The organism is Dyella flagellata (assembly GCF_030160275.1).
Taxonomy (GTDB): Bacteria; Pseudomonadota; Gammaproteobacteria; order Xanthomonadales; family Rhodanobacteraceae; genus Dyella_B; species Dyella_B flagellata.
In genome coordinates this window covers 251,768-307,975 of sequence record NZ_BSOA01000015.1, presented here as the reverse complement: position 1 = coordinate 307,975, position 56,208 = coordinate 251,768, and the positions used below count along the sequence as shown (strand labels likewise).

The window sequence follows — 56,208 nt, the reverse complement described above, 5'->3', positions numbered from 1 at the left end:
TCAACCTGCAGGAAATCACTCCGGATGCAGAGTGGCTGTGCGAGCCTTCCTTCTTCTCCTGGGACGAGGTGTCCACGGTGACGATGGAAGATGGCTATGCGCAATCGCTGCTTGCCGTGGCCGGGGCGCCACCGCCGCTTTTGCAGGGCGATTCCGGCGTGGGCCGGGCACATTGAACCTAAGCAGAGCCCGCCGACAAGGCGGGCTTGCTGTTTTACGGAGTCGCTAGATCCAAACATCATTTTGCGCGGTCCGCTCACCACCTTCTTCCCCGGTGTTGAGGACGCCGCGGGGTTCGATCAACAGCAGCTTCACTTCTCGTTCCGCGCAGGGCTTGTGCTCGACTCCCCTGGGAACGACGTACATTTCGCCCGCAGACACCTCTACCGATCCATCGCGAAACTCGATGCGCAGGGTGCCGTCCAGGACCAGAAAGGTTTCGTCGGTGGTTTCGTGATGGTGCCAGACAAACTCGCCCTGCAGCTTCACCAGCTTGAATTGATAGTCATTCATTTCCGCTACGACCCTCGGCTGCCAATGCTGGTCGATCAGCGCGAGTTTCTGGGCAAAATTGATCGAGCTATGGCTCATGCATTTCTCCCGTTGGCAATGCTTGGGTCTGCAACACGTTTTTGCTCGCGATCTTCGCCACGATGACGTACAGAACGCGGGGATATTCCAGGGCTTGCGCCGCGATTCACCGCCCGAACAAATGCCGCCGCGCTTCCTCATCCGTGCGCAAATCCGTCTTGCCTTCGATCGTATCGGCGATCGCATAGGCCCTGCGCGTGGCATCACGAGCATGGATATGCTCGAACCAACGCTGCAAGTTCGCAAAATCCTCCAGCCGCATGCCCTGGCTTTCATGCGGCACGATCCACGGATAGGCTGCCATGTCGGCAATGCTGTAATCGCTACCGGCGATGAAATCACGACCCTCCAGGCGCTTATCAAGCACACCGTACAGGCGATGGGTTTCGCGCACATAGCGATCGATGGCGTAGGGAATCTTGTCCGGCGCGTAGCGGTTGAAGTGGTGGTTCTGCCCCAGCATCGGCCCAAGGCCACCCACCTGCCAGAACAACCATTCCATCACCGTGGCACGGCCGCGTGGATCCTTCGGCAGAAAGCGCCCGGTTTTTTCGGCGAGGTATTGCAGGATCGCACCCGATTCGAACACGCTGATCGGCTCGCCGCCATCGGCCGGTGCGGTATCCACGATGGCCGGCATGCGGTTGTTGGGGGCGATCCTGAGAAACGCCGGTTCGAATTGCTCACCCTTGCCGATATTCACCGGCTTGATGGCGTAAGGTAGGCCGGTTTCTTCCAGCAGCAAGGTGATCTTGTGGCCGTTCGGAGTAGGCCAGTAGTGCAGCTCGATCATGCTTGGCTCCAAGGCTCAAAGCACTCAGCGTCGGGGCCGGGATAGCGGCTTTCAAGGGCTAACGACTCGTGCAGGCGCCTGGCCGGCACGTGATTGCGCAGACTATCGCAACCCTCTCTTCTACGTTTACGCTCGCCAAGCGCCCATCTTCTTGGAGAGCCAGCATGCCCCACATCGTCGTCGTCGGCAGCATCAATATGGACCTGGTCACCGTCGCGCCGCGTTTTCCCGCGCCGGGCGAAACGCTACTGGGCCATCGCTTTCTTTCGGCACACGGCGGCAAGGGAGGCAACCAGGCGGTGGCGGCGACTCGGCTCGGTGCCGAGGTACACATGGTCGGCGCGGTCGGCGACGATGCTTTCGCGCAACAGCTATGCGAGGGATTGCAGCAGGAAGGCGTCGACATTTCGCATGTCGTGCGCATCGATGACTGCAGCAGCGGCACCGCATCCATCACCGTCGCCGGCGGCGAGAACGAAATCGTCGTGGTTCCGGGCGCCAATGCCCAATTGCAGCCCTCGCACGTCGCCAAGGCACAGCATTTGATCGCCGGCGCCGATGCCGTGTTGGTGCAGATGGAAATTCCGCTCGAAACTGTAGAAGCAACGTTACGCATGGCGCATGCACAGCGCGTCCCAGTCATTCTCAATCCCGCGCCTGCGCAGCGCTTGCCGACAGAGTGGCTGCAACTCGCTCGCTACATCACGCCGAACCAGCATGAACTCGCCATTTTGCTCGGTGCGGATGCCGACGAGGATTTTCGCAGCCTGATGCGCCGCACACCATGCCCGGTGGTGCTCACACACGGCGCCGAAGGCGCCTGGTTCCGCGAACAAGGGGAGCCACAACATCAGGCAGGATTTGCGGTGGAAGCTGTAGACAGTACCGGCGCAGGCGACACCTTCAACGCTGCTTTTGCTGTATTCCTGCAGGAAGGTTTGCCGGCCGCGGTGCGCAAAGCCTGTGCCGCCGCGGCATTATCCGTCACCCATCTTGGCGCTCGTGGCGGCATGCCTCGCCCGATCGAATTGGACACCCTGCTTGCAAGACAACACGCGTAATTGTTTTTATTTTCCGATGCAAAACGAACTGAAGATCGCGCCCAGCAGATCGTCGCTGCTATAGGTACCGGTGATTTCCCCGAGCGCATGCTGCGCCTGACGCAGTTCTTCGGCGGCCAGTTCGCCGGCGTGGGCATCGGTCAGGACGCTGGCGGTGCGAGCCAGATGGTCGGAGACCAGCTCCAGCGCCAATATGTGACGGCGGCGTGCGCTGAACGCACCTTCGCCTCCACCAACGCCTGCCAGCTGCTTCAATTGATCGCGCAGCAGCTCCAAGCCTGCACCGGTTTTGACGGAAAGCCATAGCCATTTTTCGGCGTCACGCGTCTGCGCGCGAGGTGCCTGGCCATCGAGATCGACTTTGTTGACGACGATGATGCGTTCGATGCCTGTGGGAAGATCCTTCAGCCAGGTGAGGTCTTCGTCGGCATGTTGTAGGTCGGTAACCAACAGCACGGCATCGGCGCGTTCCCGCTCGCTGTGTGCACGACGTACGCCCTCACGCTCCACCGGATCATGCGTGTCGCGTAGACCGGCGGTATCGGCCAACTCCAGCACGATGCCGTCGAGCGAGATGTTCTCGCGCAAGACATCGCGCGTGGTGCCTGCGATATCGGTGACGATGGCGCGTTCGCTGCCGGCGAGCGCATTCAACAGGCTCGATTTGCCGGCGTTCGGCCTGCCGACGATGGCAACGCGCAAACCGTCGTTCAGGCGCACGCCGCGTTGGGCTTCGCGCAGCAACTCGGAAAGTTGCGCACGCAGGGCTTGCAGCTTCTGCGTGATCGCGGGATCGGCGAGAAAGTCGATTTCTTCCTCGGGGAAATCGATCGCCGCTTCGATGTGTACGCGCAAGCCGATCAGCGATTGCAGTAGTGCATCGACTTTGCGCGAGAACACGCCTTCCATCGACTGCAGCGCGGCACGTGCACCGGCTTGCGATCGCGCGGCGATCAGATCCGCGACGGCTTCCGCCTGGGCCAGGTCGAGTTTGCCGTTGAGAAAGGCGCGCTCGGTGAATTCGCCTGGGCGCGCCAAGCGTGCACCTAGTTCGCACATGCGGCGCAGCAGCGCATCGAGCAATACAGCGCTGCCATGCCCCTGCAGTTCAAGCACGTGTTCGCCGGTGTAGGAGCCGGGGGCAGGGAAGTACAGCAGCAGGCCGCGATCGATCAACGCATCCTCAGCGTCGCGGAACGCGGCGAAGTGCGCGTGACGTGGCGAAGGCGCACGACCCAGCAAATGTAGCGCGATGGCCGGCACATTCGGGCCGGAAACGCGCACTACACCGATGCCCGCTGCGCCAGGTGCGCTGGCGATGGCGGCGATCGTGTCATCGTGCGGGGCGTGTGCGGTCATCGCGTATCAGCATAACCGCAGCGGGCGGCCATGGGCCGCCCGCGCGATAGTGTTTTGCTCAGGCCGCGGCCTTGGCCGGGACGGCATCGGCACGGCGCATCATCCACCACTGCTGCAGCAAGCGGCAGATACCGTTGACCGCGTAGTAGAGCACCAGGCCTGACGGGAAGAACAGGAAGATCACCGCGAACATCAGCGGCATGAACTTCATCATCTTCTGCTGGGCGGGGTCCATGCCAGGTTGTACCGGCATCATCCACTGCTGGGCCAGCATCACGATGGTGTAGAGCACCGGCAGCACGAAGTACGGATCGGCGGCCGACAAGTCATGAATCCAGCCGAAGAACGGCGCCTGGCGCAGTTCCACGCTGTCACGCAGCACGTAATAGAGGCCGTAGAAGATCGGGATGGTGATCAGCATGGGGAAGCAACCCGCCGCGGGATTCACCTTCTCCTTCTTGTACAGCTCCATCATCGCCTGCTGCATCTTCTGGCGATCGTCGCCGTAGCGTTCCTTCAGTGCGTCGATGCGCGGCTTCAGCTTGCGCATCTTGTTCGCCGATTGGAACTGCGCGTTGGTGAGCTTGAAGGTGGCCAGGTTGATCAGCAGCACCAGCAGAATGATGGCCACGCCCCAGTTACCGGTGAGCTTCTCCAATTGCGCCAAAGTCCAGTGCAAGGGCTCGGCGAAGATCTTCAGCATGCCGTAGTCGACGGTGAGGTCCAGGCCGGGTGCGATAGCACCGAGCTGATCGGTCAGCTTGGGACCGATATACAGCTGCGCCGCGCTGCTGGCGTGCTGGCCGGGCGCCACGCTGATTTGCGGACCCACGCTACGGATCACGTAGTGCGACTTGCCGGTCTCCTCGTTGATGACGGTCGTGGAGAACGAATCGGCTTCCTTCGCATTCGGAATCCAGGCGCCGAGGAAATAGTTCTGCATCATCCCCACCCAGCCACCGGTGATTTGACTGGTCGGTGGCTGTTCCTTCGGCTTGGCGAAATCGCTGAAATCCAGCTTTTTGAACTTGTCTTCGGGGCTGTACCACACAGCGCCAAAGAAGCCGTAGCGAGACTGATCCGAAATGCGTTGCAGGAAATTGCTGTACACCGCCGCCGGCCGATCCGCGCGCTGCAGCTGGCGGTAGGCCTGGCCATCCCAGGTCTTGCCGCTGCCATTGTCGATCTGCTGGTCCAACTCGATCGCGTAGCTGCCGCGGTGCAGGGTGTAGCGCTTGGTCACCTTCATGCCGGAAGCGTCCGCCCAGCTGAGGTCGACGTTCAGGGCGTCCTGGCCAGCCGTCAGTTCATAACTGGTCTGCGCCGCTTGGAAGATCGCCCGGTGATCGGGCGCGGCGCCATCGGCGCTCACCAGCCCGCTTTGCGCAGTGAAGTAGTCGGTGCTGCCGTCGTCGAGCAGGCGGATCGGCGCCGGGTTGGGATCCTTCTTGGTCCGCGGGGTCACCGGGTACTGCAGCAGTTCGGAACGCACGATGCTGCCACCACGCGTGTCGATGGTCAGACGCAGGACATCCGTACTGACCGTGATCAGTTGCGCCGTTCCCGCGCTGGCATTGCCGTTGGCGATGACCGGCGCCGCGCCCGGTTCGCCGCTGCTGCTCTGAGTGGTTGCCGCTGCGCTAGCCGGCGGGTGCGGACCGTAATCCTGTTCCCACTGCTGAAACAACAGATAGGCCACGGCCAGCAAGGCGAAGAGTAGGAAGGTGCGCGTTTGGTTCATCGCGTAGCGATCCGGCAAGGGGCCCCGCCATGGCGGGCCAGGGGGACAGGAAGGAAGAAGATCAGCTAGCCATTGTGGAGCCGTCGCCTTCACGCTTCAACGGCGGCAATTTGCGCCACAGGGCATCGAGCTCGGCCAGCAGCGTCGAACCGGGCAAGCTGCAGGCCTGCTCGCGCGCCGTCACCATCAGATCCACCGGTGGCAGCCCGGGCAGGGCGCGGCGGAATGACTCACGCACCAACCTCTTGATGCGGTTGCGATCCACCGCGCGCTTGGAAACCCGCTTGGAGATAGCAAGGCCTAGTCGCGCGTGCCCCGCGCCGTTCTGACGATAGCGCACAGAAAAACAGCGGCCGCCGAGGCGGCCGCTGGCTTGACGCAAGGCTGCAAAGTCACCGGCTCGGCAAATCCGCGCCTCGCGCGGCAGGCCGGCGGTGCCCATCGGCGTGACCGCTTACGGGATCAGGCGCTTGCGGCCCTTGGCGCGGCGGGCATTGAGCACCTTGCGACCATCGGCCGTGGCCATGCGAGCACGAAAGCCGTGCGTGCGGGCGCGCTTGAGCTTGCTGGGCTGGAAGGTCCGCTTCATGGCTTCCTCCTAATCTGAATGGGTGAAAAAGATCGCGGATTATGCGGAATGAGAGCGTGCCGTGTCAAATGCAGCCACGACAGCAAGTTGTGGATATCCATGTGGATAGTTACTGGGTGGGTGCTGGTAGACTTCCCGGTCCACCCTGCGCGAAAGCGCCCCTGCTGTGGTTGAAAGTATCCATGAGTGATCTGTGGCGGCGCTGTCTGGAGCGTCTTGAAGGTGAGTTGAGCGCCGAGGACCTGCATACCTGGCTGATGCCACTGCAGGCACGCGACGATGCGGACGGTTTGCAGCTGTACGCGCCCAATCCCTATACGTTGGACGCCGTTCGCGATCGCTACCTGCCTCGTATCGAGGCGGTGCTGGCCTTGCTCAGCGGCCATAGCCTGCCGGTTCGGCTTGAAGTGGGTTCCAGCGCCGCAGTGGCTGTCGGCAGCCGGCCGGTACCCACGCCTACGGTGGCCAAACCAGCCGCCGCGGCCGAAGCCGCGCCTGTGAATTTCCATCACAACCTGGACCCCCACTACACCTTCGAGACCTTCGTGGAGGGCAAGTCCAACCAACTCGGCAAGGCCGCCGCGATGCAGGTGGCGCAGAATCCGGGCCGCGCCTACAACCCCTTGCTGCTGTATGGCGGCACCGGCCTGGGCAAGACCCATCTGATGCACGCCGCCGGCAACTTGATGCGCGAGCACAACCCGAATTTCAAGGTGCTGTACCTGCGCTCGGAGCAGTTCGTCGGCTCGATGATCGAAGCGCTGCGCACCAAGAGCATGGACGAATTCAAGCGGCGCTTCCGCTCGGTGGATGCGCTGCTGATCGACGACATCCAGTTTTTCGCGGGCAAGGACACCACCCAGGAGGAGTTCTTCCACACCTTCAACGCATTGTTCGAGTCCAAGCAGCAGATCATCCTGACCTGCGACCGTTATCCGAAAGAGGTGGACAAGCTCGAACCGCGCTTGAAGTCGCGTCTGGGCTGGGGCCTTTCGGTGGCGATCGAGCCGCCGGATTTCGAAACGCGCGCTGCGATTCTGCTGGCGAAGGCGCACGACAAGGGCGTCAAGGTGAGCGAGGACGTGGCGATGCTGCTGGCCAAGCGCATCCGCTCCAACGTACGCGACCTGGAAGGCGCGCTCAATACGCTTGCGGCTCGCGCCAATTTTTATGGCCGACCGATCACCACCGATTTCGCCGAAGAAACCCTGCGCGATCTGCTCGCCACACACGCCCAGGCGGTGACGGTGCCGAACATCCAGAAGATCGTCGCCGAATATTTCGGCGTGCGTTTGCAGGATCTGCTTTCCAAGCGGCGTGTGCGCTCCCTCGCGCGACCGCGCCAGATCGCGATGGCGCTGTCCAAGGAACTCACCGAGCACAGCCTGCCGGAAATCGGCGAGGCTTTCGGTGGCCGCGACCACACCACAGTGCTGCATGCCTGCCGCACCATCCGCAAGCTGTGCGAGACCGACACGCGCATGCGACAGGACTGGGAACAACTGATCCGCACGCTGACGGGCTGACGAGGTGAACAAGCGCTTGAAAACCAGGCGCATATCCTGTGGATAATAGGTAGACGTTTTGGCTCGCCAAAGTTATCCACCGAAGATGCACAAGTCGCGAAGCGCGCAAGACACAGGATGTTTACCAGCAAGTCTTTGTTCTGAAAGGATAAATTTGGGTTTTCAAGTTATCCACGGCCTCAACTGCAACCACCATCCTTCTTTTAAAAAACAGAACTGCAGATAGGGAAAGCACAAACATGCAATTCAGCATCCAACGAGAAGCGCTGCTTAAACCCTTGCAGCAGGTCGTCGGTGTCGTGGAACGCCGCCAGACCTTGCCAGTGCTGGCCAACCTCCTGGTGAAAGTCGCGAACGGCAAGCTGTCGTTTACCGGCACCGATCTGGAAGTGGAGATGGTGGCCGCGACCGACGCCGAGAAACTGGTGGATGGCGAAACCACGATTCCCGCGCGCAAGCTGTTCGATATCGTTCGAGCGCTGCCGGATGGCGCGAAGATCGAGCTGAAACAGAACGGTGATCGGATTGCGTTGAACGCGGGCCGCAGCCGGTTCACGTTGGCGACCTTGCCTGCCACCGAATTCCCGACCATTGATGAAATCGAATTGGTCGAGCGCGTGAGTCTTCCGGAAGAAGTCTTGCGCGACCTGATGGAACGAACAGCGTTCGCCATGGCGAACCAGGATGTTCGCTACTACCTCAACGGCATGTTGCTGGATCTGCAGGAACACGCTTTGCGGTGCGTCGCTACCGACGGGCATCGGCTGGCGCTGAAAGAGACGCGCCTGGAGAGCAAGGTTTCGGCCCGCCGGCAGATCATCATTCCGCGCAAGGGCGTGAACGAATTGGTCGGTTTGTTGGAATCCGGTGACGGGTCGGTGGAACTGGAGTTTGGCCGCAATCATTTGCGCGTGCGCCGTGGCGAAGTGGTGTTCACCTCCAAGCTGATCGACGGACGTTTCCCCGATTATGAGGCGGTGATACCTCTGGGTGCCGATAAGCGGGCTACGCTGGACCGGGAAATATTGCGCGGCGCCTTGCAGCGTGCGGCGATTCTTTCCAATGAAAAGTATCGGGGCGTAAAGCTGGAGTTCTCGCCGAGCAAGCTGCGCATTGTTGCGCACAACCCGGAGCAGGAAGAGGCGGTGGAAGAGGTCGAAGCCGATACCGGGGTTTCCGATCTCACGGTGGGTTTCAACGTTGGCTACTTGCTGGATGCTCTCGCTGCGCTGCGCGGTGAGAAAGCCCGCTTGAGTCTCCGTGATGCCCAGTCCAGCTGCCTGGTGCAGGAAGACGACAACGAGCAGTCGCGACACGTGATCATGCCGCTGCGGCTCTGACCCTCCACGGCATGTCTGGTTGCAGGCAATTGTTGCCCTTGCGACGCCGGAGCCCCAAGCTCCGGCGTCTTTGTTTGGAAACCTGGAAACGATGAGACTGGAGCGTCTGCATTTGCAGAGGTTGCGCTGTATCGGTGATGTCAGCCTGGAGTTCGCGCCAGGCTTCAACGTGCTGGTAGGCGCAAATGGGGCCGGCAAGACTTCGGTCCTGGAAGCGGCGTTTTTGCTTTCGCATGGACGCTCGTTTCGCAGCGGCGCACGGGAGGCCCTGGTCCAGCGCGGCGGGAATGGCTTGAATATTTTTTCAAGTGTGGCTCACGAAGGAGGGTCCGTGCGTCGGCTGGGCTTGGGCCGGCAGGGCTCGCGCTGGGAAGCGCGCCTGGACGGGCAGGACGTTGCGCTCGGTGAATTGATCCGCGAATGCGTCGTGGTTTGTTTTGAACCGGGATCGCACGCGCTGATCGCGGGCGCAGCGGACGAGCGGCGCAGTTTCCTGGATTGGGGTGTGTTCCACGTGGAACACGAGTTTCTGCTTACCTGGCGTCGCTATCAGCGGGCTCTCAAGCAACGCAATAGCCTGCTCCGGGCGGAGTCGTTGCCGGATGCGGCTTTGTTGGGGCCTTGGGAATTCGAGCTGGCACGAACCGGCACGCTGATCGACCAGTGGCGGCGGGCGTATCTCGATGCCCTGCTGCCATTCCTGAGGGAGCAAGCCGCCCTGTTGCTGCCGGAGCTGGGTGCTATCGAGCTACGTTACCGCCGGGGCTGGTCCGCGGATGAAAACCTCGCAGAAGTTCTGGCGGCACAGCGGTCCAGAGACCAGGGTAGGGGACACACGACATCCGGTGTCCACCGAGCTGACTGGTCCGTGGCCTTCGAGTATGCGCCACAGCGGGAGCATCTCTCGCGTGGTCAGGAAAAGCTCACTGCGCTGATCTGCGTGCTTGCCCAGGCCTGGCTGGATGCCGTGAGGCGGGGCGAATGGCCAATTGTTTGCCTTGATGACCTGGCCTCGGAACTGGATTTGGCTCACCAAGCCGCTGTGGTCGACAGTTTGAAGCAAACGGCGGCCCAGGTACTGGTGACAGGGACCGAGCTGCCCGCGGTCCTCGCCCACCAGTCCGCCAGGATGTTCCACGTGGAACAGGGCCAATTGACGCCCCTGTTATAATCGATCGATTGCATCCAGCCCGGCCCCTATTGGCGCCGCGCCGGGCGGACTATTTGGCGTCGGAACAGGTTATTGCATGAACGCATCCTACGATTCGAACAGCATCAAGGTACTCAAAGGCCTCGAAGCGGTGCGCAAGCGCCCCGGCATGTACATCGGCGATACCGATGACGGCACCGGCCTCCACCACATGGTGTTCGAAGTCGTCGACAACTCCATCGACGAAGCCTTGGCCGGCTACTGCGATCACGTGATCGTGACCATCCATGACGATGGTACGGTCAGCGTGCAAGACAACGGTCGCGGCATCCCGGTCGACACCCACCCGGAAGAGGGGCGTTCCACTGCCGAAGTAGTGATGACGGTGCTGCATGCCGGCGGCAAATTCGACGCGAACTCCTACAAAGTCTCTGGCGGCTTGCATGGCGTGGGCGTGTCCGTTGTCAATGCGCTCAGCGACCACCTTTGGCTGACGATCTATCGCGACGGCCTCGAATACCGTCAGGAATACAAGCTGGGCGAACCCCAGTACCCGGTGAAGCAGGTCGGCTCCTCCGAGAAGCGCGGCACCACGGTACGCTTCCTGCCCAGCACGCAGACCTTTTCCAACATCGAATTCCACTACGAAATCCTGGCCAAGCGCCTGCGTGAGTTGGCCTTCCTGAATTCGGGCGTCACCATCGACCTGCGCGACGAGCGCGGGGAAGGCCGCAGCGATACTTTCGCCTACGAAGGTGGCATCAAGTCGTTCGTGCAACACCTTGCACAACTCAAGACCGCGCTGCACCCGAATGTCATCAGCCTCACCGCGATGCAGGACGCCATTACCGTCGATCTCGCGATGCAATGGACGGACTCCTACCAGGAGACCATGTTCTGCTTCACCAACAATATTCCGCAGCGCGACGGCGGCACGCATCTAACCGGATTCCGCGCCGCGCTGACCCGAGCGATCCAGGCCTATATTGAGAAGGAGGGCCTGGCCAAGAACGCCAAGGTCACGCTGTCGGGCGATGACATGCGCGAAGGTATGATCGCCGTGCTGTCGGTAAAGGTGCCAGACCCGAAATTCTCCTCCCAGACCAAGGACAAGCTCGTTTCGTCCGAGGTGAAGACCGTAGTGGAGCAGGTGGTCTACGAAAAACTGGGCGACTTCCTGCTTGAGCACCCCCATGAAGCCAAGTCCATCGCCGTCAAGGTGGTCGATGCGGCGCGTGCCCGCGAAGCCGCTCGCAAGGCCCGTGAGATGACTCGCCGCAAGGGTGCGCTCGATATCGCGGGCCTGCCGGGCAAGCTGGCCGACTGCCAGGAAAAAGATCCTTCGCTGTGCGAACTGTTCCTGGTCGAGGGTGACTCCGCAGGCGGCTCGGCGAAGCAGGGCCGCAATCGCAAGACCCAGGCTGTGTTGCCCCTGAAGGGCAAGATCCTCAACGTGGAAAAGGCACGCTTCGACAAGATGCTTTCTTCCGCGGAAGTCGGCACGCTGATCACCGCGCTGGGCACGGGCATTGGCAAAGAGGACTACAACCCCGACAAGCTGCGCTATCACCGCATCATCATCATGACCGACGCGGACGTGGACGGCTCGCACATCCGCACGCTGCTGTTGACCTTCTTCTACCGCCAGATGCCCGATCTGATCGAGCGCGGCCACGTCTACATCGGCCTGCCGCCGCTGTACAAGCTCAAGCAGGGTAAGCAGGAGCTGTATCTGAAGGATGACACGGCCCTCAACGCGTACCTGATTTCCAACGCGGTCGACAACGCCGAGCTGGTGTACAGCCCGGAGGCACCGGCGATCAGCGGCGAAGCGCTGGAAAAGCTGTTGCGCGACTACCAGTCGGCGCTGGACCAGATCGAGCGTCTTGGCCACCGCTTTGATGCCAACGTGCTCACCGCGTTCGTCGAGCACGCACCGATCGAACCACGCCACTGGGAAGATCCCGCAGCCATGCAGAACTGGCTGGATGGCGTCAACAGCAAGCTTGCCTCGAGCGGGTTGGGCAAGCCTCGTTATCGCTTGTCGTTGCGGCCCCCGCACGGCGAGCAGCCTGCGGCGATCGAGGTCGTACGCGAACAACACGGGATCAACCACACCTGGCTATTACCGCAGCCGTTCTTTGCCAGCTCGGAATTCCGGCCGATTCTCGCCATCAGCCAGCAACTGGCAGGATTGATCCAGACCGACGCGGTGATCCGCCGCGGCAATGCTTCGCGCGGAGTCCTCCGCTTCGCCGAGGTGCGCAGCTGGTTGATGGACGAAGCGAAGAAAGGCCGTACCATCCAGCGCTTCAAGGGTCTGGGCGAAATGAATCCGGAGCAGCTGTGGGAGACCACGGTGAATCCGGAAACGCGTCGCATGCTGCAGGTCGGCGTCGAGGATGCCATCGCCGCCGACCAGATGTTCTCCATGCTGATGGGCGAAGCAGTCGAACCTCGTCGCGATTTCATCGAAGCCAACGCCCTGAAGGTGGCGAACCTCGATATCTGATCCTGCACCCAGGCTGCCGCTCAGCGTGACAGCCTGGTTTCTCTCCGCATTAACGCATTAGTACGCGCTAACAAGCATACACACGCCCGTCACGACGGGCGCCCGATCCTCGTCTCCGTGTTGTGGCAAATTTCTGTCCACAATGCGGCTGCGTATGGCTGTAATACTATAAGCACTTGATTTTAAAGAAACTTTAATGCGGCATTGCAGCTTGTTATCGATAGCAAGCTCAGGTTAATCTCAGTGATCCCCCGCACAGCTTGTGCGTGAAATCCGACTCCTTCCATTTGAGGAACGCCATGAAACATGCTTCCCTGAAGATGCTGGCCGGCGCAGCGCTTGCGCTCATGTTGGCAAGCACTCCGGCGCTAGCAAGCGACAAGCCGTCAGGTGACCAGCAGAAGGCGGCCCCGCTGTACCCCAATGCGACCCGCAAAGAACCGAAGCTGGATATCACCGACAAGAAAGAGCAGGACGCGCTCAACAAGGGACTCGATGCCGCGCAGGCGAACAACAAAGATCAAGCCACGCAGTTGCTGCAACCGCTGATCGACAGCAGCAAGAGCAAATACGTTCAAGCGATGGCGCTGCAGGGCCTGGCCCGCGTGCACGCGATGAACAACGATATGCCCGGTGGCATCGATATGCTCAAGCGTTCGCTCGACAACGGCGTCATGCCGAACGATGCGTACTTCCAGATCGAATACGAACTGGCCACGTTCTACTTGCTCAACCAGCAGTATCAGCAGGCGATTGACACAGTCGAGAAGTGGCGCAGCGAAGGCAAGAAGGAAACGCCAGAATCCTATGCGCTGGAAGGCGAAGCCAATTACCGCATGCAGAAATATCCCGAAGCGATCACTGCGATCAAGAAAGCGCAGTCGATGACGGATAAGCCGGATCCGCGCTGGAACCAGCTGCTGATGCTCGCGTACAACGATTCCGGCCAGAAAGACAAAGCCGCTGAAATTGCCAAGCAGCAAGTCAGCGCGTCGCCCACCGACCCAACCAGCTTCCACAACGCGCTGAGTCTGGACATCCAGATGAACAAGTACGATGACGCGTTGAAGCTGATGGAAGATGGCAAGGCGAAGGGTTTGCTCACTACGGAGAGCGATTACGTAACCTTGGCCAAGCTCTACATGAACAAGGCACAAGATCAAAGCACTCAAGATCCCGGTCCGCTCACCGATAAAGCGGTGCAAACGCTGGAAGACGGCATGAGTAAGGGTGTCGTGAAATCCAGCGCCGACAACTATCTGCTGATGGGTGACGCGCACATGATCGGTGGCGATGCGAGTGGTGCTGCTGCCGCGTACGAGAAAGCCGTTCCTCTGGCGAGCGATGGCGAGGCCGCCTACAAGGCTGGCGTCGCGCTGGTTACGCAGAACGAAAACAGCAAGGCCAAGCAGCTGCTGCAGCAAGCCATCAGCAAGGGCGTGAAGCACAAGGGCAAGGCCTACATGGCGCTCGCTCAGGCGAACGTTGGCCTCAAGGACAAGGCGGCTGCTGCCGAAGCAGTGATGGAAGCGGAAAAGGACCCGGAAACCAAAGCTCAAGCCCAGAAGTGGCTGAAGCAAGCCAATATTGGCGGCTGAAAAAGCACCTGGCGTATGTATTTAGCCGGCCAGATGGACGTCTATAAGATTGTCATCTTTCGCCTACACAAAAGCTATACAAACGCCATGTGCTGTTGTACCGTTGGACTTTTCCCGCGTTGTCCAGTGGCAAATGTCACCCTTAGGGGAGCAGACTTTGCCGATGGACGCTGCGACCACGTCTTTCCCCATTACTAGCTCCTGATTGAAAGCGACAGATGGCCTCAAGTAACCAAGATACCGGCGCTAAGCCGTTCAGTTGGGGGCGCACATGGGCGCTGGCGGTAGCCATCGCGCTACATGGATTTGCGTTCCTGGTCCTGATCGCGCCCGCTGCGCCGCCCAAATCGGCGGAAGTTCAGAAAGAAAAGATCGTGCAGGTGAACTTCATCGAACCGCCGCCGCCGCCACCCCCGCCGCCGCCGCCGCCGCCGGAACCGCCGAAGCAGCCGCCGCCGAAAGTGATCAAGCAGGTGATTCCGCCGCCGAATCCGCCGCCGCCGGCTCCGCCGCCGGCCGTGGAAGAGCCGTCGAACAACCCAGCTCCGTCGCCGCCGCCTGCGCCGCCCGCTCCGCCGGCACCGCCTTCGGACATCAAGGCAGGCGTGGATCCCTCTTACCGGGATAAACTGCAGCCGAAGTATCCGCCGCAGGCCATCCGCCAACGCCACGAGGGTACGGTTGTCCTCGAGGTCGTCGTGGGTATCGACGGCACTCCGAAGAGTGTCACGGTCAAGCAAAGCAGTGGTTTCCGCGAGCTCGATCGTGCAGCGATGGAGTCGGTCCAGAAGGTCCGCTTCAACGCTGAAATCAAGAACGGCAAGCCGGTCGAATCGACGGTAGATATTCCGATCACCTTCAACCTTAACCAGCTGTAGTCCCCATTACAGTTACAGTTCACGCCTGACTTCCAAGGGTAGCGCTTATGTTCCAACAGACTCCTGCTCCGACCGATGCCGCTCCGGCTCTGGGTGGCAATGCCAATGCCCAGGCCATGCAACAGATGGGCTTCGGCGACCTCATCCACCACTTCGACGCACTCGGCTGGATCGTGTTCGTCGTGCTGACGGTGATGTCGTTCTCCTCCTGGTACTTCATCGTTGCCAATGCCATTCGCAACGCGATGATCCGTGGTCGCGCCGACGGCGTGATCAACGGCTTCTGGTCCAATAACTCCACGCAAGACGCGATTCGCGAGCTGGAAGCCCAACCCAAGGGCGAACCCTTCTCGAAGATCGCTCTGGACGCGGCCTCCGCAGTGGCCCACCACCAGCAGGCCTCTGCCGGCGGCGGTCGCTTGGCCGAATCGTTGAGCCGTTCGGAATTCATCGACCGCGCTCTGCGCCAGGCTGTTGCTCGCGAAAGCCTGCGCCTGGAAGGCGGCATGACCCTGCTCGCCACCGTCGGTTCCTCGGCGCCGTTCATCGGTCTGCTTGGTACCGTGTGGGGCATCTACCACGCCCTTATCCGCATTGCGGCGTCCGGTAATGCTTCGATGGAAGCCGTGGCAGGTCCGGTGGGTGAAGCTCTGATCATGACCGCGTTCGGTCTGTTCGTGGCGATCCCGGCCGTGCTCGCGTTCAACTTCTTCACCCGTTCCAACCGCCTGACCTACGCCCGTTTCGACGAATTCGCGCACGACCTGCACGACTTCTTCGCCACCGGCGCGCGCGTCGAAGGCGTTGCTCAAACCCAGAAGTGAGGTACTGACCCATGGCGATGAGTACCGGAGGATCCGAGTCCGGCTCGCCGATGTCGGAGATCAACGTCACGCCGCTGGTTGACGTGATGCTGGTGCTGTTGATCATCTTCATGATCACAGCACCACTGATGTCGCACCGGGTTACGATCAAGCTGCCGACGGCCAATCCGCATCAGGAGGAAAAGACCCCTCCGCCGGAAGTCATTGATCTGGCCATCAAGGCGGATGGCAGCATGTACTTCCAGGACAACCAGACGGCAATTACCGACGCTGAGCTGAAGCAGCAGTTTGCTGTCTATGCCCAGAAGTCGCCGCAGCCCGAGCTACAGATTCGTGCCGCGCATGACACCGAGTTCAAAGCGGTCCGTAAAGCCCTCGGTGAAGCCAAGGATTCCGGCCTGGTCCACGTCGGCTTCATGACGACTGGTAAGGAGTGATGCGCCATGGCATTTAGTACAGGTGGCGGTAAAGGGCCGATGGCGGACATCAACGTCACGCCGCTGGTCGACGTGATGTTGGTGCTCCTGATCATCTTCATGATCACGGCGCCGATCCTGACCCACAAGGTCAAGATCGACTTGCCCCAGCCGAATCCGAATGTGATTCCGCCGAGCAATCCGCCGGAGCCGATCAAGTTGAAGATCGACCAGTCGGGTGCGTTCTATTGGAACGATACGCCGGTGGACGAGTCGCAGCTGAAGACGCAGATCGCGATCATTGCGACCAAGTCCGAAGCGGATCAGCCGGAAGTGCAGATCGATGCGGCCGACCAGGTGCCCTACCAGGTGGTTGCACGCGTTTTGGCCGATGCGAAGAGCTATGGCCTGAACAAGATTGGTTTCACCGAAAGCGGACAGTAACAAGCAGCGGTTGAATCGGAACAGTTCAATCGCAGCCTCAAGCGTTACCCACAAAAACCCCCGCGTAAGCGGGGGTTTTTGTTACCGATGCATGTGGCGGAGACCATCATTGCTGCCTGTGCGACGTATAGCCGTCTAGATGGCTATACCTCAGCGCAGTATTTGCAGATACTTGCGCACCGTATTGGCGAGTCCTTCATATAAGGCCTCGCCCATCAACGCATGCCCGATGGACACTTCGGCCAAGCCGGGAATGGCCACCCGCAAGGTCCCCAGGTTCGCCTGGTTAAGATCATGTCCCGCATTGACTGCCAAGCCTGCCTTTTGCGCGCGGCGCGCGGTATCCACACATAACTCAAGCTGTTGTTCGGTGTCACCTTCAGCAAAGGCATGCGCATAAGGGCCGGTATAGATTTCCACGCGCTGCACACCCAGGTCCACCGCGTGCTCGAAACCCGTGGCGCCGGCATCGACGAACAGACTCACCCGGCAACCGAGTTCGCGCAACTGGGCCACGATGGGGCGCAGGCGGTCGGCATCCTGGACCAGGTCGAAGCCATGGTCTGAAGTGATCTGCCCATCGCTATCCGGCACCAGGGTGACCTGGGTCGGGCGCACTTCACGGGCCAGCGCGATCAGCCCGGGATAGTCGCCGCGTGGCGCCGCAAAGGGATTGCCCTCGATGTTGTATTCGACGCGGCCGCGCAGAATGCTGGCGAGCAGGCGTACGTCGTCCGGCCGTACGTGACGCTGATCGGGACGCGGATGCACAGTGATGCCACCACAGCCCGCTTCGATGCAGGTCACGGCGGCGCGGGCGATATCCGGTTCATTGCCGCCGCGCGAATTGCGCAGCACGGCGATCTTGTTGAGGTTGACGCTGAGCAGGGTCATGGAAAGCGAAGACCAAAGCGTGGGCCGGACACAGTGCTCCGATCAGCCGCTGTCGGCAAGTGTCCAGCTCGCCAGCTCGCGTGTCGGCCCCCGCCAGGCCACGCTGGCGATATGTCCTACGTCAGGGCACACGGAGTGCAGCTGCCACTGCGTGGCGTCATCGCCTTCCAGCCAGAGCACGCAAGGCGTAGCAGGCGCCACCGTCAACTGCAGACGTTGCAGGCCAAATGCGATGCCGCGGCCCAGGGCCTTGAGCACCGCTTCCTTGGCGGTCCATAGTTGCAGAAAGGCCTGTTCGCGCCGCGACTCATCCAGCTTTGCCAAGGCCGCGGTTTCTTCCGGATGAAAGAAGCGCTCGGCCAGTTGCATGGCCCGCGGGCGCGGACGAAGCCGTTCGATATCGACGCCCGGCGAACAATCTCGCGCTATTGCAACCAGCGCCGCTTCCCCGCTGTGCGACCAGTTGAATTGCAGCCAGCGATCCCAAGGCTCGGCGAGCTGCGGCTTGCCGTGCTCGCCTTCCACCAGCGCCACCGCCTCGGCCGGCAAACCAAGATAGATGCCCAGCAAAGCGCGCAAAGGCTCCCGCTGGCGCGCCCGGTCATAGCCAAGCCGCCACAGGTGAACCTGATCTTTGCCCAATCCGGCCGCGATGCCGGCCACATCCTGGCCCAGGGTCGTTCGCATGCACGAATGCTGCCGGAACGGCATGCCGCGATACAAGCTGTAGCCCGTAGGCTGGGATGACAATCCCAGCCTACGCATTAGCGAATCAGGCGTTCGTCCACCAGGTTCTTCACCACCGCTGGATCGGCCAGCGTGGAAATATCGCCGAGCTGGTCGGGCTGATTCTCGCCGATCTTGCGCAAGATGCGGCGCATGATCTTGCCCGAACGTGTCTTCGGCAGGCCAGGCGCCCACTGCAGGTAATCGGGGGTGGCGATCGGTCCGATTTCCTTGCGTACCCAGGCCACCAGCTCCTTGCGCAGTTCGTCGCTGCCTTGAACACCTGCAACCAGCGTCACGTAAGCATAGATGCCCTGGCCCTTGATCTCGTGCGGACAGCCCACCACCGCGGCTTCGGCGACCTTGGGATGCGCCACCAGCGCGCTCTCCACTTCCGCTGTGCCGATGCGGTGGCCGGAGACATTGATCACGTCGTCCACGCGGCCGGTGATCCAGTAATAGCCGTCTTCATCTCGGCGCACGCCATCGCCGGTGAAATAGTTGCCGGGATAGGCCTTGAAGTAGGTGTCGATGAAACGCTGATGATCGCCGTACACCGTGCGCATCTGGCCAGGCCAGGATTCGGCAATCAGCAGATTGCCCTCTGCCGGCCCTTCCAGCACCGCGCCAGTGGCGTCCACCACCGCGGGCTTGATGCCGAAGAAGGGCAAGGTGGCCGAACCGGGCTTGGTATCGATGGCGCCGGCCAGCGGCGTGATCAGGATGCCGCCGGTTTCGGTTTGCCACCAGGTGTCCACGATCGGGCAGCGCTCGTCGCCTACCACGCGGTAGTACCACTCCCAGGCTTCCGGATTGATCGGTTCGCCTACCGAGCCGAGCAGGCGCAGGCTGGCGCGCGACCACTTCTTCACCGGGCCTTCGCCTTCGCGCATCAGTGCGCGAATGGCCGTCGGCGCGGTGTAGAACAAGCTCACTTTGTGCTTGTCCACGACCTGCCAGAAGCGGCCAAAATCCGGGTAATTGGGCACGCCGTCGAACATCACGGTGGTCGCGCCATTGGCAAGCGGACCGTAGACCACGTAGCTGTGTCCGGTGACCCAGCCCACATCGGCGGTACACCAGTAGACATCGTCCTCGCGCAGGTCGAACACCATTTCATGCGTGAAGCTGGCGTAGACCAGGTAGCCGCCCGAGGTGTGCAAGACGCCTTTGGGCTTGCCGGTGGAACCGGACGTGTACAGGATGAACAGCGGATGTTCCGCCTCCACCGGCTCGGCCGGGCAATCGGCCGACTGCCCTTCCATCAGCACGTGGTAATAGCGGTCGCGCGGCGATTGCATCGGCACCGCCGAACCGGTGCGGCGCACCACGATCACCGTTTCCACGCTGTTCGTGCCGGGCCGTTCCAGCGCCGCGTCCACGTTCGCCTTGAGCGGAATCTTCTTGCCGCCACGCAGGCCTTCGTCCGCCGTCACCACCACCTTCGCCGTCGAATCGGCAATGCGGCCGGCCAGCGAATCGGGCGAGAAACCGCCGAACACCACTGAGTGAACCGCGCCGATGCGCGCGCAGGCCAGCATCGCGACCGCCGCCTCGGGAATCATCGGCATGTAGATCGCAACGCGGTCGCCCTTGCTCACGCCCAGGTGCTTGAGCGTGTTGGCGAACTTGCACACTTCGGCATGCAGCTCGCGATAGCTGATGTGGCGGGATTCGGACGGATCGTCGCCTTCGAAGATGATCGCGGTCTTGTCGCCGCGGGTGGCCAGATGCCGGTCCAGGCAGTTGGCCGATACGTTCAGCTGGCCATCGTCATACCAGCGGATGTGCAAGTTCTGCGGATCGTAGGAGACATCCCGGATACGGGTGGGCTGCTTGGTCCAAGCCAATCTTTCGCCGACCCGGCCCCAGAAGCCCTCAGGGTCGTCCACGGATTGGGCATACAGCTTTTCGTAGTCAGCCTTGCTGATGCGCGCCTTGGCGGCAAATGCGGGATCGACCGGATAAACCTTTGACATATCTGCCTCCTGCTCTCCGGTCTGCCGGGAGCGCACTCAATGGGTAGCCGCTTGACACGATCCTGCCGCGTCAACTGCCCGAGTGTAGCGTTTGGACGGCTGAACCGCCAAAGGGTGCGATGCAGCATTCAACCTTGTGGCGGCTTGTCATGCTGTTTCCGAATAAGCGTCAGGTCGAGCATGCTCTCCGGCCGCGCATTCGCCTCGATGCGTGCCTGCGCAAAGCCAAGCACATTGGCGATGGCGCCGGCGATCCCGGCGAACAACCAGAAGGCCATCGCGCCGGGGCTGTGCCGCGTGAAGCAAAGCACCCACGACAGCAGCGTCGCACCAAGCAGCAACCAACGCATGACACACCTTAAGCACTTCCCCTATGCCCTCATCATGGCGTCGCCACGGTAATGGAACTGAGATCCTCTACACCGGCCCGATATACGCTGGCCGTGGCGACCACACCTTCGGATAGTAGCTAGCATCCCTAAAACAGCTCGCCCTGGGGAGATGGCATTCGAGGCGGCGTGAACTTCGAAGTATCAAGGCTCCGGTTCCAGGCTTCATGCAACCCGCCTTTACGCGCGGCCACCTGCACGCGTTTACGGATTATGTCCGCGAAAATGCCCTGGCCGCGCATGCGCGTAGCGAATTGGCTGTCGTAATCCTTCCCGCCATTCATTTGCTGGATCAAGCTCATGATGTGCGTTGCTCGGTCGGGGTAATGCTGAGCCAGCCATTCGCGAAATAGCTGCTTCAGCTCGTGCGGAAGCCGGATACAGGTATAGCCCACGCAATTGGCGCCGTTGGCGGCGGCCCGTTCGATGATCTGTTCCAGATCGCCTTCGTTCAGCGCTGGAATAATGGGTGCCACCAGGATGCCCACGGGAACACCACCCTCATGCAAGGCCTTCACTGCTTGCAGTCGACGATGCGGGGCTGACGCACGGGGTTCCAGCTTGGACGCCAATCGATTGTCGAGCGAGTTGATGGAAATTAAAACCTGGACGAGTTGGCGCTCGGCCATGGAGGCAAGAATGTCCAGGTCGCGTTCGATCAGCCCATTCTTGGTTACGATCGTGCAAGGATGATTGCATTCGCTAAGTAGCGCCAAGGCGGCACGAGTCACCTGCCATCGCTTCTCTATCGGCTGGTAGGCGTCGGTGTTACTGCCTATGTTGATCGGCGAACAACGATAGCCTGGTTTGGCCAGCTCACTTCGCAGCGTTTCGACAAAATTGGTCTTTACCGACAACTTCGTCTCGAAATCGAGACCCGGCGAGAGATTGAGATAAGCATGAGAGGGCCGCGCGTAGCAGTACACGCATCCATGCTCGCAACCACGGAAAGGATTGATCGCCTGTTCGAAGCCTACATCCGGCGAGTCGTTTCGATTGATGACGGATCGCGCGATTTCCTCGCGGATTTCCGTCTTCGGGCGAACCGCTTCCTCGTCTCGATACCATCCATCGTCTTCTTCGACTGCTTGCGTCGGCTCAAAGCGACCCTCAGGGTTACTAAGGGCGCCGCGGCCCTTGAAGGCGGTAGGAAAAAGGGGCTTCGACATCCAGCTATGGTATGACTGGCGCGTCTCGCTGCACGCGACACGGCAGTGAAAGCAGGCTGGGATTGCCATCCCAGCCTACGGTTCCGTCAAGCGGCTTATTGCGGCGGCAAATACGTCTCGAACCAGTTTAACGCCCGCTGCAGTACGTCGCGCTGATTGACCGGGTTGTAGAAGTGGTGCCCTTCATTCGGATACACCACCAACGACGTCGGTACACCCAGCGTGCGCAAGGCATGCCAGTATTCGAACGATTGCGGCGCCGGGCACTCCGCGTCGCGCTCGCCGACCACGATCAAGGTGGGTGTCTTCACTTTCTTGATGAAGTTGATCGCCGAGCTCTTCGCGTAGACGGCCGGATCGTCATAGACCGAAGCGCCGAAGAACGGAATCATCCACTGGTCGATCAGGTTTTCGCCGTAATAGCTCTGCCAGTTGGAAATGCCGGCGCCGGCGACCACCGCACGGAAGCGCTGCGTCTGCGTAGGGGCGAACATGCTCATGAAACCGCCGTAGCTCCAGCCGGTCAGTCCCAGGCGATGCTCGTCGACCGGAACTTTCTTTTCCACTGCATCCACGCCGGCCAGCGTGTCGCGCAGGTCGCCATAGCCGAAGTCCTTGCGGTTGGCCTGCACGAAGGTTTCGCCTTGTCCGTAGCTGCCACGCGGATTGGGCATGAACACGAAGTAGCCCAGAGCGGAGAACGGAACGGCGCCGTAGCCCACCGAAGGCCAATGCTGCATCACCGCGCCGGACGGGCCGCCATGTACGTTGACGATCATCGGGTAGCGCTTGCTGGGATCGTAATGAGCCGGGTACAGCAGCCAGCCCTGCACATGGAAACCTTCGTTGTCCCACTCGACCGATTCGGCCTTGCCCCAGCTCGGCTTCAGCTCCGCGTTGAATGCGGTAACAGCGTGAGGCATGGCGTTGCCGACCGGGCCGGCATACACCTCCGGCGCAAGCTCGAACGAGGATTGCGCAAACGCCACTTGGCGATGGTCGGCGGAAAACGACAGCCCGAGAATCGCGCTGCCATCGCCCACATAGCCCGGTGCTGTGAACAGCACGCGTTGCTGCTGCGCGTGATGTGCGTCCACCGCATATTCCGCCAATTGCGGGTTGCCGTTGCTGATCTGATCGACCAGCAGCGATTGCGGCGACTGCCAGGTAAACCACGAAGGCGTAACGTGGATGCCTGGCGTGAGATCGTCGGGTGTGCCGCCGGATGCGGCAACGCTATAGATATCGCCGCCGGTGAAGCCCTGGTCGCTCATCAGGCCGCCGATGAAGGCGATTCGCGAACCATCCGGCGACCAGCGCGGCACGGCTACCTGCAAACCATGCAACGGCCCGCTGAGGGTGTTCGGATCGACTACCGATGCGCGCGATGCATTCGGCTGCGCGGCCTGCACATAAAGCTGGGAGACCCACCAGTTGTTGTCACCCGGGGGCGGCGCGGCGACGTAGGCGATGCGCGCGCTATCCGGCGCCCAGGCAAATTCGTAGACATGGCTGCCGGCGGGCGTGACTTGCTGCAAGCTGCCGCCTTGCGCCGACAAGATGGCAACGCGTTGCACTTCAACGCCTTCCACGCCGATCTCGCCAATCGCGGGCTTGGCCGCGGCCAGCGCGCTGGCGCGCCGTGTGCCGCCTTCCACGTACAGGAAAGCCAGGGTCTTGCCGTCCGGAGCCCAGCTCATCGCCTGCACATAGCCGTTGAGATGGGACAGGCGAGCAGGTTTGGTTGGCGCTTGCGTATCGAGGGCGTAGATCTCCGGCTGCTTACGGCCACCCGTATCGGCCTTGTCGCCGGCGCAGTTGGAAAGAAAGGCGAGATGACGCGAATCCGGCGCCCACGCCAGGTTGTTTTCGCTGCATGCGCCGGGCTTCGTGGCCAGGCCGACACTGTGCGCATTCTTGCCGTCGGCGTCGGCCAGCATGATGCCCGGCTTGCCCTGGGTTTCCACCACCCAGGCGAGCTGATGGCCGTCCGGCGACAAGGCCACTTCTCTGACCTCGCGGACCTTGCCCAGCTGGCCCAGCAGCGCCTCGATGCGCGGATCGGTGGCGCTATGGGTATCGGCCAGCAGCGCGGACGGAGCAAGCAAGGCCGCCAGCATGGGCAGCAACAGACGGGAGGATTTGAGCATGGACGTCCCCTAGACACTGAGCACAGAAAAACCCCAACGCTAGCAGCTGGACCGTCCTGGCCCATGTGCATGAAGACACTGCCTGGCCATGCCGGACGGTGTGCGTCATCTTCATCCCGTACAATCCTGGCCCATGAAAATCGCCTCATGGAACGTGAACTCGCTGAAGGTGCGCATTCCGCACCTCACCCAGTGGCTGGCCGACGCGCGCCCGGACGTGGTGGCGCTGCAGGAAACCAAGCTGGAGGACGCCAAGTTTCCGGTCGACGAACTGGCCGCGGCCGGCTACCAGGCGGTCTACGCCGGGCAGAAAACCTACAACGGCGTGGCGATCCTGGCACGCAATGACACGGGCCTGAGCTTCACGGACGTGATCACCGACATTCCCGGCCTGGACGATCCGCAGCGACGCATCCTTGCGGCCACGATCGGCGGCGTGCGTGTGGTCGACCTCTATGTGGTCAACGGTAAGGCCGTAGGCGATGAGAAATACGCCTATAAGCTGCACTGGCTGGAACGCGTGCGGGATTTCCTCGCCGAAGAAATCAGGCGCCATCCCAAGCTGGTGGTATTGGGCGACTTCAACATCGCGCCCGATGACCGGGACGTCTACGACCCGCTCGCCTGGGGCGAGGACGTGCTGTGTTCCCCACCCGAGCGCGCTGCCCTGAAAGACTTGGCAGACATGGGCTTGCACGACAGTTTCCGGTTGTTTGAGCAGGCCGGTGGCCATTTCAGCTGGTGGGACTATCGGCAGGGCGCATTCCGGCGCAACATGGGCTTGCGCATCGACTTGATCCTGCTTGGCGATGCCCTGAAATCTTCGGCCAGGGCTGCCACTATCGACCGCGAACCGCGGCGCTGGGAGCGGCCCTCCGACCACACTCCAGTCACGGTAGAACTGGATATTGAATGATGATGAGCGATACCAAGACCGACTGGCCCAGCTCGCTGGACGATAGCGAACTGGACGAACTCGACGCTTACCTGCGCGGGCACGCCCAGGAAAACGAAGGCCACCTGCTGCTCGATGGCGTGCACGGCTTACTGAGCGCCCTGGCCGTGGGCCCGACGCGGGTGCTGCCCGAAGAGTGGCTGCCCGAGGTGCTGCACGAGCCGTTTGCCGACGAAACCGAAGGCAATCGCGTGCTGGCGCTGCTGGCCAAGCTCAATGATTCGATCAGCGCCGAGCTGGATGTAGATGCCTATGAACCGATCCTGGGCGAGGTCGATAGCGAAGCGGGTCCCGCGCTCTCGGCGGCTGGCTGGTGCGAGGGCTTCAGCCGCGGCATCGACCTGCGCGCCTCGCTATGGGAAAAGCGTCTGGCCGACGACCCGCCGTTGATGGAAATGCTCGGTCCGGTGATGGCCCTGGCGGTGGACGAAGGCATCCTGAGCGCCGAAGCCGAGTTCGAAAAGCTCAACGACGAAGAATACGACGACTGCCTGGCGCAGCTGCCCGCCGTGTTGGCGGCGGTGAACCATTATTGGTACGAGCATCCCGCCACCGAAGCGGAACTCGATGCGCTCAACCGCGCCAACGAGGCTAGGACCGAACAGCAGCCCCCGCCGCGGCAGCGTAGCGGGCACTGGGTGCATTGATAAAAGCGGGGAACGGGGAACAGGAAACGTCGGCGTTTGGTTTGATTGCCGAAATCCTGCTCGCGTCGTGCAAAACGTTCCCCGTTCCCTGCTCGAAACACTCCGTTCGCCACCCCCCACTTGGGCCTACACTCCGGCACAACCATCATGGGTGCCAGATCCTTCTGGCTGGAGCACACCATGACCGAACGCCGCATCCTTCGCCGCATCCGTGGCAGCGATACCTCCGACGGGGCGGGCGTAAAGCTCAAGCGCATCATTGGCCAGCCGGGGCTGGACATGCTCGACCCATTCCTGTTGCTGGACGAATTCCGCTCCGACCAGGCGGACGACTACCTTGCCGGCTTTCCGGAGCATCCGCACCGCGGTTTCGAAACCGTTACCTACATGCTTGCCGGGCATATGCAGCATGGCGACAACCACGGTAACCGCGGCGATCTCAGGCCCGGCAGCGTGCAGTGGATGACTGCCGGCCGGGGCATCCTGCATTCGGAAATGCCGCAGCAGGAAAACGGCCTGATGTGGGGTTTCCAGCTGTGGGTGAACCTGCCGGCCAAGGACAAAATGACCGAGCCGCGCTACCAAGATATTGATCCGGAACACATTCCCGTTGTGAGCCCGGTCAAGGGAGTGACGCTCAAGGTCATTGCCGGCCATTTCGGTGACGTAACCGGTCCGGTGTCGGGAATTGTCACCGCCCCGGTGTACCTGGACATCGCCGTGGAAGCGGGCGCCAGCATCGAGATCCCGTTGCCGGAAGGCCACCACGCTTTTGCCTATGTATTCGATGGCACCGACGCTCAGGTTGCCGGCGAGAAGCTCCTGCGCAGCGAGCTGGCGGTGCTGTCAAACGGCGACAGCGTGCGCATTGCGGGGCGCGAAGCCGCCGCGCGCGTGCTGTTGGTGGCCGGTCAGCCCTTGCAGGAACCGGTCGCCCGCTACGGTCCGTTCGTCATGAATACGCCCGAACAGATCCACGAGGCGATCGCCGACTTCCGCGCCGGCAAGTTCTAAACCAAGCAAAGCTTCAGCAACCCAATCGCCCTGCCGATAGACCTATCGGCGGGGCGATGTGCGTTGGGTCACAGCACGAAGGAAAGGGGCAACGTCCGAAGAGCTGAGGCATGGACGATGCATCAACTTCCACGTCGGCAAGAGTTAAAGATTTGCAGACAAAAGGGCTTGCGGGAGAGTTTTTCAGGGCGTTAAATAGACATTAATCCGGGCGTAAGCCTAGACCTGTAGAATGTCCTTCCGTAAAGTTTTTAGAAATCGCAGTTAACTAGTTGTTTTGACAGACTATGACTATCATGACCTTCACCATCATCGTGGTTCTCGCGCTGGCCGCCGTGGCGGTGAAACGTGTCCCGGTAGGACAGGTCTACAGCCTCTACCGCAACGGCAAGCCGGTTCGCCTGCTGCAGCCGGGCACCCATGTAGTGCTGCCGCTGCTCGACCGCGTCGGCCATCGCATCGATCTCGGTGGCCGCGTACTGCGTTTCGATGCCTCTTTTGCCGAAACCACGCCGGTGCAAGGCACGGTCTATTGGCAGGTGCTGGAACCCGAGCGGGCCGATGCGGTGATCGAAACCGCCGACCAGCTCATCCGTAACAGCGTGGAGCAAGCGCTGCAAAGCGAAGCCGAAGCCGACCAGCAACAGCGCCGCGAAGTCGCGACCCGCCTCAAAGGCAACCTCAACCAGCAGCTGCGCCTGCGCGGCGTGATGGTCACCCGTGTGGAGCTGGACGCGGCCGCTTAAGCAAAAACCGATCTGGCCAGGCTGCCCAAGAAGCACCGGCCCAGGGGAATGTGAAAAAGTTCGACCCGCTGCGGCGGGTCTTCTTTTATCCGGAACTCAAAGGGATACTGCGCGGCTTCCCGCGTCCTGAGGCATCGCGATGACCGACCGCTCCGCCCTGCAAATCCAGCTCGAGAAGGGTATCGCCGGGCTCGGCCTTGCCCTGCCGGCGGAGGCCGTGCCGCGCCTGCTCGATTACCTCGCGCTGCTGGAGCGCTGGAACGCGGCCTACAACCTCACCGCGATCCGCGACCCGGCCGAGATGGTGACTCGGCATCTGCTCGATTCCCTGGCCATCCTGCCCCATGTCCGCGGCGAAACGCTGGCCGACCTCGGCACCGGCCCCGGCCTGCCGGGCATTCCGCTGGCGATCGCCGCACCCGGGCGGCAGGTGCTGCTGGTCGATTCCAACGGCAAGAAAGTGCGCTTCCTGCGCGAAGCCATTCGCGCGCTGAAGCTGGAAGGCGTGCGCGCCGTGCAGTCGCGCGTGGAAGAGGTGGAGGGCCAATTCGATTGCATCACCGCGCGCGCCTTCGCCAGCCTGGCGGACATGCTGGCCTGGGGCGGGCATCTGCTGGCGCCGGGTGGAGTGTGGCTGGCAATGAAGGGCAAGACGCCGGATGAGGAGCTTGCCGCCGTGCCACCCGCCTTTGCCCTGCACGGCATCCACGCGCTGACCGTACCGGGGCTGGGTCCGGCGGAACGCCACCTGGTCATCCTGGAGCGCGCAAACGCCGTGTAGGCTGGGATGGTAATCCCAGCTTGCCATGCGGCATTTCGATGCTGGGATTGCCATCCCAGCCTACACGCCAACACCTGAATACCTCAGGCTTCGCCGCCCCCTTCCTGCTAATCTAGCCGTCCTTTTCGAATCCCATCCACGGTACCGGACGAGACATGGCCCGTATCATCGCTGTCGCCAACCAAAAAGGTGGCGTCGGCAAGACCACTACCGCTGTCAATCTCGCCGCGGCGCTCGCTGCGGCGAAGCGCAAGGTGCTGCTGGTCGATCTCGACCCGCAGGGCAACGCGACCATGGCATCGGGCGTGGACAAGCACGATGCCTCGCCCAGCGGCTGCGAAGTGCTGCTTGGCGAAGCGGCGATCGAGAAGGCCATCGTCACCACCGAAGCGCATTACGACCTGCTGCCGGGCAATGGCGACCTGACCGCGGCCGAGTTGAAGCTGATGGATGCGCTGGCGCGCGAGAACCGGCTCAAGGAGCAACTCGCGAAAGTCAGCGGCAAGTACGACATCGTCCTGATCGACTGCCCGCCCACGCTGCATCTGCTCACCGTCAACGCGCTCACTGCGGCGAACAGCCTGCTGGTTCCGGTGCAGTGCGAATACTTCGCACTGGAAGGCCTCTCCAGCCTGCTCGACACCGTCAAGGCCGTGCGCCAGCACCTGAATCCGCAGTTGGAAATCGAAGGCCTGCTGCGCACCATGTACGACGTGCGCAACAACCTCGGCAACGAAGTGTCCGCGCAGCTCACCCAGCATTTCGGCGACAAGGTGCTGCGTTCGATCATTCCGCGCAACGTGCGGCTCGCCGAGGCGCCCAGCCATGGCCAGCCGATCCATCTTTACGATCGCAGTTCGCGCGGTGCGATCGCCTACATCGGCCTTGCCGGCGAAATCATTCGTCGCGAACGCGGCTCGCAGGCGGCGGTGGCGGCACTGCACGCCATGCACGGCGACTCCCCGGAGGAGTCCGCCGAGGCCTCGGCCCATCTGGATCAGGAGTAATACGCAAGCATGTCTGCGGCGAAGAAACGTGGATTGGGGCGCGGGCTCGATGCGCTGCTTGGCGGCGGCGAGACCGGCGCGCCTTCGGTAATCGAGCAGGAAGGCGAGCTGCGCTCGCTGCCCATCCAGTACATCCAGCCCGGCAAATACCAGCCGCGCCGGCACTGGAACGACGAAGCGCTGGACGAACTGGCCGCCTCGATTCGCGCGCAGGGCCTGATCCAACCCGTGGTGGTGCGCGCGCTTGGCAAGAACAGCTACGAGCTGATTGCCGGCGAGCGCCGCTGGCGCGCGGCGCAACGCGCGCAGCTCAGCGAGATTCCTGCGCTGGTGAAGGACGTGCCCGAAGTGGCCGTACCGGCGATGGCGCTGATCGAAAACATCCAGCGCCAGGACCTCACGCCGCTGGAAGAAGCCGATGCCATCAAGCGCCTGATCGACGATTTCGATCTCACCCACCAGCAGGCCGCCGATGCCGTGGGCCGTTCCCGCGCGGCGGTATCCAACATGCTGCGCCTGATCGACTTGCCCGCTTCGATCAAGCGGCTGCTGGACGACGGCAAGCTGGAAATGGGGCATGCCCGTTGCCTGCTCACCCTGCCCGAGTACCAGGCCGAAGCGCTGGCGTTGGAAGCGGCGCGCAACAATTGGAGCGTGCGCGAACTCGAAGACGCCGCCCGCAAGGCGCAGACAGCGCCCAAGGGCAAGGCCAAGAGTGCGCCGGCGCGTGATCCGAACATCGACGCGCTGGAACGCGAACTGGCCGAGCGCTTCGCCACCAAGGTGGAAGTGGCGCACGGCCGCGGCGGTCGCGGCAAGCTGGTGATCCACTACCACAGCAATGACGAGCTGGATGGAATTTTGGGCAAGCTGCGCTAGGCCTTACATTCCGGCGCAGACAGCGCCGCTCGTTGCTATCGTTTACGTCACAAGGCCTTATTCCATGCCGCAACTCTCCGTCGTCGTGCCCGTCTTCAACGAACGCGACAACATTCCTTCCCTGCTCGCCGAAATCGCCGCCGCCCTGCGTGGCAAGCTGGATTTCGAGATCGTGTACGTCGACGACGATTCCAGCGACGACAGCCGCGCGGTCCTCAAAGCGCAGAAGGCGAGCTACCCGGAGCTGCGCGTGCTGCATCACGTAACGCGCAGCGGCCAGAGCACGGCGGTATGGAATGGCGTGCATGCCGCCAATTCGCCGTGGGTAGCCACGCTCGACGGTGACGGCCAGAACGATCCTGCCGATATCCCCAAGCTGCTGGCCGCGCGCAACACGGCCGAGGGCAACGTGAAGCTGTTCGCCGGCTGGCGTACCACGCGGCGCGACAGCTTCAACAAGCGCATCTCCTCCAAGATCGCCAACGCCGTGCGCTCCCGCATGCTGCGCGACGCCACGCCAGACACCGGTTGCGGCCTGAAGCTGTTCGAGCGCGAGGTATTCCTGCGCTTGCCCTACTTCGACCACATGCACCGCTACCTGCCGGCCCTCGTCAAGCGCGCAGGCTTTGCCAGCCAGAGCGTACCGGTGGGACACCGTCCGCGTACCGCCGGCAAATCCAAGTACGGCATGCTCGATCGCCTGTGGGTGGGTATTGCCGACTTGCGCGGCGTCGCCTGGCTGATGCGCCGGGCCAAGGTGACTCGCGTCGAAGAGCTTTAAGGATGCTCTGATCTATTCCACGTACCCGTCACCGCACTGTATGCGCGCCTCGCAGCTAGTAGGCTGGGATGCTAATCCCAGCTTCCCGCACGGCATCCCGATGCTGGGATTGTCATCCCAGCCTACTCGCTTACGTCGCTGCGAGCCTTCTGGACGTCATGCCGGGCACGCGGAATAGATCAGAGCATCCTTAAGAACCGGATCACATTGTCTGAATGATGCAGGCGTATGCTTGGCGGATGTAGCGTCCGCCAGGAGGCCCATCTGTGAGCATCGCTGTCAAACGCATCTATGATCCGGTCACCGAGTCGGATGGCTATCGTGTGCTGGTGGATCGTATCTGGCCGCGTGGCCTGAAAAAGGAAGACGCAGCGCTGGATTTATGGGCCAAGGAACTGGCGCCCAGCACAGCCCTGCGTAAGTGGTTCGGTCACGATCCGGTGTGCTGGGAATCTTTCCGCCATCGCTATGCCAGCGAACTGGACTCACACAAGTCGTTCTGGCAGCCGCTGGTGACGCGCGCGGAGCGTCACCGGGTGACGCTGCTGTTCGGCGCGAAGGATGAAGACCACAACCAGGCGGTTGCCTTGAAGATCTACCTGGAAAATTGGATGAAGGCGAACGGACTGCGCTGATGCGTGTGGGGGTTCGCACCCCGGCCTAGCGCGGCGACTGACGCCATGCCTCCAAGGCCATGCGCATCTTGTCCCGCCCTAGTTCGATCAGCTCTCGCGCACGGTAGAACTCATAAGCGCTCGACACATTGCGCGCCAGCTGCACCAGCAGATCCGGCTGATACGCCGCCAGTCGCAAGCGCGACAGATTGGCCTGCATCAAGTCCATCGATTGCCCGAGCAGTTCCAATGCGCTCGGTTCGCGCGGCTTGATCGATTCGGTCGCCTTCAATTCTGAGCCGGGCAGTAGCCGATTCAGCAGGCGGCCGATGCCGCCCCTGGGTTTGGCGTCGCCCGTGGACATCTCCACCGGCGTCGTCGTCTCGGCTGGCCCATCGATGCTTACCGCGATCATGTAATCGGCCGGTTTGCCGATCAGCGGCGTGACCGGCACCGGATTGAGCAGTGCGCCGTCCACCAGCACGCGCCCTTCCAGGATATGCGGGCGAAACAAGGTGGGAATTGCTATCGACGCGCGCACCGCATCAAACAAGGAACCGCGTGTCAGCCACACTTCGCGCTCGCGCTCCAGATCGGTAGCGACCGCGGTAAAGGCGATCGGCAGATCTTCAATGCGTGTGTCGCCGATCAGCTCGAGCATGGTGCCGATGATTTTCTCGCCCTTGATCAGGCCGCCGCCGGCGAAGGAAAACGACCAGTCCACCAGTTTCAGCACGTCGAACTTGTCCAGTGTGCAGACCCAATCGCGATAGACGTCCAGCTTGCCGGCGGCATGAATGCCACCAATCAAAGCGCCCATCGAACAGCCGGCGATGGCAACGATGCTGAAGCCCTGCGCCTCAAGCTCCTCGATGGCGCCGATGTGAGCCAGGCCTTTGGCGCCTCCCGCGCCCAGCGCCAGAGCAACACTGGGCTTGCGCGGTGTTTCGTTGTTGCCGGCGTGCGGTCGGATCTCGGTGGACGGCATGAGTGGCGCGATTTGGCAAGACGGCTTATTGGTAACCGGTCAAGGCGAGCTGAAGCATGATCTTCATTTCCTCGCGCAAAGGCAGCGGGGCGACGATCTCCGCATCCGGTCCGTATTTCAACACGTCCATCAATAGCTCGCGCGAATTGGAATAAGGCAATTGCAATTCGTACCGACCATCGGTGAGCCAGGTGCCTTTCTGCTGCGAATGCCAATGCTCGTCGGCCACCCAGCGTGCGGCATGCGCGGAAAAGCGAATGGTGGCCCAGGCTTTGGGCTTGCCGGCGAAGATGCCATAGCTGGAAGCAAGCAGATCGTTGAGCTCGTTTTCGGCGACGTCGTTGGCGGCCGCTTCCAGCGTGTGCGGGTCGGCAATGCGATCCACCGCGAAACTGCGCAGCGCCTCGCGATCGTGATCCCAGGCGTCCAGGTACCAGTTGTCGCGATAGTGCGTCAGCCGCTGCGGCGATACCGTGCGCTTGCTTTCGTTATTGGTGGTGCGGGCACGATAAAGAAAGCGCAGCTGCTTGCGATCCAGCACCGCGCCGGCGGTGATGCGGAACACCTGCTGGTCCAGCTTGCGTTCACCCCAAGGAATCACGCGGATGCGCTCCACCGGCAAGGCCTTGCCGCTGGCGCGATCCGACAGCAGATGCTCGATGCGCGCCTTGAACGGCGCCAGCGCGCCGGCCAGCACGCCGGGCCCGCTGCGGCCGATCAGTTCGTTCAAGGCCAGCAAGGCCGCCAGCTCATCGGAGGTGAGCCATAGGCCCGGCAGCTCGAAACGCTGACCTTCCGTGGCTTCGTAGCGGAACGCGGCGTGTTCGCCGCCGGCGCTCTCGATCGGGGCGCCCAGCGCGTCGCGCAAGAAGGCGATGTCCCGGTAAAGGGTCGCGCGCGAGCATTCAAGCTCGTCCATCAGCCGGGGTAGCGGCACCGGGTAATGGGCCGATTTCAGTAGGCGGTGCAGGGTAAGAATGCGCTCGTAGCGATCCATGTCGACATTCAGCAGGGGGTTTTGTGGTCATATGTAGCATGGATAAGCTACGTGACGCCCGCAAGCGTGCGTGGAACTTTCCCTCATCCATAAGGACATGGACATGGTGATCTTCCCCAATCCCATGACGTCATTCAGAGTCGACCCTGCGAGTCCTTCGGTGGGACTGGCGCCCATGCTGCTGGAGGTCCTGGCCCTTTGCGGCTATGGCCTGTGGCTGCTGCTCGGCTTGGCGCTGGCCCTGGGCCTCTACAGCCCTGGACGCGGCGCAGCCCTGGTGCCGCTGGCGCTGGGCTGCGTTTTCGTCAGCGCCGGCCTGTTGGCTGCCTGCCTGCGCTTGCGCAGCTCCCCCCAATGGCATGGCTGGCGGATCGGCCGCATGCACTGGCCGACCGGCGAAGCCTTGCTGGCGCTTGCCGCCTATATGCCCATGCTTGGCCTGGCCGGCCTGGTGAGGGGCGAAGGCGATTTTTGGGCCACCCGCATCATCAGCGTGGTACTGGCGTTGTGCAGCCTGGGCTGCCTGATTACCAGTGCGTATGGCTATCGTACGCGGCGACTGGCGGATCAAGCCGGCGTGGCCGCCCAATTGCCCATCAGCCGGGTGCTTTCGGCCTGCTACGGTGGCGGTTTGTGGCTATGGGTTTGCCTGGTCTTCCAGGTGGATATGCCCATGGACCCTGAAGACACCTGGCCGTGGGCGATCAGCCTGCTGCTGCTGGCCATGCTGCTGGGCCTCGTCGATGGCGTGGCCTGGCACTCGCTGCGCGGTTCCGCCCTTGGCCAATCGCGGCAGCGCCCGCAGCAGGGCTTGCAGTGGCGGCGATTCCTCGCCGCCGGCCTGATCTGCGCCGTACCTTGCCTTAGTCTGCTATTGATTCCGGTTCTGCCGGCTGGTCGTTGGCTGGCACCTTTCGCGGCGGCCGCCTACATCGTCGGCAAGAGTTTGGAGCTCTGGCTGTATGACTTTGCCCTGACACGCTTTGCCCCTGGGCCACCCTAGGGATGCTCTGATCTATTCCACGTGCCCGGCATGACGTCCAGAAGGCCCGCAGGGTGTGCCGCGCGGCACAGGGCAGACTGGCCGTCTGTTCAAGCCGCGGGGCACACCCTGCGGTGACGGGTACGTGGAATAGATCAGAGCATCCCTAGCCGCCCCAGGCTTGTCACGACCCCGCCACTAAATCGCTCTAAATATTCACTGAGGATTCAAGCCGGGCCGCTAAAGTGGCGGGTCCTACAACAGCTTTTTAACATTGACGATCCAGCGATGAAAAACCTGCTGATGACCGGCCTGGCGCTTGCGGCCCTGGCCACTTTCACCGCCCACGCGCAGGACGCGTCCTCCGGCACCCAGACCAGCACCGGTACCTGGACCGGCTCCGGCGAGCTGGGCTTCGCCTCCACCACCGGCAACTCCCGTTCGCAGAACGTGAACGCGAAGCTGAATCTGAACCAGGAAACCGACCAGTGGAAGAACAGCTTCTTCGCCGACTGGTTGCGTTCCAAGGGGCAGGTCACGGTGACCAACGCACAAGGCCAGGCAGTCAAGCAATTCGACACCACGGCCAACCGCTATGACCTCGGTGCGTCCGCCGGCTACAAGCTCGATCCTCGCAGCTACATAGTGGCCGCCGGCCGCTATGACCACGACGACTTCGCTGCTTATCGCTGGCAGGGCACGGTTTCGCTCGGCTACGGCTACATGGCTCTGAAAACCGATCGCACCCAGCTCTCCTTCGAAATCGGCCCGGGTTACACCGAATACCAGCCGGCCACCGGCACGCACGTCGTCAATGGCGTGGAAGTGCCGCTCAAGGAACCGCGCCAGAGCCAGGCGGTGGCGCGCGGACTGGTGAACTACAAGTATCGCCTCACCGAAAACACCGCGGTCGACGACACCTTCCTGATGGAAGCGGGCAACAAGAACACCTATCTGCAGAACGATATGGGTCTTGCGGTGAGCATGACCAAGAAGCTCTCGATCAAGGTGGGTTTCCAGGTGCGCCACAACAGCAACGTGCTGCCTGGCATCCGCCACACCGACACGCTGACGACGACCAATATCGTCTACAACCTCTGATCGCGTAAGGTGAATCCTGCGCTGTCACACCCCTCCATGCACTCGCATGGAGGGGTTTTGTTTTGGGAAGTCCCTCACGTACCAACATCCACTTCCTGCACAGATGTCAGCCTAAAACTACTTAGTTCCAGGCAAACGCCTGCTACAACCTCTGCGCCAGATACCAAACACTCCCCGCTCGTCAATTTTTTGTGAAAGCTTGCTGGTTGAGCAGGTAGGGAGTGGTGGTGATGAAACAAAAGACTCGTATCGCGTCGGCGATTGCCGTGGCGTTGATGATCGGCGCGGTGCAGGCCCAGTCACAGGATGCTACGCAAGGATCAGGCGTCCAACAAAAGCAGCCCCAACAGCTGCAAGGCGTTACGGTTACCGGCTCGCACATCCGCAGTGTGGATGTGGAAACTTCGCAGCCGGTGTTCACGATGGATCGGCAAGCGATCAAGGCGACGGGATTGACCAATCTCAACGATATCCTTTCGCGTATGCCATCCATTGGCACGCCCAACATCACACCCCAGGACACGGTGCGCAATGGCATGGATGTCGGTGGGCGCTACGTCAATATTCGCAATCTGGGTTCACAGCGCACCCTGGTGCTGGTGAATGGTCGCCGCTGGACCACCAGCTTAAATGGGCTGACCGATCTTTCCACCATTCCCGTCGGCATGATCGATCGCATCGACGTCCTGAAGGATGGCGCCTCCTCGGTTTATGGCTCCGACGCGATCGGCGGCGTGGTCAATATCATCACGCGCGAGCGATTTGACGGCGCGGAAATCAACGCCTATTACGGCCAGAATCAGGCTGGCGACGGCCAGCAGAAGAACGCCGATTTCACTTGGGGGCACAACGCAGAAGTCATCTTTCATGCTGAGCGCGTCCTATCAGGACCAGGAACCGATGTGGGATAGCAAACGCGATTTGTCGCGCTATCCGCGCGGTCCTCGCCATCCTGGAGATGGCTGGGGCATGGGACCATGGGGCAACGTAACGGATCCTCGTCCTGCAGGCACGCCGGGTGCAGGCGCTTACGACCCGACTACCGGCAACTGGAACCCCAACCATTACGTAATCAATCACGGTAATCTCAATAGCGGTGACCTTGCCGACTACCATCTCTACAACGGCAGTAATGCCGACAAATACAATAGCAACCAGGACATGACCTTCCGTGCGGGTACGACGTTGAAGAACCTGTTCCTGCAGGAGCGCTACCAGCTCACGGACAACATTACCTTGCGCGGGACGGCCAGCTACAGCAGCCGTAACAGCTCAAGCCAGTTGGCTGGTTATCCGTTCTCGGGCACGCTAGCGCCAGATAGTCCCTATAACCCGTTTCCCGGCTACGAGACCCCTTTTTCCCGTCGCATCACGGAATTGCCGCGCACCACTTGGGCTAATTCGCGCCTGATGCATGTCGACGTCGGCGCGGATGGCTATTTCAACTTCCTTGATCACGAGTGGAATTGGGACGCGACGTATAACTACTCGCAAACGCGCATCAAGCAGACCACAAGCGGCAACCTGTACCTGCCGAACGTGAATAACGCCATCAACCCGATCCTGGGTCCGGATGGGCGACCTGCCTGTGCTGATCCAAGCGGTGGCTGCACCCCCTGGAACATCCCTGCCGGACCCGGTGCAACACCCCAGTCGGTACTCGACTATGTCAATTATGTCGGTACCGCTCGCCAGACCAGTCAGACCAGCGACTTTACCGCCAACGTCGGCGGCGGCTTGTGGGATATTCCTCATGGCGGCACGCTCAGCATCGCCGGCGGCTTCGAGCATCGCCGGGAAAAAGGCACATTCACGCCCGATCCCAACGATGCAGCGGGTCTCACCACCAATCTGGCCAGTGATCCCACCAGTGGTCGCTACAACGTCAACGAGGTTTATCTCGAACTGGACGCGCCCGTGCTGAAAGATCTGCCAGGCATCCAGGAGTTCGGCGTCAATATCGCCAGCCGCTATTCGCACTACAGCAGCTTCGGTAGCACCACCAACAACAAGTACAGCGTACGCTGGCGACCGATCAGTGATTTGCTGGTCCGAGGCACGTTCGCCAAGGGCTTTCGCGCGCCGACGTTGCAGGATCTGTACGGCGGCAGCGCCCAAAGTTTCGAGCCTTTCCTCGATCCGTGCGATAGCGTATACGGCGCGGCAGTCAGCAACCCTGCCGTTGCAGCGCGTTGCAGGACATCGGGTGTTCCTGCTGGCTACCGTCAAAAGGACCAGGCGGGCACTCCGATTACCAGCAACGGCGGTGGTCAGACCCCGGTGCCGTTCAACGACGTTTCCAATCCCAACCTGAAGCCGGAACGTTCGACGACGCGCACCTTCGGCTTGGTTTACAGCCCGCATTACATCGAAGGCTTGGACATTACGGTGGATTACTATGACATCCGCCTCAAAAACACCATCACCAGTGTCAACGCCGCCAATATTCTGGATTACTGTTATGTGCAGAACGTGCAGAGCTACTGCAATCTGTTCACGCGCAATGCCAATGGAGAAATCACCCAGCTGGATGAAAGCCTGTACAACTTGGGTTCTTTGAACACGCAAGGCTACGATGTAGGCATCCATTACCGCCTGCCGGAAACGCCCATCGGGCAATTCCGTATTTCATCCGATAGCACCTATCTCACCAAGTACCAGGTCACTACGGCGCCTGGCGCCATAGCGCAGGATCAGGCGGGTTTTATGGACGGCGAAGACGGACTGTACCGCCTGCGTTCGAATCTACAATTGGACTGGAGCTACAAGCAGTTTGGCGCGAGCTGGACGGTGCGTTATTTCTCGGGCCTGAAGGATTCCTGTTACAGCAACGTGGCCCCGGTGATCGAGTGTGGCGATCCCACCTATACCAATCCATGGATAGGTAGCTATGGCATCGCGCAGAAAGGCTCGGTGGCGTTCAATGATGCGCAAGTGCGCTACAACACACCTTGGAAAGGCGCAGTGTCCTTGGGCGTAAACAACCTCTTCAATCGCCAAGGGCCGTACTACTACAACGTTACCAGCGCCAGTTCCAGTCCGCCGTATAACCCGCAGTTTGACGTGGGCCGTTTCTTCTATCTGCAATACAACCAAAAATTTGATTTGTAATGCGGATAGCGGTGAGCCCCCTCGCGCAAGTGGGGCTCATTGCCTCGAACATGGTAGCCATGGACAAGCGGATAAGACGCCCAGAAGCCGCGGCTTATCAAACATCGTCAACGGGGCGATCCGCGTCCGCTGCTTGCATCTGTTGCGTTTAACGCCCCAGCAACGTCGCAGCGCCCTGCGCGAACAACGCCTGAGCCACCTCGTTGCCTAGCTTAACCGCGTCATCGCTGGTGCCCTCAGCCTCGGCCGACAGCAAACGCCCACTGGATACATCACCCACCATGCCGCGCAGGTGCAGGCCACGTTCGGTTACCGTGCACCATGCACCAACCGGTACCGTGCAGCTTCCGCCCAGGGCCTGGTTCATCGCCCGCTCGGCGGTCACCGCCAGGCGCGTTTCGGCATCGTCCAGCACGGCGAGCGTTTCAAGGACTTCGGTTTGATCGGCGCGCGCTTCGATGGCGATGGCTGCCTGGCCGGGCGCGGGCAGCCAGGTTGGCGCGCCTAGCCGGCTGCGGATGCGATCGTGCAAGCCCAGCCGTTCCAGGCCGGCGCAGGCGAGAATGATGGCGTCATACAGGCCATCGTCCAATTTCTTCAGACGTGTACCGACATTGCCGCGCAGGTCGAGCAGTTCCAGGTCGGGCCGCGCCGCGCGCAGTTGAGCCTGCCGGCGCAGGGAGGAAGTGCCGACGCGTGCGCCGTGCGGTAGCGCCATCACATCGCTGTAGTGGTTGCTGACGAAGGCATCGGCAGCGTCAGCGCGAGGCAGGATGGCGGGCAAGCTGAAGCCGGCCTCCAGTTCGGTGGGCACGTCCTTGAGCGAATGCACGGCCAGGTCCGCGCGGCCTTCCAGCATGGCGACCTCCAGCTCCTTCAGGAACAGTCCCTTGCCGCCGATGGTCGCCAGCGGCTGGTCCAGGATCTCGTCGCCGCGCGTGGTCAGCGGCACCAGTTCGACCCGCAGGCCCGGGTGCGCCGCGCGCAGCAGGCTTGCCACGTGCTCGGCCTGCCATAAGGCAAGCGCGCTCTTGCGGGTGGCGATGCGCAGTAGGGAAGGCGACATGACGGCTCCGGGGACGGCGGCAGCAGCTATTGTCGCGCACTTAACCCATGCGCAGCAGCTTGCGTAACGCAGGCAGATTGCGGCGGCTGACTTCCGGACTGAAGTCGGTACCCGCCAGGCGCGCCAGCACGCGCCCGTCGGTCAGTGTTTTCAAGCCGATCAGCCGATTCGCCGGCACCAGGCAATTGCGGTGCAGGCGTATCAAATGATGCGGATAGGTTTCTTCAAGCTGGCGCAAGGAATCATCCAGCAGCAACTGGTCGCCCGCGCGATGCGCCACCACGTACTTTTCTTCCGCCAGCAGGCAGATCACTTCATTCAGCGCGATGCGGACAGGCTCTCCCCGCACGCGCGCATGCAACCAGCCCAACGGTTCGCGTGGCTGCGATTCGAGCCGCAGGCGCACGCGCTTGAGCGCTTCACGCAGTCGCTCCACGCGCACCGGCTTGAGCAAATAGTCGGCGGCACCCAATTCGAACGCATGCACGGCATGCGCTTCATAGGCCGTGCAGAACACCACCTGCGGGCGCGTGCGATCAGCCAGCCGCGCGGCCAGCGTCTTGCCGTCCAGGCCCGGCATATTGATGTCCAGCAGCAGCAAATCCGGCTGCTGTTCGGAAATCGCCGCCAACGCCGCCTCGCCGTCGCCCACGCTGCCGATGACCTCGACGTCCGCGCATTCTTTCAGCAGGGCATCCAGTCGCGCCCGTGCCAGCGGTTCGTCATCAACGATCAGTACGCGCATGGCGAATCTCGATAGGCAAGTGCAGCCTCACCACGAACCGGTTTCCTTGCGGGCCGGCCTCGATGCTTGCCCGCGGCCCGAAATGATAAGCGACGCGCTGGCGCACGTTGTTCAGGCCATGGCCGCTACCTCCGACGGTGGGACTTTCGGCCAAGGGGTTGTCGATCTCGATTCGCATCATGGAGCCGCTGCGCACACCGCGTAGTATCACTTCGCCGCCTTCGCGCAGCGGCTGCACGCCGTGGCGCACGGCGTTCTCCACCAACGGCTGCAGCAGCAGGGTGGGCATCGACGCCTGTTGCGGCAAACCGTCGATTTCCCGCCGCACGCGCAGGCGTTCGCCCAGCCGCAATTGCTCGATGTCCAGATAGCGATCGACCAGTTTCAGCTCCTCACCCAGCGTGCCGCTATGCGTGTCGTCCTGCCCCAAGGCCGCGCGGAACAGCTCGGAAAGGTCCTCCACCGTGCGCTCGGCCGCTTCCGGATCCACGCGCACCAGGGCTGCCACTGTGTTCATGCTGTTGAACAAAAAATGAGGACGAATGCGTGCCTGCAACGCCTCCACCTTGGCGTGCGCTACCGCGGCCAGACGCGCCTGCCATTCGGCCAGCACGTAGAAATAGCGCAGCATGGCTGCGCCAAGCAGGGCGGCGATCAGCGCGTTGTCCCGCACAAAAGTGTTGGCGCCGGCCGGGACCAGCCCCATCTCCAGCATGCGGTCCATCCACTGCGCCAGGAAGCTGCCCAGGGTCACGATCAGCACCATCACCAGCCACACGCCGGCATAAGGCAGCAGGCCCGGCAGGCGCAACAGCCAAGGACGCAGCTTGCACAGCGCCACGCCGATCACCATCGCCACCCACTCCACGAACAGCATGCCCACGCTGTAGCCGCGTAAGCCGCGCGTACTCTGCGGTGCGAGCCATGCCAGGGTTACGCATAGCGCTCCCACCACCAGCAGCGCCGAGATCACCGGCAGACTGCAGAAGTCCGGCAGCGGGCTGCGTGGCGGTGAAGCAGGTTTGGTGGCGGTTCCCGGCATGCGCGCAAGTATGCCCGCAGCGGGCTTGAGATGCGCTGATTCGACGATGCCCTGATCTATGCCACGTACCCTTCTTCACAATATTGTGCGTTTGGCCATGCCCCCGACGTTTGGCGTTCAGAATTAGTGGGCCATATGTTCGCCAAACCGAACATTTTGTAGGTCATCTGCCGAAAATGTTCGGTATAGCGAACTTCACGTCAAGCTTGCTAAACGGACAAGTAGCCCGATTTTCAGCGCAGGCGTTCGCCGATCCACCGGCGCAGGTCGGCGATTTCCTCCGGATGCACCGCATGCGGCATCGGATAGGTATGCCAGTCCACCTTGTAGCCCAGCGCCTCCAGCGCGGTGCGCGAATCCACCCCCCGCTGCAGCACCACCACCGGATCGAAGCTGCCGTGCCCCCAGAAAATCGGCACGCCGGTGTTGGCGGCGCTGCGTTCGCCGGCCAGGGTATGGGCAATGGGCAGGTAGGTGGACAGCGCGATGACGCCCGCCAACTTCCGTGCATGCCGCAAGCCCGCCGCCAGTGCAATGGCGCCGCCCTGCGAAAAACCCGCCAGCAGGATGCGCTCGCTAGGCACGCCACGCTCGTGCTCGCGGGCGATCAGCGCTTCCACCTGCGTGATCGCCTCGCGCGTGCCTTGCTCATCCTGCGGTGCTCCCGGCTCGAAGCTGTAGATGTCGTACCAGGCGCGCATCGCCATGCTGTTGTTGATCGTCACCGGCCGCACCGGCGCATGCGGGAACACGAAGCGCAGCGCCGGCCAGTCCGGTGACACCAGTTCCGGCACGATCGGCGCGAAGTCGTGACCGTCAGCCCCCAGGCCATGCAGCCAGATGATGCTGTACAGGGGATTGGCGGCGGTTTCGTTTTCGACGGCGGGAAGCAGGCTCATGGCGGATCAACACAATGCTGGGCAAAGCGGCATCGTAGCAGCAGTTGCAGACACCTTATGCCGCTGCATCCTGCGCCAACAACGCCAGCGCCCGCTGATGCGAAGCATGAATGGTGTCACGCTCAGGCATGCGGCCGGTGGTGACGCACTCCAGCCATTCGTCGGTGCTCAACACCGCCGCGTAACGCGACTGTTCCACTACGCTGAAGACCCGATGGATCTCTTCGGCGCTGGCAAAGCCGGCGCGGTTGGCATAGGGCACGGCACCGGACGCGTCGTGCAGAAACTCCACCTGCATGCCGCGATCGAACGCATGCTTGATGGTGGTGTCGTTGCAGTTGTGCGTCATGTAGCCCACCACCGCCAAGGTATCGATTTGCTGCTCGGCCAACCATTCGGCCAGGTCGGTGCCGGAGAAAGCGCTGGGCAGCAGCTTGCGCTGATAGTGATCGTGTGGACGGCTGGCTACGACTTCATGCAATTCCCAGCCTGGCGTGCCGACCGCGAACAATGGCGCGTCCGCCGGCGAAGTCTGCTGGATCACGATCACCGGAATACCGGCGGCCTGCGCGCCGTCCATCGCGCGGCCGATGTGGCGCAACGAGGTGCCCACAGGTGGGTACTGGATCTTGAGGTCACCGGTGACGTATTCGTTCTGGACATCGATGACGATGAGGGCGCGGCGAGGAGTCTGGTTCATGGCGGCATGTCCTTGCTAGGAAAGAGAGCGGTGCTCCCGGTGAGCACATCTTCTGCTTCGACCGCTCTGCCCGGCAGTGGCCTGATTGCCATTTAACGTTAGAATCGGGCCAAGTCGCCGGAGAGCCTGCCATGCACCCTGTCAAGGTCGCCATCGTCGCCTTCGACCAGATTCGCCCGTTCCATCTGTCCGTGCCATGCGCGGTATTCGGCGAAGAACCGGAGTCGCTATTCCAAGTGCGCGTGTGTGCCGCCGAGCCGGGCGAGTTGCGCACCACCGGCGGTTTCAGCATTGCCACGCGCCACGGCTTGCGCGAGCTGGCGAATGCGGATGTGATCGTAGTGCCGTCCTGGCGCAATCCGCGCGAAGCCGCGCCGAAGCCTCTGCTGGCTGCGTTGCGTCGAGCGCACCAACGCAGTGCCACCCTGGTCGGGCTTTGTCTTGGTGCGTTCGTGCTCGCCGAGGCCGGCGTGCTGGACGGAAAGCTCGCCACCACCCACTGGCGCTGGACGGAACTGTTCAAGCAACGCTTTCAGAACGTACGCCTGGATCCGAACGTGCTGTATATCGATCAAGGCAACCTCGTCACCTCCGCCGGCACCGCCGCGGGTATCGATTGCTGCTTGCACGTGGTACGCAGGCAGTACGGCGCAGAGGTTGCCAACCGTATTGCCCGCACCCTGGTGGTGCCACCGCACCGGCAGGGCAGCCAGGCGCAATACATTGAACAACCGGTACTGACCCAGGCGGCGGATACGCCGCTCACGAAAGCCTTGAATTGGGCCACGCAGCACCTCGACCGCAGCCACACGCTCGACTCGCTTGCCGCACGCGCCCTCATGAGCCGGCGCAGTTTCACCCGTCATTTCCGTCAACATACGGGGACCACGGTCGGGCAATGGTTGCTTTCCCAACGCCTGGGCCTGGCCCAGCGCATGCTGGAAACCACCGATCAGCCGATCGAGCGCATTGCCGAACGCGCGGGCTTCGGCACGGCGCTGTCGATGCGCCAGCACTTCGGGACAGCCTTCAATACGACGCCGTCCATGTACCGGCGGGAGTTTCGAGGAGCGTAGGTTGGGATGACAATCCCAGCATGGCGATATCGTGTGGAAGCTGGGATTGCCATCCCAGCCTACCGCGCGGGCAAACCCAGTTCCTGCGCAAAGAACGTCAGCATGATCGCCGTATCGCCCACGCGTTGGCTAAAAGGCGCGCCAATTCCGTGGCCCGCATTCATGCGCGTCAGCAACAGGATCGGCTGATCCGACGCGGTGGCGTCCTGTAGCGCCGCCGTGAACTTGCGCGACTGCCATGGAGCTACGCGCGGATCGTTGGCGCCGGTGGTCATCAGCACTGCCGGATAGGCGGTATGCGGCTGCACGTTCTGCAGCGGCGAATACGCCAGCGTAGCCTTGAACTGCGCCGGATCGCTCACCGTGCCGAATTCGCTCACGTTATATGCGCCGTTGGTGAAGTTGGTTTCATGGCGGATCACGTCGTAGATGCCGACCATCGCCACCACCGCACGATAGTCCTGCGGATGCTGCACCAGCGAGGCGCCCATCAGCAGGCCCCCATTGCTTGCACCCAGAATGCCCAGATGCGCGCGATCGGACCAGTGCGCCTTGAACAAGGCCAGGGCGGCGGCATGGAAGTCATCGAATACGTTCTGCTTGTGCAGCATCTGTCCCTGCGCATGCCAGTCTTGTCCATATTCGTTGCCGCCGCGGATATTGGCAAAGGCCAGCACGCCGCCACGTTCCAGCCAAGCCAATTCAGGTCCGATGAAATGCGGTGTGATCGGAATGTCATAACCGCCGTAGCTATAGAGAATGGTAGGGCGTTGTCCATTCGGAACCACGCCACGCATCGCCAGCAGAGTGACCGGTATCTTGGTGCCATCCTTGGAGACGCCGTCGATCCGGCGCACTTCCACCTTGCCGTAATCGGCGGCGGGCTTCACCTCGAAGACCGTATGCAGGTTGCCGCTGTTCGCGTCGTAATCGGCCCAGCGCGCAGGCAGCGTCCAGCCGCCGTAAGTCACCAGCGCATGATTTCGCCCTTGTTCCGCGGCGATGCCTGCGACGGTGATGTCGTGTTGCGGAAGCGGCAAGCGACGCACGAAGTTGCCCTGCCAGTCGTATTGCTCCGCCCACCAATCCGGGCCCCAGCTGCGCGTAACCAGAAAGCCGTTTGCGATCGGCGCGACGTCCTGCAAAGCGCCCTCGCGTTGCGGCAGCAACGTGGAGACTTTGCCCTGCGCGTCAATCGCAAGCAGCTTGCCGCGCGGCGCATCGGCAAAGCTCGTCACCAGCAAGCGCTGACCCACCCATGCCGCGTTGCGCACGTTGGCCTCGTAACCCAGCACTTTCTTCCATTGGCTGCCCGCGCGCAGATACACCTCGGCCGGACCACCATCGCCGATATTGGCCAGTACCGCCAGCTGTTTGGCGCCCGGCGAAGTCCGCAAACGGTATTCGGCCACTTTCGAATAATCATGCCCGAACACGACTTCATCGCCAGCGGCGGCTTTGCCCAACGCGTGATGCACCAGGGCCGCATCGAACTGCTTGACCTCCGCACCCGCTGCGGGCGGTGGAAAGCGCACATAGACGAAGCCGCGTTCGTCGGCATCCCACGCAACATCCTGCGGGGTGGTGCCGCCACCCGCGTAGGGCAATGCATCATCCAAGCTCTTGCCGCTGCTGACATCCAGCACATGCAAAGTGGTCAATTCACTGCCACCTTCCGCCGTGCCGTACGCGAGATAACGCCCGCTGGGCGACGGCCAGTAACCGGTGATCGCGGTGTTGCCGCCACTGGCATTCAGATCCACCAGCACGCGCGCCTTGCCGTCGGGCCAGGCTTGCGCCATCAGTTGCGGCTGTGGCTGTGGCGGAGTCTCCTGCATGTAGAACAGCGTGCCGCCGGCAAGCAGCGGCGACGAACGCGTGGTCGAGGTGATGGCCAGTTGCCGCACGCGTTCGGTCATGGCCTTGCCGTCGGGCATCGCGGCCAGCACTGCTTCGGTGTGATCGTTCTGCGCCTTGATCCAGGCCTGCACGGCAGGATCTTGAGAATTTTCCAACCAACGATAGGGATCGTTTACCGTGATGCCATGCAAGCTGCTGGCGTCGGGTCGTGTAGGCGAAGCAGGGGGCTTGACCGACTCTCCGGCGTAGGCCGCCAGGCTGGCGAGCAAGGTGAGGGCAGGCAAGCAGCGCAGCAAAACAGACATGCCTCAAGCTCCTGTAGCTAAGAGATGGGACTGGCCAGCCAGCCTATATCGGGCCCGAGCCCCTATGAAAGGGGACGCTTGGCGCTTGTCATGCCTGCGCGCTTGGCTATGCTGGCCGGTTTTCGCACTTTGGAGTTCCTCGCATGCGCCGACTGCTGCTCGCGGGCCTAGTCGCCCTCACCGTCCTGCCCGTGGCGGCGCAAACCCCCATAGCCGGCCCCAAGCTGGACTTGGAAACCATCATGGCCAACCCGGACTGGATGGGGCAGGCGGTGGAAAACCCCTATTGGAGCGTGGACGGCCGCAGCTTGTATTACCGCTTGAAGCGCGATGGCAGCCCGGTGCGCGACCTGTATCGCGTCGACCCGGCCAGCGGCCAAAGCAGCAAGCTCGATGCCACCGCGACCGCCCAGGCGGAAGGTCCCGCCGTCTACGACCGCGCGCATCGCCATGCGGCATACCTCTTTCATGGCGATGTGTTCCTGGTGGATTTGAGCAGCGGCCGCCGCACGCAAGTCACGCGCAGCCCGCTGCCGGAATCGTCGCCGCGCTTTTCCGCCGACGGCCGCTCGTTGCAGTTCCGTGAGAGCAACAACTGGTACGTCTACGACCTCGCCAGCGGCGTGACCGCGCCGGCCGCGGTGCTGAAGCTGACCGACGATCCGCACGACAAAAAACCCGATGCGCTCGGCCAGCAGCAACTGGACCTGTTCAAGGACCTGCGCGAAGACAAGGCGGACAAGGATGCCGTGCACGACAATGAGCAAGCGCTGGCCGCCGCCGATCCCACGCGCGCGCCGCAGCCGTTCTATCTGGGCGACAAGCCGCAACTGGTGGATACCGAGCTGTCGCCCGATGGGCGCTGGATGCTGGTGGTGACGCAGCCGGCCCATCACGACGACGGCAAAGCGCCGGACGTGATCCACTATGTTACGGATTCGGGCTACACCGAAAACGAACCTTCGCGCCCCTACGTAGGACGCAACGAACCCGCGCCCCAGTCGGTGCTGCTGCTCGATCTGCGCGCACACAAAAGCTACCCGCTGGCCACCGACAAGCTGCCCGGCATCAAGGACGATCCGCTCAAAGCCATTCGCGCCAAGACCGTGGCCGAATTGCAAAAAGCCGGCAAGGAGGATGAAGCCAAGGCGCTGAAGGCGCCGGACGTGCGGCCAGTCACGCTGTACAGCGTGGACAGCGGCAGCGCCGCCATCGCGTGGAGCGACGACGGAAGCAACGCTGCGCTGGAATTCCTGGCCATCGACAACAAGGATCGCTGGATCGCCAGCATCGACTTCGCGCATCACGAGTTGGTGTTGCAACACCGCCTGCACAACGATGCATGGGTCAACTGGACCTACAACGACGTTGGCTGGCTCAAGGACAACCGCACGCTGTGGTATCTCAGCGAAGAGAGCGGCTATTCGCAGCTATATGTGAAGCCGGTGGACGGCACGGCGAAAGCGCTGACTTCCGGCAAGTTCGAGGTAAGCCAACCGCAACTGTCCAGCGACGGCCGCTGGTTCTACGTATGTACCAACAAGCTGGCGCCGTACAGCTACGATGTTTACCGCGTACCGTCGAATGGCGGCGAACTGAGCCGCGTCACGCAATATGGCGGCATGGATCAGTTCGTGCTGTCGCCCGACGATCAGCGGCTTGCGGTGCTGCATTCATCCGCTTACGTATTGCCGCAGCTTGCCGTGCAAAGCGCGCAGGGTAGTGCGCCACGCGAACTCACCAACACCATGAAGCCCGCTTTCACCGCGCACAAGTGGATTGAAACGAAGATCGTGGAAGTACCTTCTACCCACGGCGCGGGCGTGATTTACGCGAAGTACTACGGCCCGGCGGATGAAAGCGACGCGCCGACTTCGCGTCCCGCGGTGCTGTTCGTGCATGGCGCCGGTTATCTGCAGGACGTAAAACTCGCCGCCACGTATTACGAGCATGAGCAATTGTTCAACAACCTCCTGGTGCAGGAGGGCTACGTGGTGCTGGACATGGACTACCGCGCCTCGCAAGGCTACGGCAGCGCCTGGCGCACGGCGATCTACCGCCAGATGGGTCATCCCGAACTGGAAGACCTGCTCGACGGCAAGGCCTGGCTGGTCAAGCACCACGGCGTCGATCCGAAGCGTGTCGGCATTTACGGCGGCAGCTATGGCGGCTTCATGACCGAAATGGCGTTGTTGCGCGCGCCCGGCGAATTCGCGGCCGGTGCGGCGCAGCGCCCTCCGGCCGATTGGGAGACCTACAACGATTCGTACACCGCCGGCATCCTCAATCATCCTGAGGTTGATCCGGAGGCCTACCGGATCAGCTCGCCGATCACCTATGCCAAGAACCTGCGCGATCCGCTACTGATCAACCATGGCCTGATCGACGACAACGTGCTGGCCAGCGATTCGATCCGCCTGTACCAGCGCTTCGTCGAACTGCACAAGAAAAACTTCTGGATCTCGCTGTATCCGCTGGAGCGACATGAATTCGAGCACGCGGACGCGTGGTATGACGAGTATCGGCGTATCAACGAGCTGTTCGAGACCTGGGTGAAGCCGTAACGCAAAACCGCGTAGGCTGGGATGACAATCCCAGCCTACGCCCGCAGATTACTTGTCCTGGTTCTTGCGGCCCGCGGCGATTTCGGCCGCGGCGCGTTCGAGGATTTCCGCCACGCGCTGCGCTTCCAGCTTCCAATCAGCGCCGCGCATCAGCACCGCATGCTTGAGCGCGTGCATCGCCTTGCGCACCGACATCGGTACCGAAAGCTTGGCGAACAGGCGCGCGCTTTCACGCGTGCGTTCGATGATCGCCTCTACCGTCGCGCGCTGGGTTTCCAGATAGGCACGGCCTTCGTCGGTGATGGCGTATAGCTTGCGTCCGCCCTGCTCGTTCTCCACCGAGGCGTAGCCCAGTTCTTCCAGCATGGTCAGGGTAGGGTAGATGGCGCCGGGGCTGGGCGAGTACTGGCCGAGGAACATTTCCTCGATGGTGCGGATCAGTTCATAGCCATGCCGCGGTTGTTGTTCGATCAGCGCCAGCAGCAACAGCTTCAGATCGCCGTGGCCCAACATGCGACCGCCGCCGCGACGACCGCCGCCATGGAGGTCACCCCACTCGCCAAACGCCTCCCCGGGATGCCCGAACCCGCCATGCCGGCTGCGCCGGCCGTGGAATTCGTACTCCTCCGCGCCAAACCAGCCGCCTTCACGCCAGCCCCCACAGCCGCCGTCATGATGACGATGCATAAAGCGGTGGAACAGGAAATGCCTGTGCATGATATAACTCCGATATATCGAAATGATGGGCAAAACGATATATCGAAGTTGTATCGGATGCAAGCCTGCGGGTAGCGAAGGCCGTTCCTGTTTACGCCTGTCGAAATCCCCGGCCCCCGTTCGTCACTCACTTAGGCACCCGTCAGGAGCAGCGAACATGACCCAGAATCCCACCCTCGTCCCAGCCGCCGACCTGGTCAGGCGCAACGCCGCCACCCAGCCGAACGAGAGCGCCGAGTACCGCCGCGCCCGCAACGAACTGCTGCGCGAGGAAATCGAATTGCGCCGCCAGATCGAGCGCGTCGCCCAGTTGCGGCGCCAATTGCCGCCAGGCGGTGAGGTGATCGGCGACTATCGCTTCCAGGGCGAACACGGTGCCAGCGACTTCGCCGGCCTGTTCGGCGACAAGCAGACCCTGGTCGTCTACAGCTACATGTTCGGCCCGCAACGTGAGCGACCCTGCCCGATGTGCACCTCCATGCTGGGCGCATGGGAAGGCGAGGCGCGCGACATGCAACAACGTATTGCGTTGGCGGTGGTGGCGCGTTCGCCGATCGAGCGCCTGCTGGCTTTCAAGCGCGAGCGCGGCTGGCGCGACCTGCCGCTGTATTCCGATCTCACTGGCGCTTTCACCCGCGACTACCACGGCATCGCCGAAGACGGCAGCGACATACCGGCGATCAACGTCTTTACCCGGCGCGACGGCGCGATCCGCCTGTTCTGGGCCGGGGAAATGGGTTTTGAAACGGCCGATCCCGGTCAGGATCCGCGCGGTGCGCCCGATCCCATGCCGATCTGGACGGTGTTCGACATGACCCCCGAAGGACGCGGCACCGACTGGTATCCGAAACTCGATTATCCGGCGTAATCCATGGTTATTGCCGCGTTCCGATGCGCACCGCAATGCCACGGAAGGCCAATGCGGCTGCCATCAGCAGCATGACCAGCGCGATCCACGCGGAGCGATGCAAGCCGCGCACGATCATGTCGTTGCTGCTGCCGGCCAACGAACCGAACAGCGCAACGCCTATCGCGCCCGCGGCCTGCCGGGCTGCATTGAGCACGCCGGATGCGGTGCCTGACACCCGCTTGTCGACGGCGCCGAGTACGGTCGTCGTCATTGCAGGCACACCGAGGCCCATGCCGCATGGCAGCAGTGCGAACGCCGGCAGCATCAGCAGGTAGGGGCTGCCGGCGTCGAGCAGCAGCAGCAACGCGAAGCCGGCGCCATCGATCAAGGCACCAAGCACCATCGGCAGCCGCGCGCCCGAGCGTCCGACCAGCCAGCCACTGAAGACGTTCACGCCGAAGAAGGTGGCGGTCAATGGCAGATAGGCCAGCCCCGTGCGCAAGGCGCTGTAGCCGTGCACCTGCTGTAAATACAGGCTGAGCAGGAACACGATGCCGTAATAGCTGAGATTGACGATCACGCCATACGCCACCGCCACGCTGAAACCCGGCGCCCTGAAAAATTTGAGCGGCAGCATCGGCACCGTGCAGCGCGATTCCACGTACACGAACAACGGTGCAGCCAGCAAAGCCATGCCGACACAAGCGAGCACCAGCGGGTGCGTCCAGCCCAGCGGCTTGGCTTCGATCACGGCCATGGTCAGGCCGGTGAGCGCCGCAATGGCTAGCGCTTGCCCACGCAGATCGAAGCGGCCGTTGTGCTCTTTGCGCTCGGTTTCCGGCACGCGCCACGTCAGCCAGGCCCCCAGCGCGCAGATCGGGACATTGACGAAGAATATGCTGCGCCAGCTGGTCACGCTCATCAGCAGCCCGCCGATGATCGGGCCGGCCGCAATGGCGATCGCGCCCGAGGCCGTCCACCAGCCGACCGCACGCGCACGCAATGCATGCTCATGCGCCGTCGCGTGGCTAAGCAAAGCCAGTGAACAGGGCAGCATCGCCGCCGCGCCCACGCCCTGCAGTGTGCGTCCTGCGATCAGCATCGTCGAGTTGCCCGAGCAGCCGCAAAACACCGAAGCCAGGGCGAACAGCAGCATGCCGCCGAGATACACCCGGCGTGCGCCCAGGTGATCGCCGAGATAGCCCATGCTTAGCAGCAATACCGCGAAGGCAAGCGCATACGCATCTACCACCCATTGCAACCCCGCCACGCCGGCGTGCAATTCACTGGCGATGCGGGGCAGGGCGACATTGACGATGGTGACGTCCAGCTGCACCAGCGCAAAGCCGAAGCTGGCTGCCGTGGTCACGCGCGCGATGTTGTGTTGGTAGCTTTCCCGATCCATGTGGGTAAACCTAATGGCATGGCCAGCGTAGATGTTTCGTGGGAAGGCGAAACATCCGGATATTGTCATATGCCGATCTATTGCATGGCCTCCCAATGCTGGGATTGCCATCCCAGCCTACGCACGTAACGCGTCATCCGCCGAGCTAGGCGCCGCCACGAGTTGATTCCTGCCTTGCGCCTTGGCCTGGTACAGCGCCGTATCGGCGGTGTTGAGCAGATCAAGCCAGGTAAGCACCGTGGTACTCCCCTTGGCCACGCCCAAGCTCGCCGTCACGCTCAAGGTCGAGACACCGGGTGCGCTGAAGCTATCGTCCGAAATGGCGTGGCGGACATCTTCGGCCAGCCGGCACAGTTCCTTCATCGACAAGCCATTGGTGAGCAACGCGAATTCCTCGCCGCCATAGCGGAACGCCATATGCGGCTCCTTCACCAGGCGCTGGATGCGCCCGGCGACCTCGCGCAGCACCCAGTCGCCGACGACATGCCCATGCTCGTCATTGATGGGCTTGAAGTAGTCGACGTCGATCAGGATCAGGCCGCGACCCTTTGAGAGGCGCACCGGTTCGGCCGAGAGGTCGCCGGTGATTTCCTCCAGGGCATGGCGATTGAGCAGGCCGGTCAGCGCGTCGGTATGCGCCTGCCGGCGCAATGCCTTGCTCAATTCATCACGTTCGATGGCCAGCCGCATGCTACGCATGTGTTGCTGGCGCAATGTGTCGATGGCCTCATGCAGGGCGCGCGCTTCCATGCTGCTGCCGGCACGCGGTGCACGCCGCAGGTCGCCATTGGCCAGCGCTACGACCTCATTCTTGGCCAGCAGCAGCGGAAGGATCACCAGGCGTTCCGCTGCTCGCAGCATGGCCAGCAGAAACACGAAGAACGCCACCAGAAAGCCGCCGATCAGGCGCATGTGCCGGCTTGCGGCCTGCTGCGCATCGGCTACCTGCGCGATTGCGCGTTGCATGAACAGGTCTTCCAGCTTTTCCATCGTCAGCAGGTCCGGCAGCACCTGGCTGGTAAAGGCGGCCGCACGCAGGCCATAGTCCATTCCGGGGCGCGCCACCATGGCGTCGATCAGGGGAAGCGTATGGCTGAAGAAGCCGCGCTCGACTTGCGTACGCATCACGTCGAGGTCTTGGTTGCTCCACTTCGTTTCGTCCACGCGGTCAGGCATCAGGCGATGCAGCTCATCGATGCGGCCGCGCAAGCTTGCAATGGCGAGCTGCCGCGTCGGACCGATGGCTTCCGGGGTGGACAACGGCACCACCAGCGTGGAACTGAGACGGCCGCCGTATTCGCGCAGATCGCTGAGGATGCGCGCCATCTGCATGATGCCGGCCTGATCCGGGGCAAGTCGCACGGCTTCGTCGTAGCGATGGTTGATCAGCGCGTCGAGCTGGTCGCGCGCGGCGATCAGCTCGTCGATGGCGGCTTGCAGATCCTGCGGCGATCGATCGGCCGGCGCGTGGCGAGCCAGCGTGTCGTAGGCGACACGCGCCCGGGCAAGCGCCTCGCGCGCACGCCCAAGCCGGGTCTGGTCTGCGCTCGCCTGCGGCCGCGCGCTTATCAGTTGGTCGAGTTGCGCGAGCGCGGCATCGGTGCGCTGGCGTGCGTCGGTCACCGCCGAGCGGGTCGAGGCATAGGCTGTCGTGGCGTGCGGGTCCAGGCTGAGCAGGATATTGGACGGCGCCCGCTCGGCCGAGACCGCATTGCCGGCTTTCAGCGCCTGGTCGTAGGAAGTGAGCGTGCTGAGGTTGCGGGTGCTTTGCCGGTAGCCCTGGGCATACCCTACGAACACGCAGGTCGAGACACCCGCAACCACCGCCAGCAAAAGCGCCGCTCCCACTTTTAGCTGTGCTTGAAGCTGCATCGATACCCGTTCCGCACCACGGTTCCGCTCACCAGCCGTTCGGCCCCATGGATGGCACCCCGGTGATGTCCATCATGGCCGCAAGGCGGCTGAGGAATCCCTGAATTTTCCGCCTTGAGACAAAAAGTCCAAAAGGACAGGTCGCCCTATCGGCAGGATCGGCCAAAACTGAAGCGGTACAGCGCCGACGGCGCAGGCCCCGCCCCTTCTTCAGTTATTTGCATCCTCTCCGCTTAGCGCATCCAGCTCTGCCTCGTGCCGCTTGTACAAGGCGATATTCGCCTGATTGGCCATGCTCGCATCGAAGCTTGGCTGCCCCGCGTACTTCACCGCGAACTCCGCGCTCAGCAGCGCGTACTCGCCGAGCACGAAGTTGTGCGCGCTAAGGCCGTGGCGATTGAGCAGCGCGCGCACGCTGGCGCTCTGCTCCAGGTGAGCGGCTGTTTCGTCGAGCGAGTGCGCGCGCCGATCCACGATATCAATCGGAATCTGGTTGGCTTTTGCATCCCTGGCCGTCGCCAGCAACTGCTGGAACACACTTTCCGTGAGCGTGTAATGCTGAACGGCGGTCCGATCCGATGGCGTCAACGCATAGGGAATATGACTTTGCGCAGCGAGACCGGCGGCGGGAGTGCTGAGCATCCACGCAAGCAAAGCGATTCGGCAAGCACGACATGCCGGCATGCAGATTCTTTCCTGTGCTGTATCGTGCCGACACTGTAGGAAGCCGCAGGCGACAGCCCGGTGAAAAAAGTGCAAGCGCGAATGGCGCCGATTCAGGCGCTCAGTCGACCCCTCGCAAGCGTGCTGCCATACCGACCGAAGCGATCAGCGCGCCCGACAGCAGGCGCATGTCGATCGGCATATGCCGCCGCCGTACATCCAGCAGCAGGGCGATGCGCGGTTCGTCGCTGTGGTTCCACACTTCGTGGTAGTAGGTGTCATCCCATAGCAGATGCTCGCCATCGCCAACGCGATGCTCGCGGCCATCGAGCGTAAGCACGGCCGCAGGCCTGCCTTCGCTGTCGACGGGTACCGACAGGCCAAGCTGGAAGCGCAGCACGCCGCGAAATGGGCCACGGTGCGGCGGAATATGCTTGCGTGGCGCCAGGAACGACAACGTCGCCGAAAGTACGTCCGGCGTGGAGGCGATCAGCTGCGCCAGTATGGGGCAAGCCGCCATATGCCTGGGGAAGCCGGTGCCATAGACCTTCAGCAAATACACGCGCCAATCCCTGCCGTCGTTGGCCGAAATCGGCGTTTGCGCGGGCATCACCTCGTGAAAGCGCGGAATCGCCTGGATGTGCGTGGCCACCGCCAGCGCTTCGTCGCGTAGGGCCTGCCATGCCTCGGCAAAGCGGGTCGCGGCGGGAAAGTAGACGCCCGTATCCAGCACCGGTGGCGTATCGATGCGCGCATCGTAGAGACGGCGCACAGCATTGGCTGACAGGTCGTATAACAGGCTCATGCGTTGTTATGCCTTGTCGCAATGGATCTTAAGGGGGTGCCACCGCGTAGGCTGGGATGATAATCCAGGCATCAGGATGCGGTGTGGAAAGCTGGGATTGGCATCCCAGCCTACGCGCTTCAGGTTAACGCCGCGGCGGAGATCATCACGCAATTGCGTCCGGCGCGCTTGGCGTCATACAGCGCAGTATCCGCACGGCGCCGCGCACCCATCATGTCAGGTTCGCCGGGATCGGCAATCGCCGCGCCGATGGATACGGTCAGCGTATATGCCTGTCCCGCGATATTGAACGCGGTGCGCTCGACCGCGCCGCGGATGCGTTCGGCCAGCGCCAGCAGGTCCGCTTCCTTCACCGACGGGGATAGCACCAGAAACTCTTCGCCGCCCACCCGCCCGACCAGATCGCCGGTGCGCAGCATGCGCCGGATGTTGAAGACCAGCTCCAGCAGCACGCGATCGCCATCGTCGTGGCCGAAGCGATCGTTGATGCTCTTGAAGTGGTCGGCGTCGATCAGCAGCACGCCGATCGGCTCGCGCCGGGTGCGTGCGCGTGCGAGCAGCATTTCCGAGGCTTCCAGCAAGCCCAGCCGGTTGGTGACGCCGGTGAGCGGGTCGATGCGCGCCAGGTCATGCAGCTCGCGCTGCAGGATTTCGTTGTACAGCAGCAGAAAGCCCACGCTGGCCATCAGCGGCTGCATGCCGAGCAGGAACACGTACACCACGTTCACGGCGGTGGGCGCGCCGATGCCTTGTGGAGGCGCAATTTCCGTCCACAGCGACACATTGCGCCATACCAGCAAGGCCACCGCCAGCAGATAGGCCCACAGCAACAGGCATTGGGCGCGCGTGTCGCGCTTGTTGCAGCCACCCCATAGCGCGGCAATATTCAGCACGGCATTGCCGGTGA

Annotated in this window: 53 protein-coding genes (2 of these 53 only partly in view); 27 read left to right on the top strand and 26 right to left on the bottom strand. The window is 62.3% G+C overall.

Annotation, left to right across the window (positions count from 1 at the left end; all coding sequences use genetic code 11):
* Positions 1 to 176, top strand: partial view of a hypothetical protein gene (locus QQJ96_RS10275; protein WP_284331900.1) — the 3' portion only. Its footprint begins 439 nt before the window's first position; the window shows 176 of its 615 coding nt (coding positions 440-615); its start codon lies off the left edge, out of view; its stop codon occupies positions 174 to 176.
* Positions 177 to 225: 49 nt separating this feature from the next.
* Here the strand turns inward: QQJ96_RS10275 and QQJ96_RS10270 are convergent, their stop codons facing one another.
* Together QQJ96_RS10270 and QQJ96_RS10265 are read right to left on the bottom strand one after the other, a co-directional pair.
* Positions 226 to 591: a cupin domain-containing protein gene (locus QQJ96_RS10270; RefSeq protein ID WP_284331899.1), complete on the bottom strand. Its 366-nt coding sequence runs from the start codon at positions 589 to 591 to the stop codon at positions 226 to 228.
* Between the two features lie 106 nt (positions 592 to 697).
* Positions 698 to 1,384, bottom strand: coding sequence for a glutathione binding-like protein (locus QQJ96_RS10265; RefSeq protein WP_284331898.1), 687 nt, complete (start codon positions 1,382 to 1,384; stop codon positions 698 to 700).
* Between the two features lie 164 nt (positions 1,385 to 1,548).
* Here QQJ96_RS10265 and rbsK point away from each other — a divergent pair, with 164 nt between their 5' ends.
* Entirely contained in the window at positions 1,549 to 2,445 is an 897-nt protein-coding gene (gene rbsK / locus QQJ96_RS10260) for a ribokinase (protein WP_284331897.1), read from the top strand.
* Between the two features lie 6 nt (positions 2,446 to 2,451).
* Here the strand turns inward: rbsK and mnmE are convergent, their stop codons facing one another.
* From mnmE to rpmH, 4 genes are all read right to left on the bottom strand, one after another.
* Positions 2,452 to 3,804: a tRNA uridine-5-carboxymethylaminomethyl(34) synthesis GTPase MnmE gene (mnmE, locus tag QQJ96_RS10255; RefSeq protein WP_284331896.1), complete on the bottom strand. Its 1,353-nt coding sequence runs from the start codon at positions 3,802 to 3,804 to the stop codon at positions 2,452 to 2,454.
* A 58-nt stretch (positions 3,805 to 3,862) separates the two neighbouring features.
* Positions 3,863 to 5,545 carry a membrane protein insertase YidC gene (yidC, locus tag QQJ96_RS10250; RefSeq protein WP_284331895.1) on the bottom strand — a complete coding sequence of 561 codons (1,683 nt, stop codon included), beginning with the start codon at positions 5,543 to 5,545 and terminating at the stop codon, positions 3,863 to 3,865.
* A 61-nt stretch (positions 5,546 to 5,606) separates the two neighbouring features.
* Positions 5,607 to 5,987: a ribonuclease P protein component gene (rnpA, locus tag QQJ96_RS10245; RefSeq protein ID WP_284331894.1), complete on the bottom strand. Its 381-nt coding sequence runs from the start codon at positions 5,985 to 5,987 to the stop codon at positions 5,607 to 5,609.
* Between the two features lie 12 nt (positions 5,988 to 5,999).
* The gene (gene rpmH, locus QQJ96_RS10240; protein WP_007510029.1) at positions 6,000 to 6,134 is read right to left on the bottom strand and encodes a 50S ribosomal protein L34; all 135 of its coding nucleotides are present in this window, start codon (positions 6,132 to 6,134) and stop codon (positions 6,000 to 6,002) included.
* Positions 6,135 to 6,316: 182 nt separating this feature from the next.
* Here rpmH and dnaA point away from each other — a divergent pair, with 182 nt between their 5' ends.
* The 9 genes from dnaA to QQJ96_RS10195 all read left to right on the top strand — a co-directional run bounded on the left by dnaA (position 6,317) and on the right by QQJ96_RS10195 (position 16,822).
* A complete protein-coding gene (gene dnaA / locus QQJ96_RS10235; protein WP_284331893.1) occupies positions 6,317 to 7,660 on the top strand; it encodes a chromosomal replication initiator protein DnaA in 1,344 nt (447 codons plus the stop codon).
* A 239-nt stretch (positions 7,661 to 7,899) separates the two neighbouring features.
* Positions 7,900 to 9,000 (top strand): DNA polymerase III subunit beta, encoded by a 1,101-nt coding sequence (gene dnaN, locus QQJ96_RS10230; RefSeq protein ID WP_284331892.1) that lies wholly within the window; start codon positions 7,900 to 7,902, stop codon positions 8,998 to 9,000.
* Positions 9,001 to 9,091: 91 nt separating this feature from the next.
* On the top strand, positions 9,092 to 10,171 hold the full coding sequence (gene recF, locus QQJ96_RS10225) for a DNA replication/repair protein RecF (protein ID WP_284331891.1): 1,080 nt from the start codon (positions 9,092 to 9,094) through the stop codon (positions 10,169 to 10,171).
* A 76-nt stretch (positions 10,172 to 10,247) separates the two neighbouring features.
* The gene (gene gyrB / locus QQJ96_RS10220; protein ID WP_284331890.1) at positions 10,248 to 12,662 is read left to right on the top strand and encodes a DNA topoisomerase (ATP-hydrolyzing) subunit B; all 2,415 of its coding nucleotides are present in this window, start codon (positions 10,248 to 10,250) and stop codon (positions 12,660 to 12,662) included.
* A gap of 299 nt (positions 12,663 to 12,961) precedes the next feature.
* Positions 12,962 to 14,260 carry a tetratricopeptide repeat protein gene (locus QQJ96_RS10215; RefSeq protein WP_284331889.1) on the top strand — a complete coding sequence of 433 codons (1,299 nt, stop codon included), beginning with the start codon at positions 12,962 to 12,964 and terminating at the stop codon, positions 14,258 to 14,260.
* A 218-nt stretch (positions 14,261 to 14,478) separates the two neighbouring features.
* Positions 14,479 to 15,138 carry an energy transducer TonB gene (locus QQJ96_RS10210; protein ID WP_284331888.1) on the top strand — a complete coding sequence of 220 codons (660 nt, stop codon included), beginning with the start codon at positions 14,479 to 14,481 and terminating at the stop codon, positions 15,136 to 15,138.
* Positions 15,139 to 15,185: 47 nt separating this feature from the next.
* On the top strand, positions 15,186 to 15,962 hold the full coding sequence (locus QQJ96_RS10205) for a MotA/TolQ/ExbB proton channel family protein (protein WP_284331887.1): 777 nt from the start codon (positions 15,186 to 15,188) through the stop codon (positions 15,960 to 15,962).
* A gap of 11 nt (positions 15,963 to 15,973) precedes the next feature.
* Positions 15,974 to 16,399, top strand: coding sequence for an ExbD/TolR family protein (locus QQJ96_RS10200; RefSeq protein ID WP_284331886.1), 426 nt, complete (start codon positions 15,974 to 15,976; stop codon positions 16,397 to 16,399).
* 6 nt (positions 16,400 to 16,405) lie between these two features.
* Complete coding sequence (locus QQJ96_RS10195; RefSeq protein ID WP_284331885.1) at positions 16,406 to 16,822, top strand: ExbD/TolR family protein; 417 nt, start codon at positions 16,406 to 16,408, stop codon at positions 16,820 to 16,822.
* A gap of 150 nt (positions 16,823 to 16,972) precedes the next feature.
* On the opposite strand, the gene QQJ96_RS10190 is transcribed toward QQJ96_RS10195, so the two are convergent.
* The 6 genes from QQJ96_RS10190 to QQJ96_RS10165 all read right to left on the bottom strand — a co-directional run bounded on the left by QQJ96_RS10190 (position 16,973) and on the right by QQJ96_RS10165 (position 24,129).
* Positions 16,973 to 17,716, bottom strand: a complete 744-nt coding sequence (locus QQJ96_RS10190; protein ID WP_284331884.1) for a pyridoxine 5'-phosphate synthase — start codon at positions 17,714 to 17,716, stop codon at positions 16,973 to 16,975.
* Between the two features lie 42 nt (positions 17,717 to 17,758).
* The gene (locus tag QQJ96_RS10185) at positions 17,759 to 18,403 is read right to left on the bottom strand and encodes a 4'-phosphopantetheinyl transferase family protein (RefSeq protein WP_284331883.1); all 645 of its coding nucleotides are present in this window, start codon (positions 18,401 to 18,403) and stop codon (positions 17,759 to 17,761) included.
* Positions 18,404 to 18,480: 77 nt separating this feature from the next.
* A complete protein-coding gene (acs, locus tag QQJ96_RS10180; protein ID WP_284331882.1) occupies positions 18,481 to 20,421 on the bottom strand; it encodes an acetate--CoA ligase in 1,941 nt (646 codons plus the stop codon).
* 128 nt (positions 20,422 to 20,549) lie between these two features.
* On the bottom strand, positions 20,550 to 20,771 hold the full coding sequence (locus tag QQJ96_RS10175; protein WP_284331881.1) for a hypothetical protein: 222 nt from the start codon (positions 20,769 to 20,771) through the stop codon (positions 20,550 to 20,552).
* A gap of 128 nt (positions 20,772 to 20,899) precedes the next feature.
* Entirely contained in the window at positions 20,900 to 21,979 is a 1,080-nt protein-coding gene (locus QQJ96_RS10170; protein ID WP_284331880.1) for a PA0069 family radical SAM protein, read from the bottom strand.
* A 95-nt stretch (positions 21,980 to 22,074) separates the two neighbouring features.
* Entirely contained in the window at positions 22,075 to 24,129 is a 2,055-nt protein-coding gene (locus QQJ96_RS10165; RefSeq protein WP_284331879.1) for a S9 family peptidase, read from the bottom strand.
* A 133-nt stretch (positions 24,130 to 24,262) separates the two neighbouring features.
* Here QQJ96_RS10165 and xth point away from each other — a divergent pair, with 133 nt between their 5' ends.
* The 9 genes from xth (at position 24,263) to QQJ96_RS10120 (ending at position 31,574) form a co-directional block, all read left to right on the top strand.
* On the top strand, positions 24,263 to 25,045 hold the full coding sequence (xth, locus tag QQJ96_RS10160; RefSeq protein ID WP_284331878.1) for an exodeoxyribonuclease III: 783 nt from the start codon (positions 24,263 to 24,265) through the stop codon (positions 25,043 to 25,045).
* Between the two features lie 2 nt (positions 25,046 to 25,047).
* Positions 25,048 to 25,731 (top strand): YecA/YgfB family protein, encoded by a 684-nt coding sequence (locus QQJ96_RS10155; protein ID WP_284331916.1) that lies wholly within the window; start codon positions 25,048 to 25,050, stop codon positions 25,729 to 25,731.
* A gap of 180 nt (positions 25,732 to 25,911) precedes the next feature.
* Positions 25,912 to 26,745 carry a pirin family protein gene (locus QQJ96_RS10150; protein WP_284331877.1) on the top strand — a complete coding sequence of 278 codons (834 nt, stop codon included), beginning with the start codon at positions 25,912 to 25,914 and terminating at the stop codon, positions 26,743 to 26,745.
* A gap of 287 nt (positions 26,746 to 27,032) precedes the next feature.
* Complete coding sequence (locus QQJ96_RS10145) at positions 27,033 to 27,491, top strand: SPFH domain-containing protein (RefSeq protein ID WP_284331876.1); 459 nt, start codon at positions 27,033 to 27,035, stop codon at positions 27,489 to 27,491.
* Between the two features lie 139 nt (positions 27,492 to 27,630).
* Positions 27,631 to 28,272, top strand: coding sequence for a 16S rRNA (guanine(527)-N(7))-methyltransferase RsmG (rsmG, locus tag QQJ96_RS10140; RefSeq protein ID WP_284331875.1), 642 nt, complete (start codon positions 27,631 to 27,633; stop codon positions 28,270 to 28,272).
* A gap of 155 nt (positions 28,273 to 28,427) precedes the next feature.
* Positions 28,428 to 29,279: a ParA family protein gene (locus tag QQJ96_RS10135; protein ID WP_284331874.1), complete on the top strand. Its 852-nt coding sequence runs from the start codon at positions 28,428 to 28,430 to the stop codon at positions 29,277 to 29,279.
* A gap of 9 nt (positions 29,280 to 29,288) precedes the next feature.
* Positions 29,289 to 30,158, top strand: coding sequence for a ParB/RepB/Spo0J family partition protein (locus QQJ96_RS10130; protein WP_284331873.1), 870 nt, complete (start codon positions 29,289 to 29,291; stop codon positions 30,156 to 30,158).
* 64 nt (positions 30,159 to 30,222) lie between these two features.
* Positions 30,223 to 30,939 (top strand): glycosyltransferase, encoded by a 717-nt coding sequence (locus QQJ96_RS10125; RefSeq protein ID WP_284331872.1) that lies wholly within the window; start codon positions 30,223 to 30,225, stop codon positions 30,937 to 30,939.
* 266 nt (positions 30,940 to 31,205) lie between these two features.
* Positions 31,206 to 31,574 carry a DUF488 domain-containing protein gene (locus QQJ96_RS10120; RefSeq protein ID WP_284331871.1) on the top strand — a complete coding sequence of 123 codons (369 nt, stop codon included), beginning with the start codon at positions 31,206 to 31,208 and terminating at the stop codon, positions 31,572 to 31,574.
* A 25-nt stretch (positions 31,575 to 31,599) separates the two neighbouring features.
* On the opposite strand, the gene QQJ96_RS10115 is transcribed toward QQJ96_RS10120, so the two are convergent.
* Together QQJ96_RS10115 and QQJ96_RS10110 are read right to left on the bottom strand one after the other, a co-directional pair.
* Entirely contained in the window at positions 31,600 to 32,541 is a 942-nt protein-coding gene (locus QQJ96_RS10115; protein WP_284331870.1) for a patatin-like phospholipase family protein, read from the bottom strand.
* A 25-nt stretch (positions 32,542 to 32,566) separates the two neighbouring features.
* The gene (locus QQJ96_RS10110) at positions 32,567 to 33,538 is read right to left on the bottom strand and encodes a helix-turn-helix transcriptional regulator (protein WP_284331869.1); all 972 of its coding nucleotides are present in this window, start codon (positions 33,536 to 33,538) and stop codon (positions 32,567 to 32,569) included.
* Between the two features lie 70 nt (positions 33,539 to 33,608).
* Here QQJ96_RS10110 and QQJ96_RS10105 point away from each other — a divergent pair, with 70 nt between their 5' ends.
* From QQJ96_RS10105 to QQJ96_RS10090, 4 genes are all read left to right on the top strand, one after another.
* Positions 33,609 to 34,541: a hypothetical protein gene (locus QQJ96_RS10105; protein WP_284331868.1), complete on the top strand. Its 933-nt coding sequence runs from the start codon at positions 33,609 to 33,611 to the stop codon at positions 34,539 to 34,541.
* A gap of 267 nt (positions 34,542 to 34,808) precedes the next feature.
* The gene (locus QQJ96_RS10100) at positions 34,809 to 35,621 is read left to right on the top strand and encodes a DUF481 domain-containing protein (protein WP_284331867.1); all 813 of its coding nucleotides are present in this window, start codon (positions 34,809 to 34,811) and stop codon (positions 35,619 to 35,621) included.
* 230 nt (positions 35,622 to 35,851) lie between these two features.
* A complete protein-coding gene (locus QQJ96_RS10095) occupies positions 35,852 to 36,532 on the top strand; it encodes a TonB-dependent receptor plug domain-containing protein (RefSeq protein WP_284331866.1) in 681 nt (226 codons plus the stop codon).
* A complete protein-coding gene (locus QQJ96_RS10090) occupies positions 36,489 to 38,732 on the top strand; it encodes a TonB-dependent receptor domain-containing protein (protein ID WP_284331865.1) in 2,244 nt (747 codons plus the stop codon). Before QQJ96_RS10095 ends, QQJ96_RS10090 begins: the two co-directional genes overlap by 44 nt.
* 148 nt (positions 38,733 to 38,880) lie before the next feature.
* Here QQJ96_RS10090 and hemC read toward each other — a convergent pair whose 3' ends face one another.
* The 5 genes from hemC to QQJ96_RS10065 form a co-directional block, all read right to left on the bottom strand.
* Positions 38,881 to 39,798: a hydroxymethylbilane synthase gene (gene hemC / locus QQJ96_RS10085; protein WP_284331864.1), complete on the bottom strand. Its 918-nt coding sequence runs from the start codon at positions 39,796 to 39,798 to the stop codon at positions 38,881 to 38,883.
* A 40-nt stretch (positions 39,799 to 39,838) separates the two neighbouring features.
* Complete coding sequence (locus tag QQJ96_RS10080) at positions 39,839 to 40,543, bottom strand: LytR/AlgR family response regulator transcription factor (protein WP_284331863.1); 705 nt, start codon at positions 40,541 to 40,543, stop codon at positions 39,839 to 39,841.
* Positions 40,524 to 41,585 (bottom strand): sensor histidine kinase, encoded by a 1,062-nt coding sequence (locus QQJ96_RS10075; protein ID WP_284331862.1) that lies wholly within the window; start codon positions 41,583 to 41,585, stop codon positions 40,524 to 40,526. Before QQJ96_RS10075 ends, QQJ96_RS10080 begins: the two co-directional genes overlap by 20 nt.
* Positions 41,586 to 41,818: 233 nt before the next feature.
* On the bottom strand, positions 41,819 to 42,484 hold the full coding sequence (locus tag QQJ96_RS10070; protein WP_284331861.1) for an alpha/beta hydrolase: 666 nt from the start codon (positions 42,482 to 42,484) through the stop codon (positions 41,819 to 41,821).
* Positions 42,485 to 42,539: 55 nt separating this feature from the next.
* The gene (locus QQJ96_RS10065; RefSeq protein ID WP_284331860.1) at positions 42,540 to 43,184 is read right to left on the bottom strand and encodes a cysteine hydrolase family protein; all 645 of its coding nucleotides are present in this window, start codon (positions 43,182 to 43,184) and stop codon (positions 42,540 to 42,542) included.
* A gap of 131 nt (positions 43,185 to 43,315) precedes the next feature.
* On the opposite strand from QQJ96_RS10065, the gene QQJ96_RS10060 reads away from it, so the two are divergent.
* Entirely contained in the window at positions 43,316 to 44,260 is a 945-nt protein-coding gene (locus QQJ96_RS10060) for a GlxA family transcriptional regulator (protein WP_284331859.1), read from the top strand.
* A gap of 59 nt (positions 44,261 to 44,319) precedes the next feature.
* On the opposite strand, the gene QQJ96_RS10055 is transcribed toward QQJ96_RS10060, so the two are convergent.
* Positions 44,320 to 46,425 carry a prolyl oligopeptidase family serine peptidase gene (locus QQJ96_RS10055; RefSeq protein ID WP_284331858.1) on the bottom strand — a complete coding sequence of 702 codons (2,106 nt, stop codon included), beginning with the start codon at positions 46,423 to 46,425 and terminating at the stop codon, positions 44,320 to 44,322.
* A gap of 143 nt (positions 46,426 to 46,568) precedes the next feature.
* On the opposite strand from QQJ96_RS10055, the gene QQJ96_RS10050 reads away from it, so the two are divergent.
* Positions 46,569 to 48,989 carry a S9 family peptidase gene (locus QQJ96_RS10050; RefSeq protein ID WP_284331857.1) on the top strand — a complete coding sequence of 807 codons (2,421 nt, stop codon included), beginning with the start codon at positions 46,569 to 46,571 and terminating at the stop codon, positions 48,987 to 48,989.
* A gap of 48 nt (positions 48,990 to 49,037) precedes the next feature.
* Here QQJ96_RS10050 and QQJ96_RS10045 read toward each other — a convergent pair whose 3' ends face one another.
* On the bottom strand, positions 49,038 to 49,706 hold the full coding sequence (locus QQJ96_RS10045) for a PadR family transcriptional regulator (protein ID WP_284331856.1): 669 nt from the start codon (positions 49,704 to 49,706) through the stop codon (positions 49,038 to 49,040).
* Positions 49,707 to 49,863: 157 nt separating this feature from the next.
* Between QQJ96_RS10045 and QQJ96_RS10040 the strand changes: the two genes are divergently transcribed.
* On the top strand, positions 49,864 to 50,574 hold the full coding sequence (locus QQJ96_RS10040; protein ID WP_284331855.1) for a DUF899 family protein: 711 nt from the start codon (positions 49,864 to 49,866) through the stop codon (positions 50,572 to 50,574).
* Positions 50,575 to 50,581: 7 nt separating this feature from the next.
* Here the strand turns inward: QQJ96_RS10040 and QQJ96_RS10035 are convergent, their stop codons facing one another.
* The 5 genes from QQJ96_RS10035 to QQJ96_RS10015 all read right to left on the bottom strand — a co-directional run.
* Positions 50,582 to 51,961: an MFS transporter gene (locus QQJ96_RS10035; protein ID WP_284331854.1), complete on the bottom strand. Its 1,380-nt coding sequence runs from the start codon at positions 51,959 to 51,961 to the stop codon at positions 50,582 to 50,584.
* A gap of 117 nt (positions 51,962 to 52,078) precedes the next feature.
* The gene (locus tag QQJ96_RS10030; protein ID WP_284331853.1) at positions 52,079 to 53,833 is read right to left on the bottom strand and encodes a GGDEF domain-containing protein; all 1,755 of its coding nucleotides are present in this window, start codon (positions 53,831 to 53,833) and stop codon (positions 52,079 to 52,081) included.
* Between the two features lie 210 nt (positions 53,834 to 54,043).
* On the bottom strand, positions 54,044 to 54,517 hold the full coding sequence (locus QQJ96_RS10025) for a hypothetical protein (protein WP_284331852.1): 474 nt from the start codon (positions 54,515 to 54,517) through the stop codon (positions 54,044 to 54,046).
* 100 nt (positions 54,518 to 54,617) lie between these two features.
* Positions 54,618 to 55,301 (bottom strand): aspartyl/asparaginyl beta-hydroxylase domain-containing protein, encoded by a 684-nt coding sequence (locus tag QQJ96_RS10020; RefSeq protein ID WP_284331851.1) that lies wholly within the window; start codon positions 55,299 to 55,301, stop codon positions 54,618 to 54,620.
* A 119-nt stretch (positions 55,302 to 55,420) separates the two neighbouring features.
* Positions 55,421 to 56,208, bottom strand: the 3' portion of a protein-coding gene (locus QQJ96_RS10015; RefSeq protein ID WP_284331850.1) for a GGDEF domain-containing protein. 388 nt of this gene lie beyond the right edge of the window; 788 of the gene's 1,176 nt are visible here — the last part of the coding sequence; the start codon falls outside the window, past its right edge; the stop codon is at positions 55,421 to 55,423.

Excerpts from the sequence above, each read along its gene's own strand:
- QQJ96_RS10075 (WP_284331862.1), bottom strand. The coding sequence starts at position 41,585 with ATGCCGGGAACCGCCACCAAACCTGCTTCACCGCCACGCAGCCCGCTG.
- QQJ96_RS10155 (WP_284331916.1), top strand. The coding sequence starts at position 25,048 with ATGAGCGATACCAAGACCGACTGGCCCAGCTCGCTGGACGATAGCGAA.
- QQJ96_RS10100 (WP_284331867.1), top strand. The coding sequence starts at position 34,809 with ATGAAAAACCTGCTGATGACCGGCCTGGCGCTTGCGGCCCTGGCCACT.
- QQJ96_RS10185 (WP_284331883.1), bottom strand. The coding sequence starts at position 18,403 with ATGCGAACGACCCTGGGCCAGGATGTGGCCGGCATCGCGGCCGGATTG.
- QQJ96_RS10090 (WP_284331865.1), top strand. The coding sequence starts at position 36,489 with ATGCTGAGCGCGTCCTATCAGGACCAGGAACCGATGTGGGATAGCAAA.
- recF (WP_284331891.1), top strand. The coding sequence starts at position 9,092 with ATGAGACTGGAGCGTCTGCATTTGCAGAGGTTGCGCTGTATCGGTGAT.
- QQJ96_RS10070 (WP_284331861.1), bottom strand. The coding sequence starts at position 42,484 with ATGAGCCTGCTTCCCGCCGTCGAAAACGAAACCGCCGCCAATCCCCTG.
- QQJ96_RS10200 (WP_284331886.1), top strand. The coding sequence starts at position 15,974 with ATGGCGATGAGTACCGGAGGATCCGAGTCCGGCTCGCCGATGTCGGAG.
- QQJ96_RS10215 (WP_284331889.1), top strand. The coding sequence starts at position 12,962 with ATGAAACATGCTTCCCTGAAGATGCTGGCCGGCGCAGCGCTTGCGCTC.
- QQJ96_RS10095 (WP_284331866.1), top strand. The coding sequence starts at position 35,852 with ATGAAACAAAAGACTCGTATCGCGTCGGCGATTGCCGTGGCGTTGATG.
- QQJ96_RS10190 (WP_284331884.1), bottom strand. The coding sequence starts at position 17,716 with ATGACCCTGCTCAGCGTCAACCTCAACAAGATCGCCGTGCTGCGCAAT.
- acs (WP_284331882.1), bottom strand. The coding sequence starts at position 20,421 with ATGTCAAAGGTTTATCCGGTCGATCCCGCATTTGCCGCCAAGGCGCGC.
- QQJ96_RS10205 (WP_284331887.1), top strand. The coding sequence starts at position 15,186 with ATGTTCCAACAGACTCCTGCTCCGACCGATGCCGCTCCGGCTCTGGGT.
- QQJ96_RS10115 (WP_284331870.1), bottom strand. The coding sequence starts at position 32,541 with ATGCCGTCCACCGAGATCCGACCGCACGCCGGCAACAACGAAACACCG.
- QQJ96_RS10125 (WP_284331872.1), top strand. The coding sequence starts at position 30,223 with ATGCCGCAACTCTCCGTCGTCGTGCCCGTCTTCAACGAACGCGACAAC.
- rsmG (WP_284331875.1), top strand. The coding sequence starts at position 27,631 with ATGACCGACCGCTCCGCCCTGCAAATCCAGCTCGAGAAGGGTATCGCC.
- QQJ96_RS10135 (WP_284331874.1), top strand. The coding sequence starts at position 28,428 with ATGGCCCGTATCATCGCTGTCGCCAACCAAAAAGGTGGCGTCGGCAAG.
- QQJ96_RS10145 (WP_284331876.1), top strand. The coding sequence starts at position 27,033 with ATGACTATCATGACCTTCACCATCATCGTGGTTCTCGCGCTGGCCGCC.
- QQJ96_RS10165 (WP_284331879.1), bottom strand. The coding sequence starts at position 24,129 with ATGCTCAAATCCTCCCGTCTGTTGCTGCCCATGCTGGCGGCCTTGCTT.
- QQJ96_RS10025 (WP_284331852.1), bottom strand. The coding sequence starts at position 54,517 with ATGCCGGCATGTCGTGCTTGCCGAATCGCTTTGCTTGCGTGGATGCTC.
- rbsK (WP_284331897.1), top strand. The coding sequence starts at position 1,549 with ATGCCCCACATCGTCGTCGTCGGCAGCATCAATATGGACCTGGTCACC.
- QQJ96_RS10210 (WP_284331888.1), top strand. The coding sequence starts at position 14,479 with ATGGCCTCAAGTAACCAAGATACCGGCGCTAAGCCGTTCAGTTGGGGG.
- QQJ96_RS10045 (WP_284331856.1), bottom strand. The coding sequence starts at position 49,706 with ATGCACAGGCATTTCCTGTTCCACCGCTTTATGCATCGTCATCATGAC.
- rnpA (WP_284331894.1), bottom strand. The coding sequence starts at position 5,987 with ATGGGCACCGCCGGCCTGCCGCGCGAGGCGCGGATTTGCCGAGCCGGT.
- xth (WP_284331878.1), top strand. The coding sequence starts at position 24,263 with ATGAAAATCGCCTCATGGAACGTGAACTCGCTGAAGGTGCGCATTCCG.
- QQJ96_RS10060 (WP_284331859.1), top strand. The coding sequence starts at position 43,316 with ATGCACCCTGTCAAGGTCGCCATCGTCGCCTTCGACCAGATTCGCCCG.
- QQJ96_RS10110 (WP_284331869.1), bottom strand. The coding sequence starts at position 33,538 with ATGGATCGCTACGAGCGCATTCTTACCCTGCACCGCCTACTGAAATCG.
- rpmH (WP_007510029.1), bottom strand. The coding sequence starts at position 6,134 with ATGAAGCGGACCTTCCAGCCCAGCAAGCTCAAGCGCGCCCGCACGCAC.
- QQJ96_RS10150 (WP_284331877.1), top strand. The coding sequence starts at position 25,912 with ATGACCGAACGCCGCATCCTTCGCCGCATCCGTGGCAGCGATACCTCC.
- QQJ96_RS10065 (WP_284331860.1), bottom strand. The coding sequence starts at position 43,184 with ATGAACCAGACTCCTCGCCGCGCCCTCATCGTCATCGATGTCCAGAAC.
- QQJ96_RS10195 (WP_284331885.1), top strand. The coding sequence starts at position 16,406 with ATGGCATTTAGTACAGGTGGCGGTAAAGGGCCGATGGCGGACATCAAC.
- QQJ96_RS10050 (WP_284331857.1), top strand. The coding sequence starts at position 46,569 with ATGCGCCGACTGCTGCTCGCGGGCCTAGTCGCCCTCACCGTCCTGCCC.
- QQJ96_RS10270 (WP_284331899.1), bottom strand. The coding sequence starts at position 591 with ATGAGCCATAGCTCGATCAATTTTGCCCAGAAACTCGCGCTGATCGAC.
- yidC (WP_284331895.1), bottom strand. The coding sequence starts at position 5,545 with ATGAACCAAACGCGCACCTTCCTACTCTTCGCCTTGCTGGCCGTGGCC.
- QQJ96_RS10170 (WP_284331880.1), bottom strand. The coding sequence starts at position 21,979 with ATGTCGAAGCCCCTTTTTCCTACCGCCTTCAAGGGCCGCGGCGCCCTT.
- hemC (WP_284331864.1), bottom strand. The coding sequence starts at position 39,798 with ATGTCGCCTTCCCTACTGCGCATCGCCACCCGCAAGAGCGCGCTTGCC.
- QQJ96_RS10175 (WP_284331881.1), bottom strand. The coding sequence starts at position 20,771 with ATGCGTTGGTTGCTGCTTGGTGCGACGCTGCTGTCGTGGGTGCTTTGC.
- QQJ96_RS10020 (WP_284331851.1), bottom strand. The coding sequence starts at position 55,301 with ATGAGCCTGTTATACGACCTGTCAGCCAATGCTGTGCGCCGTCTCTAC.
- QQJ96_RS10080 (WP_284331863.1), bottom strand. The coding sequence starts at position 40,543 with ATGCGCGTACTGATCGTTGATGACGAACCGCTGGCACGGGCGCGACTG.
- dnaN (WP_284331892.1), top strand. The coding sequence starts at position 7,900 with ATGCAATTCAGCATCCAACGAGAAGCGCTGCTTAAACCCTTGCAGCAG.
- QQJ96_RS10265 (WP_284331898.1), bottom strand. The coding sequence starts at position 1,384 with ATGATCGAGCTGCACTACTGGCCTACTCCGAACGGCCACAAGATCACC.
- QQJ96_RS10030 (WP_284331853.1), bottom strand. The coding sequence starts at position 53,833 with ATGCAGCTTCAAGCACAGCTAAAAGTGGGAGCGGCGCTTTTGCTGGCG.
- mnmE (WP_284331896.1), bottom strand. The coding sequence starts at position 3,804 with ATGACCGCACACGCCCCGCACGATGACACGATCGCCGCCATCGCCAGC.
- gyrB (WP_284331890.1), top strand. The coding sequence starts at position 10,248 with ATGAACGCATCCTACGATTCGAACAGCATCAAGGTACTCAAAGGCCTC.
- QQJ96_RS10055 (WP_284331858.1), bottom strand. The coding sequence starts at position 46,425 with ATGTCTGTTTTGCTGCGCTGCTTGCCTGCCCTCACCTTGCTCGCCAGC.
- QQJ96_RS10040 (WP_284331855.1), top strand. The coding sequence starts at position 49,864 with ATGACCCAGAATCCCACCCTCGTCCCAGCCGCCGACCTGGTCAGGCGC.
- QQJ96_RS10035 (WP_284331854.1), bottom strand. The coding sequence starts at position 51,961 with ATGGATCGGGAAAGCTACCAACACAACATCGCGCGCGTGACCACGGCA.
- dnaA (WP_284331893.1), top strand. The coding sequence starts at position 6,317 with ATGAGTGATCTGTGGCGGCGCTGTCTGGAGCGTCTTGAAGGTGAGTTG.
- QQJ96_RS10130 (WP_284331873.1), top strand. The coding sequence starts at position 29,289 with ATGTCTGCGGCGAAGAAACGTGGATTGGGGCGCGGGCTCGATGCGCTG.